Here is a 57,671-nt window from a genome sequence, read left to right as displayed (position 1 = left end):
ATTGCAAAATTAAGCATTCCATTTGATGAGATACTGTTTTACGACGATGCCAGTACGGATGATACCGTAAGATTAATTTTAGCCAAAGGGTACACCCTAATACAAGGTAAAAGCAACAAAGGCCCCGGCTATGCACGCAACCGTTTGGCTCATGCAGCCACTGGTGATTATATCCATTTTCATGATGTGGATGATGAGATAGCCCCTGAATTTTTGAGCTTGGTTAAACAAAAGGCAGAACTATCAGTCCCCGATGTGATTGTAGGCTATGCCGACTGGATAGATAGCGCAACAAGGCAACCTTTAATTAGCTGGCGATATGACGAAGACCAAATAGCTACCGACCCATTGGCATACTTTATTGAGAACCCCCTGGGCGTAATAAATACCACTTATAAAAAAGATGCTTTTTTAAATGTAAGTGGTTTCGACGAAAAACAGCATTGCTGGGAAGATGCCGACCTGCATATCCGCCTGGCGCGTTCAGGTGCTAAATTTGTGGTTATTAACCAGGTAATTGCCTGGTCTATAAGGCATAATAATGGCATTAGCAGCAATCAAAAAAACTGTTGGCTATGCCGCTTAAACTATTTGGATAGCTACAAGCCCGGCTTAAACCAAAAGCAGTTATTGGCACTTGGGCAGCAGTATGAAAAGGCTGCTAACGCATTATTGCATTACAATAAATTTACCGCAGCCAAATTCGCTTTAAAACAAAGCCGGCAATGCGGTTATAATGCGCCAACACTAAACAACCCATTTTTTAAAGCGGTAAAAAGCATATCGCCAACTATGGCCTTTTTGTTAAAAGGCGCAATAGTTAACTTTATAAAAAAGTAATGCCATCGCACGCATGACAAATCTACTCAGATCAATTGCATCCAAAGTACTAATAGCAGTTTACTGGCTAAAAGGTGTGGCTATACACTCATCTGTTAAACTGCATCATACAACAAGCCTTAATTGTGGTTATGCAAATGGCCGTAAAGGCCTGTTAACCATCAACAATAATGCGGAATTAAGCAAGGGCGTGGTTATTAAAGCATATGGTGGCAAAGTTACCATCCATCAAAATGTCTTTTTAGGCGAATACGTAGTGATTTATGGCCATGGCGATGTGCAAATTGGCGAAAATACATTAATAGCCATGCATACCTGTATAGTTAGTGCTAACCATACAGTACCCAATAAAACTACACTCATCCGCTCGCAGCCCGATATTTTAATGCCGGTTACCATTGGTAAGGATGTATGGATAGGTGCGGGAGCAAAAATTTTAGCCGGCGTAAGCATTGGCGATGGTTGTGTAATTGGTGCAGGCGCGGTGGTGACTAAAGACCTTCCCCCCTATGCAATAGCTGTAGGTGTACCTGCAAATATTACAGGTTATAGAAATGATTGAGCTATCGGTAATTATTTGTACTTACAACCCTAATGCCGAAAGACTGAATAGAACCTTAGCAGGGCTAAGAAACCAAACACTCGCTTTAAATAAATGGGAACTTATTATAATTGATAACAACTCCAGCACCGCTGTATCTGTTGATACTAACTGGCATCCAAATAGCAGTATAATTCCCGAGCCTAAAGCGGGGCTTACCTATGCCAGGCTAAAAGGCTTTTCCAGGGCCGTCGGGCAAATTATGGTGTTGGTTGATGATGACAATATTTTAGACGAAAACTACCTGCTAAACACACTTAAAATTTTAAATACACATCCAAAGATAGGTGCCATTGGCGGTAAAATACTACCTGAGTTTGAAGAAACGCCGCCCACATGGTTAAACCAATTTTACAGCTTATTAGCTATACGCGACGAGGGCGACAGTGAGATAATTAGCGAAGGTGACAAGCAATATCCAAAGGCAGCACCTGTTGGTGCAGGTATGGCTATCAGGAAGGCCGCTGTAAATAGTTATATTACCAAAGTAAATAAAAATAATAGCCCCGTGACCGACAGGCAAGGCAGCTCGCTAAGTTCGGGTGGGGATAATGACCTGGTGATGGAGGTTGTAAAACAAGGCTGGCAGGTGGGGTATTTCCCATCGTTAAGCTTAACGCATATTATCCCGGCCGGGCGAATACAGGCCGATTATTTGGCGCAACTCAACTATAGCAGCAATAAGTCATGGATAAAGGTATTGCAAAACCACAATATAAACCCCTGGCCAAAAATTGCCGCTTGGACGGTAGCTCTTAGGAAAGCTAAAGCATGGTTTGCTTATAAAGCATGGATAAAACCCGTAAATTATATAAAATGGCGTGGCGCATGCGGCATGTTTGAAGCATTGGCAAATGATTGAATATATAACCCAAAAAACAGCCGATAAAAAGAACGCGTTCGACCTGTTGCGCTTGTTATTGGCTATTAGCGTATTAATTACCCATGCGCTGTTACTGGGTGGCTATAAGCTGTACGACCCCTTACATACCCTATCAAAAGGCCAAACCAATTTAGCAGAGTTGGGCGTAATGGGCTTTTTTACCCTTAGCGGGTATTTAATTTCCGCAAGTTTTGAAAGAAGTGCCAACCCTGCAGTATTTGCAAGCCACAGGTTACTACGCATACTACCCGCCTATTGGGTTTGCCTGGTATTAACCGCATTTGTTTTTGCACCAATAATTTACAGCATTAAAGACAGGCACGTCGCCGATTATTTCGCTAATAATAGTGGTAGCGCGATTAATTATGTTTGGAAAAATTTCTTCCTCAAGATAAATCAATGGAGTATAGCGGGTGTGCTGGATTTTGCATCGTATAAGGATTCCCTGAATGGGAGCCTTTGGAGTTTATACCCCGAAATGCAATGTTATTGCTTTACCCTGTTAGCAGGTGTATTTGGCTTATTAAAAAAGAACAGCATACCCTACCTTATTATTTCCATTACTGTATTTGCCTTTTTCGCCATTGGCTTTAACTTTTCAAAAGGCTTTGGCCCTACCATATTGCTGCTATCGCCTGCTTTTAAACTGTATATATCTTATGTGGCAGGTTCGCTTATATATGTATTCAGAGACAAGCTGATATTTAATAAAATGGAAACCATCTTTATTGCTGGTTTCAGCTTACTGCTTATCAAATTTGGTGGTTTTCATTTACTATCACCGTTATTAATTGCGCTAACGCTGATCAATGTATTCCAGTTATTCTCGTTCCGGCTTAAATACGATATCTCTTACGGCATCTACATCTATAGTTTTATTGTAGAGCAATTATTGTATCAGATTTTTGGCAATAGTTTGCCTGTAGTGGCATTCATAGGAATTGCTTTGGTAATTTCAGTAATCTTAGGCTGGGCCAGTCATTTATTGGTAGAGAAGCCTTTTATTAACCTTAAAAAAACAACTGATGTACTATTGATACGATCAATTAATAGTAACAAAAGCAAATGATAACAGCCGAACCTTTTGGCGGTCTGGCCAATCGCATGCGGGTTATAGCATCGTGCATTGCGCTTAAACAAGTTTTAAAAACGCAGCTTACCATAGTTTGGAATGAGAATGCCGAGCTAAACTGCCCCTATCACCTATTATTTGAGGATGAGGGTATTTTTAACATCAGGCCAAAAAACAAATTGGATTATCATACCAGGTCATTAAACCACATGAGCGGTCTGCAAAAGTTAAAAACTAAGCTGGTTAATAAAATAACCGGCATTAACTATACCCTAAACGATAGTGACATCCTTAATTTGGTATTACCCGGCAAATTGGATATCCATGAAGTTGTCAGGCAAAACAAAAACGTTTATATACAAACCTGTCAAGAATTTGGTGTCGCTGATATGGCTTACAAACATTTTAAACCAACAAGCGCGCTTAGCAAAAAGATAAATGATATAACCGATGCCTTTAACCCATACACCATTGGCGTACATATCAGGCGTACAGATAACAAACAGGCTATACAAAACAGCCCTATCAGCTTATTTATAGCCCAAATGCACAAAGAGCTGGAGCAGCAAAATGCGACTAAATTTTTCCTTTGTACCGACGATATAGCTGTGCAGGATACCATGAAAGCGGAATTTGGCGATAAGGTACTGATACATCATAAAGAGGTGATTGACCGCAATTCGGTTAAAGGTATACAGGATGCATTGATAGATATGTATTGCTTAGCTAAAACAAGTAAAATACTGGGTTCGTACTGGAGTTCCTTCTCAGAGGTTGCCGCAAAGCTTTACAATACCCCATTGCAAACTATAAAACAGCTTAGTTGATACAGCAACTGATCAATTTTTTATACCGCACCCCAAAAGCTGAGTTGAAAAAATTCAAGCGTTTTGGCGGCTATTTTAATTATCGCAGCATGATGGTGGCAAGCCTGGCTATGCAAAAGGCATCAGCCAGCCTCCCCCCAGTTCAATCGCATGCCGATGGTTTTAGCATTTACTTTTTAACTGGCAAAAACTACTTGTACCAAACGCTATTCTGTATACAATCGCTGGTAAAAAGCAGCACAGAAAAATTCAAGTTCATTTTGGTTGATGATGGCAGCTTTGATGAGGTATTGATGGAAAGAATTAAGCGACAACTACCCGGAGCCGTAATTATTGATAAAGAAACGATAGATAAAAACCTACAAGAAACATTACCGGTAGATAGCTTTCCATATTTACATCATAAAAGAGCGGTATATCCGCACATAAAAAAACTAACCGATATACACACCCTGCCCGGCGATGACTGGAAACTGGTATTAGATTCGGACATGCTGTTTTGGGCCTACCCTACAGATATATTAAACTGGCTAAAACACCCGGACAAGCCTATCCACATGATAGACTGTGTAGAAAGCTATGGCTATACTGCAAATTTAATGGAAAAGCTATCCGCTTCTACAATTAAGCCCTTAATAAATGTGGGCGCTGTCGGTTTAAACAGTAAGCATATCAATTGGCACAATGTGGAGCACTGGGTAAAAGAGCTGGAAACAGCTGAGGGTACAAGTTATTATTTAGAGCAGGCTTTAACAGCTATGCTAATTGGCCACAAACCAACTATTGCTTTAGATACAGATAACTATATTGTTAACCCAACCGATAATGCAAAAGGCGTTTTACACCATTATGTCGACTTGTCAAAAGAGTATTATTACAAATCGGCCTGGAAAAAATTCATTTAAGAATCTTGAGTAAAACAGCACTAAAAATTAACTTCTCAGCTTTTTGGCCCGGCTTTAATAAAACAGATAACTTTTTTTATAATCTGTTAGCTGAAAAATATGAGGTTACCATATCTGAACAACCCGACATTTATTTTTACGACGCATTTGATACCGGCCATATTAAATACAACTGCACCAAAGTATTTTTTACCGGCGAAAATGTAAGGCCCGACTTTATGCTTTGCGACTTTGCATTTAGTTTTGATTACCCTGTTACCAAACGAAACTACCGCCTACCCTTGTATGCATTATACCATGATGTAACCACGCTGATAAACCGCCCTGTAGATGCCGAAGCTATATTAAAAAGCAAAACAAAATTTTGTTGCTTTTTAGTTTCTAATGCCGGTAGCGAAATCAGAAATTCTTTTTTTCAGGAATTGTCAAAATACAAACAAGTAGACTCCGGCGGCAGAGCGTTTAATAACATCGGCTATTTTGTAGACGACAAATGGGCTTTTATAAAAGATTACAAGTTTGTTATCGCCTTTGAAAACACCTCCTATCCGGGTTATACTACCGAAAAGATTTATGAACCGCTTATTAATAGCTGCGTACCTATTTATTGGGGCAACCCTTTAGTTGAAAAAGACTTTAATACCAAAGCATTTATCAACTGCCACGAATACGCGTCGTTCGAAGATGTTATTAAACGTATAATAGAAGTTGATAATAACGATGAGTTATACAAGCAATACCTTACTCAGCCTGTTTTTACAAACAACGTTTTAAATGATGATGTAAAAAAAGAAAACATAGCAGCCCGGCTCAACGAAATTGTAGCCTATCACTTCAACGGAAAAATTAAACTTCATCAAAAAATTAGACCGGCCTATTTCTTGGTGAAAAATACGGCCCGAAACTTAAACACGCAGTTTGCCATTCTAAAAACAATACCTAAACGGGTACTTAAAAAACTAAGCCACAGCTAACATGTCCATTGGTAAACTGGTATATAAATACATTTTTGAACCTACTGCGGGTATCCGTTATAAATTCCATCATTATGGCCTAAAAGGCTGGTTGGATTACGAGCTTGGCGTAACAGCAATGAAGAAAGCGGCTATTCAGTTGCCTGCTATAACACTTAAACCATCTGTTGATTGCTTAACCATTAATTATTTAACAGGGCAGCAATATTGGTATCAAACCATATTTGGTATACAGTCGCTAATCAACCAGTACGGTACTGATCTGGCCATTAATATTTACTCAGATGGCTCGCTTCAAGCTGAACATTATGAAGCATTAAAAAATTACTGCCCGCAAATCGTATTCGTCGCCGAAGAAGAGATAATTGAAAGTTTGAACGCTATTATCCCTGCAAACAAATATCCCAAACTTAATTTTTTGCGTAACTGGAGCCCATTTTATAAGCGAATGATAGACATACATTGTAAACCACAATGGGGTATACATTTAGATAGCGATATGCTGTTTTTGAAATATCCAACCGACTTGGTAGAGCTTTCAAAACAAAAAAAAGCCTTCTATATGGAAGAGTACGCCGGGCAGTCTTTTTTCTCGGATGAACCTGACAGTCTATTAAAAAATCTTAATATCCCGGTTATTCAAAGTGTAAATGGTGGCATAATAGCTTACAATGGTAATACCATAGATTACGACGACCTTGAATACCGCACAACACAATTATTAGATACCTATTTTGACAAGGGGCCTGGGCCTATGGAGCAAACCCTGATGAGCTATATACTGGCTACGCAAAACGGTATTGCCTTAAATAAAAATGATTATAAAATATATTACGATAATAGTATTAACCAACAGGACGATGCAACTTTAAGACATTACATCTTTAAAGCTAAACTCCCCTATTTTTCGGACGAATGGAAAAAAGTGATCCTTTAGTTTCCGTTTGCATGCCTGCGTATAATGCAGGAAAATATATTGCACATGCAGTTGCTTCTGTGCTGGGGCAAAGCTATGAGCACATCGAACTCATCATTGTAAACGATGGTTCAACAGATGATACGGCAAGCATTCTTGCTCAGCTAACCGACCCGCGTGTAACCATTTTAACGCAAACTAACAAAGGTCAGAGCGCCGCCGCCAACACTGCCTATAAAGCATGTAAAGGAGAACTGATAAAATTTGTAGATGCCGACGATATTATTTCGCCGGCTTATATAGAAAAGCAGGTGGCCCGGCTTGGCGGCAGAATAGATGTTGTAACATCGGCAGCCTGGGGCAGGTTTTATAACAACGACCTATCCACTTTTAAGCTAAACCACGAGGATGTTTGGAAAGATTTACCCGCAGATGAATGGCTGGTACGCTCGTGGCGCAGGGGCAGCTCGATGATGCAATGCGCCTTATGGTTAATACCACGACCGGTGATAGAAAAAGCCGGGTTATGGGACGAGTCATTGAGTTTAATAAACGATTTTGACTTTTTTACCCGTGTACTACTTAACTGTAGCGAGGTATTGTTTGAACGCGAGGCGGTATTATACTACAGGTCGGGGATTGCAGGTAGTTTATCGGATAGTAAATCTGATATCGCTGCACAATCTGCTTTCCGTTCAATAGATCAGGGCACGCAAAACCTTTTCAAAAAACGGACAGATACAGATGCCAAATTAGCCTGTGCAAACACCTGGCAGGACCTTGCTTATAATTTATATCCAAAAAACAAGGCATTAGCAGCAATTGCAGAAGAAAAGGTGAAATACTTTGGCGGCTCGGATATAAGCTATGCATCGGCAGGCATAACCGGGTTGTTGCTAACGTTTTTAAACTGGAAAACGGTGAAGTATTTAAAATCAAAATTCAGGGTTTAAGCACCTGGGCTGTCCGCCCGGACGGCAGCGGACTTAAAAAAAACTTGTTTAATTGGAATTAAATTTTATATTAGTAAGTGAGAGGTAGCGAAAAAAAACGAAAAACTTGTGCTACACCAACAAAAAAATGGAATAATTTACAGCCAAAAGTGGAAAGGAATAGGCCCATACTTACTGCAAAGCCACTTTTTAGTTACAAAAGCCTTATAAAACAAAACATCACCCCCAAATTAAAATTATTTTAACACGCTTACCCCGGTTTTGAGCACTGATACCCCATCTGTTACTATAAAAGTTTATGTAATAACCTACAGAAGGCCGGTATTGCTAAAGCGGGCGCTAAATTCGCTATTGCAACAAACCCATACCACCTGGATAGCCGAAGTAATTAACGATGACCCGGACGATTTGAGTGTTGCTAATTTACTGGCCGATATAAATGATAGCAGAATCATATTATCGGCACCTGCGGTAAAACGGGGTGGCACCCAAAACTTCAATTATGCCCTTAAACCCACCCACGAGCCCTTTGCTACCATACTAGAAGATGATAATTGGTACGAGCCTACTTACCTGGAAATGATGCTGAGCGCGCTTCAAAATAATCCAGGAAAAATGATGGCAGTGGGTAATCAAAACATATGGATAGAAGGCGTCGATGGTTCGTGGACTAATAGCGAAAGGACAATATGGAAGGAAACGACTGGTACCAGCTTTTATAGGTATCAACTAAAAGATAAATGCGGGTCGGCCAAAATCTGCAATAGCTCTATGCTCTGGCGGACAGAACCTACCAGAGAATGGTTAACACCAGATGATATACCTATAGATGTTACCGAACATTTTAGAGAACGTATTATACCCCACCCCATTTTGTTAGTTAATACACCATTGGTTAACTATGCCCAAACCATCCATACAAACCGATCAGATGGCTTGGTTTGGAGTATGTACCAGGTATTACTTATCGCTTCGGTATTTGTAAATTTAACCCATCACCAAGCTGATGCATTGGCTGGCGAACTTTGGGCAACCGCACGTAATGGCAATCCTTTATATAAAACCGCTTTACTGCATAGTGGCTTATCGCATCCCAAAGCGGGTCCATTATTTAAAATATCGACTTTAAAAGAGCGCCTACGTTATGCATTAGTATGGTTAAAAAGCCCGCGTGTGTGCTATAAAGCCATAAAGGCTCCTGAATTACTATCAAGCCATTTTGTTTTCTTGATCAATAGCCTTAATAACCAGCAAATTGAGCGTTAAAGATCATATATGTATTGTAACCCAATCTCATCTATGCCGGAACCCGCGGGTTTTAAAAGAAGCTATGGCGTTAGCTGCTCAGGGGTATCGGGTAACAATTATTACTATAGCAATCTCTACTAATCTTTATCAACAGGACCTATCACTCATAGCTGCGTATTCAAATATCAACATCCATATCGTATCTGATCTGTACGGTCCAAATTCGTTTACTGATAGAGCTATTTACAAGCTCGGCCGATCACTAAAAAAATATTTAAATATCGAATCATCATTGTCATTAGGGTATGGCGCATATAAGTATTTTAAAGCTTGTAAAGCGATAAATGCAAGTTTGTATATATGCCATCAGGAACTGGCTACTTACATTGGCACAAAATTGATGGCGCATGGCTATAAAGTTGCTTTTGATTTTGAGGATTGGTATTCAGAAGACCTGCTGCTCCAGGCACGTAAAGAGCGGCCATTAAACCTATTGCGCAAAGCAGAGCATACTGCATTAAAAGATGGCAGTTATTGTATCACTACTTCAAAGGTATTAGCAGGTAAGCTTAGCGAAACATATTCATCAAAAGCACCCAACGTTATCTATAACGTGTTCCCTTCAAGGCAGGATATATTGCAAAAAACAAAAGATTTTACAGGTACACTAAAACTTTTTTGGTTCTCACAAACCATAGGCCTAGGCAGGGGCTTAGAACAGTTTATCAGCATATCAGCAAAACTAAAAAAACCATTGGAGTTACATTTATTAGGCAACATTCACAATGCCTATCGCGGGCAATTAATTTCTATCATGCCGGTACAACATCAGCTTCACTTTCATCCATTGGTGCCCGAAAATGATTTAGCCAATAAAATAGCGCTTTTTGATATCGGCCTTGCGCTCGAATTAGACACCCCTATGAGCCGTAATTATACTATTACAAATAAGTTCTTCCAATATATACAGGCCGGTTTACCCGTAATAGCCAGCAAAACAGCCGGCCAAAAAGAGGGTTTCGAGCAATTTGAGCCTGGCTTTATGTTATCGCAAAAACCAACCGATGCTGAAATAGTGGCACTGGAAAAATGGCTTGAAGACCCTGTTGAACTACAAGCAGCCAGGATACGAACAATTGAAGCAGCAAAAGCTTATAACTGGGACAATGAATCGGGCAAGTTGCTTGCCTTTGTAAAAAAAACGCTTGATAAATAACGTAACCTTACAAATAAACCTTGCACCAGGGGACTACCTGCACGCCAGACATATTCTAAAACACCAGTTAAGCATATTAGCTGCACAGGTCAACGAGATTATTTTAACTGTAGATACCAGGCCTGCAAAAGGGCGTTTCGCCACAGGCTGGCAAGAATATAAAAAAGCCTTTGATAATTTCTTAATTGCCGAAATTCAGCCAAACTACAATGTAAAGATAGTGCCAGTAGATTATTCTGATGAAACAAAGAGCAAAGTTGCCCGCTATTTTTTTGGCGGAAAGCACATTCCTGAAAAAGACTTTAGAGGAGGGCCATTTTATGTATACTTCTTTGGTTTATATACTGCCACCAACAACCTTGTCTTTCATTTAGATTCGGATATACTATTAGGTGGTGGGAGTAAAAACTGGATAAATGAAGCTAAAGAGTTTTACAATAACGATGAAAATTGTTTCATCGTTTCGCCTTTACCCGGTCCGCCGCATGATGATGATATATTAATAGATCAATCAGTAATAAGCAAACTTGCTCCCTATACTTACCAATTAAACGGCATGAGTACACGGCTGTTTATGATAGATAAATCGAAGTTTGATTTACATAAATTAAGGTTAACGAAACCCACTTTACGCAGCCAGGTAAAAGCAGTGGCCGAAGGTAACCCTAACGCTGAATTACCCGAAATACTGATATCGGCATTTATGGCCAAGTACCATTTGAAACGTATCGACTTTTTAGGTAGCGGGCTTTGGTCTTTACATCCCCCCTATCGTACCACAAATTTTTACGATGCCTTGCCTGCGTTAATCGGGCGCATTAACAACAACCAGTTGCCCAAAAGTCAGCAGGGGTTCTATGATATCGTTGATGATGTTTGCAACTGGGATGAGGCCCGCGAAAAATTAAAGAACAACCGCTGGTGGAACAGACTTTTAGGCATTTGAAAAAGCTATTGATCATATCGCCATACTTCCCCCCTGTTAACGCTGCTGATATGCAACGTGTGCGCATGAGCCTTAGCTATTTTGCTGATAATGGCTGGCAAGCCGAAGTGGTAATGGTGGATGAAGCTTATGCAGATATTGCAAAAGACGATTTGCTATTGCAAAGCATACCTGCAGGCATCAAAATTCATAAAGTAAAAGCACTTGATAAAAAGTGGACAGCCAAGTTAGGGCTGGGGAGTATCGCCTTACGTTCGTTATGGTTTTACAGGCAAAAAGTTAACCGTTTGTTGCTTGCTAATAAATACGATCTTATCTACTTTTCAACCACTCAATTCCCGGTTTGCATATTGGGCGCTTATTGGAAAAAGCGATTTAACGTACCGTATGTTATTGATACGCAAGATCCATGGCATTCTGACTATTACCAAAGCAAACCCAAAAGCGAACAACCGCCAAAATATTGGTTCTCCTATCGCTTAAATAAATATTTGGAGCCAATAGCAATAAAAGCAGTGGATGGCCTCATCAGCGTTTCAGAAGATTACATTACCGATCTAAAAAATCGTTATCCGGGAATAAAAAACATACCGGCTAAAACAATAACGTTTGGCGCTTTTGATAAGGATATCGAAATCGCCGAAAACAACGCATTAAACTTTAAAACGTTACTACAACCAGGCTATACTAACATAGTCTACGTAGGCCGCGGCGGGTTAGATATGCATAAGGCTGTGCATCCCGTTTTTAAGGTTTTAAAACAAGGCTTAAAAAAACAGCCTGAAATATATGGCAAACTTAAATTTTATTTTATAGGCACCAGCTACGCAGCTGCAGGGCAAGGTGCAGCCACTATATTGCCGCTCGCAAAGCATTATGGTGTTGAAAGTGCTGTTATAGAAATTACAGATCGCATCAGTTACTATCATACATTATTAACCCTGCAACAGGCCGATGGCTTGTTCATCCCCGGTTCTGACGACCCAAAATACACGGCATCAAAAATATATCCCTATTTACTAACACAAAAACCTTTACTGGCCATTTTTAATCCGGCGAGCCCGGCTATAGATGTTTTAAAGGAGTATGAGGCAGAATATATTTATAATTACAATGACATACACGAAACAGATATTGAAAAATTTATAAGAAATATAATTGCTAAAAAGTCCCCGGTCCAACATTACAATGCTGCGGCTATAAAAAAATATTCTGCAAAAAACATGACCGAACAACAATGTGCTCTTTTTGATAAAATTATAATTGAAAAAAATTAAGCGAACATTCGGTTTTATTTTTCAGCACCCTTTAGGCAAAAAGCATCCTATCAGATCAATATGGTATTTAGTTTATTGGCAATTGCAAAGCAGTTTGTCCCCCACCCAATTCAGGGTAAAAAAGTTTATCGGGAGCACAAAGTTTTATGCCCGTAAAGGCTTAACTGGTATAACAGGCAATATTTATACCGGCTTGCATGAGTTTACTGACATGGGTTTTCTACTTCACTTTTTAAGGCCCGAAGATATTTTTTTTGATGTAGGTGCAAATGTCGGGTCGTATTCGCTATTGGCTTCCGGCATTTGCAAGGCAACAACAATCGCGTTAGAACCTTCTACCATTGCATCGTCTGTTCTGCAAAAAAACGTTGCCCTTAATAAATTAGATAGTAAAGTATCTGTTATCGCAGCTGCAGCTGGCGCTTATAGTAGTGTATCTGCTTTTACAAAAAATGAAGATACAACTAATCATATGCTTACAAATGAAGAACTCAAGCATGGCGATGTTGAAACTGTTAATGTAATTACAATTGATAGCTTGTCTTTTGAGCAAAAGCCCAGCCTTATAAAAATTGATGTGGAAGGTTTTGAAACAGAGGTAATAAAAGGCATGGCCGATACCTTAAAGCAAATAACGCTTAAAGCAATAATTATTGAATTAAATGGTTCTGGGGGCCGCTATGGCTTTGATGAAAATGCTATCCATCTATTACTGCTAACTAATAACTTTAAGCCTTGCAGTTATAACCCCTTTAAAAGAGAATTAAACGTATTGGAAGGGCATGGCAATTACAACACTATTTACTGCCGTGATATTGATTTTGTTAATACTCGCCTAACAAGCGCTGCCTCATTTAAAATAATGGGAGAATTCATATAATGCGCTTAGCTATTATCACTACACACCCAATACAGTATTATGCCCCGGTTTTTAAGCTGTTGCATCAGCGCGGTAAAATACAGTTAAATGTTTTTTATACCTGGGGCAAGCAAGCAATAACTAAGCACGACCCAGGCTTTGATAAAACAGTGGAGTGGGATATACCCCTTTTAGAAGGCTATCCTTTCAGTTGGGTTAAAAATACCGCTGTCGACGCTGGTTCGCATCATTTTAAAGGCATCATCAACCCTGATCTGATAGCTGATATTGACCAATGGAAACCGGATGCCGTATTAGTGTTTGGCTGGGCATACCACAGCCATTTAAAAGTGCTGCGTTATTTTAAAGACAAGATACCCGTGTATTTTAGGGGCGACTCTACCCTGTTGGATATACAGCCCGGCATCAAATCTCTACTGCGTACGGTATTTTTAAAGTGGGTTTATAAACATGTAGATACTGCTTTTTATGTAGGCACAAACAACCAGGCTTATTTTAAACAGTATGGACTATTAGATGAGCAATTGATTTTTTCGCCGCATGCCGTGGATAACGACCGTTTTGTACTAAGCAGAAAAACGGAATCCGATAAGTTACGAGCAGATTTAGGCGTTAATGCTGATGATATCCTGATACTTTTTGCAGGCAAGTTAGAAAACAAAAAATCTCCGGCTTTATTATTAGATGCATTTTTAAAACTCAACGCACCCAATGCACATTTGCTATTTACGGGTAGCGGCAATTTGAGTGAATTGCTGCAACAAAAAGCTGCTACAAATAAAAATGTGCACTTTATAGGTTTTCAAAACCAAGCCTACATGCCGGTAGTATACCAGGCATGCGATGTTTTTTGCCTGCCCTCGAAAGGTCCCGGCGAAACATGGGGGCTTGCGGTAAACGAAGCAATGGCATGTGGTAAGGCAATTATTGCTGCCAACAAGGTTGGTTGTGCTATTAACCTGGTGCAACAGCAAAATGGTATTATTTTCGAAAGTGAAAATATAAATGAATTGCTTACAGCCTTAAGAACGCTTGTTGCTGACAAGCCCGGACTTAAAAAAATGGGCGTACGATCGGCACAAATTATAAGCAATTATACTTTTTTAGCCATTGCGAAGGCAATCGAAGCTAAATGTATTCAACATTAAATCTATCTTGCGGATAACCTGTAGTTAATGGATAAGAAGTTATCGTTTGAGCGTTTAATTTTATTATATATACCCTGGATATTAGCCACATTGCTAAAATCTGATGCCTTGGTATCCTATTATATCGCCTGGCTTGGGTCGTTTTTTATATTTTTTGCCACCTTAACCGGTTGGACAAAAGCATTGCCCGACGACAGGCCCATTGCCGGGCAACTAATGCGCCCTATATTTTTAGTTCAGATTATTTTTGCCGGTTATACTTGTTGTACCTCTATCTTCTACTTTTTAAACGTGATAGGGTACGATAACTTTAGTAAAATAAACGCTGCCTATTTGGTAGATACCAATAAACTGCAAATAACAGCAGAGTGCCAACGCTACTATTGTTTAGGGCACGCAGCCTTTGTATCGGGTATTATATGCTTTATGAAATACCCTGTAAAATTAAAGTACAAGGTAGATACACAAAGCTTTAGCAACTTGCTATTTTATTTTGCTATTATCACCCTCCCACTATCGGTGTTGTTTTTAAAAATACCCGGGCTTTCTCAATTTTCTAATCAGTTTAGCTCACTAAGCTTTATATCGGGTACGCTGGCATTAGCATTTGCTATACCGCAAAAAAAAATATGGAATACCGCTATTTGCTTCGGCTTATATTTCTCTAACTTTTATGCAGCGCTTACCTCAGGTTTTAAAGAGCCGATTATTATTAGTGTTTTGGTGTTAGGCATTTTTTTATATCCAACCTATAAAAAAGTAGTACTGGCCATTTTTTTACCTGCCTTATTCGCCTTATTTATGCTTTTGCCAACTTATGCACGTACTTTTAGGCAAAACGCATGGGCAGATGATGTATCGGCCGACGATGCCACGCAATTAGCACTGGATGCAGCACTTAACGATAGCGACATTGACGATACTAACTGGGGCTTTTTAGTTTATCGTTTAAGCGAGATAGATATGTTCACAACATTCGTTCAATCTACTCCTTCAAATATTCCTTTTTACAATTCAGAGCTGCTTAAACAGTCGCTTATAGTTATAATCCCGCGTATATTTTGGCCCGAAAAACCGAGCACAGAAGATTTGGTAATGGAGCGTGTATATGACGCAGGCGTAGTAAACCGCGCCTCTAAGGTATCGGCAAAACCGGCTTTTATTGTCGATTCTTATCTCTCATACGGTGGGTTCGGCGTGTGGCTATTTTTGTTTGTATATGGGGCCACCGCACAAATTATATCTATAAAAGCTGAAAGCTTATTTGGTGGTTATATGTTAGGGACGGCGCTTATCTTCTCCGGCTTATTCCAAATATTTTGGCGGGGGTTAAGCCTCGAGTTTATTATTAATTCAGTTTTTTGGAGCTACATCAGTATGCTGATGATAGCGTGGGTATTACGTTATAAAACCATTTTACGCCCGGTTTGAAAATACTACAAATTAACGCATCTTATAAACCGGCCTATATATATGGCGGACCAACCATGTCGGTATCTAAACTAAGCGAGGAACTGTTGAAAGCCGGGCATAAGGTAGAGGTATTTACTACCACAGCCAACGGCCTTGATGAGTTAAGTGTATCAATAAATCAGCCGGTAATTGTCGACGGCGTTACGGTGACATATTTTACACGCGTAACAAAAGATCACACTCATTTTTCGCCTTCGTTACTTAAAACACTATGGAAAAGGGTAAACGAATTTGATATAGTACATATACACGCCTGGTGGAATTTGGTTTCGGTGTTATCATGTGCCATTGCCTTAAAAAAAGGCGCCCCTGTCGTATTATCTCCAAGGGGTACGCTTAGCAATTATTCATTCGGCTATAGAAACATTGGGTCTAAACAGCTGTTGCATCGTTTAGTTGGCAAACGGTTATTGAGCAAATGCCATATACACACTACCTCGCTTGCCGAAAGCGAACAGGTTAGTCAACTTATTAAACCCGTAAGCATCACTACCATTCCCAATTTTGTAAAACTGGCCGAAATACCCCATTCTGAACAACCAATTGATGGAGCGTTTAAGCTTCTTTTCTTTTCGCGCATCGACGAAAAAAAGGGACTTGATATTTTGTTGAACGCCCTAAAAAACATCACCATTCCTTACCATCTTACCATTGCAGGCGATGGCGATAAAGCATATATAGATGAATTGAAAAAATTGGCTACAGCCAATGGAGTCGACAAACACATTACTTGGGCCGGCTTTTACAACGATGATAAGTTTGACATGCTGCAACAACATCAGCTAAAGATACTACCCTCGCACAACGAAAACTTTGGTAACGTGGTGATAGAAAGCTTAAGTGTTGGCACCGCTGTACTGTTAAGCAAGCATGTGGGCCTTGCTCATTATATCATAGAAAACAAGCTGGGTTGGATAGGCGATACTGATGCGGCGTTACTCGGCCAAAAAATAACAGATATCGCAGTTAATCATCAAACCGACCTTGAAAGAATAAGGGCAACTGCGCCGGCTATTATACATCATGATTTTAATGATGATGAAATAGTTAAAAAATATATCAATCTTTATCAAACCATAACCCAAAATGTCTGACTATAAGGATTACGTTTATCATAGCGATGGAATGACCCACAACTTCCATTACATATTGCAGCCCCTGCTACAATTGCTTGATAAAAATAAAAACCAATGCATTTTAGATCTGGGTTGCGGTAATGGTTTCCTGGTTAATCACCTGCTTTCATTAGGTTATAACGCCTACGGCACTGATGCCTCTGAACAAGGGATTGAAATAGCGCAAAAAACCAACTCAAACAAGTTTTTTCTTCAGGACCTTTCAACCGGCGAACTACCTGTACCTTTACAGCAAATACAATTTGATACCATTATATCTACCGAGGTGATCGAACACCTTTACGACCCGGAAGGCTTTATACTTTTTTGTAAAAAGATGTTAGGTGGCAAAGGCGAAATTATACTTTCTACCCCCTATCATGGTTATTTAAAAAACCTGATGCTTAGCCTGTTTAACAAATGGGACAGTCATGCCAACCCTATATGGTTGGGCGGCCATATTAAATTATGGTCGTTTAAAACGCTTAGTAAATTATTAACAGATAATGGTTTTAAAGTAACCGACTTTACAGGATGCGGCCGTATACCTTACTTATGGAAATCGATGATCATTAAAGCATGCCTGAGTTAAACCCCTCATTTTCGTTTATTATACTAACTTATAATGAGGAAATGCATCTGCCAAGGCTGCTGGAATCAATATCCGCGCTGCATGCAAATACCTTTATACTCGACTCCGGAAGTACTGATGGCACTATTACAATAGCCGAAACAGCCGGCGCTGTAATTATGCAGCATCCATTTGTAAACCACCCTAAACAATGGGATTACGCTCTAAAAATATTTGATATTAAAACGCCTTGGGTAATATGCCTCGACGCCGACCAAGTGGTCACGCCAGAGCTGTATCAGCGATTGGCTAACTTTAAAGACGAACATCATCAGCACATTAACGGCATATACTTTAATCGTAAAAACTATTTTAAGGGGCGATGGCTTAAACATGGTGGCTATTATCCTTTTTACCTGCTTAAAATGGTAAGGTTTGGTGTTGGTTTTTCTGACCTTAACGAAAACATGGACCACCGGCTTATTGTGCCCGGCAACACCGTTATTTGGAAAGACGGGCATATTTTAGAAGAAAATCTTAAAGAGAACAACATACGTTTTTGGATAGATAAGCATAATAAATACAGCGACCTGGTTGCATTAGAAGAAGTTGAACGTTTACAAAACCTGCGTAGCCAAACTATAAAGCCAAAATTTTGGGGATCGCCTGATGAACGCACCGCATGGTTAAAACAAATATGGTGGAGATTACCACGATATATGCGGCCAATGTTATATTTTTTATATCGTATTGTTTTTCAATTAGGTATTTTAGATGGCCGTACCGGCATCGTATTTCATTTTTTACAAGGCTTTTGGTTCCGGCTGGTAGTGGACATAAAAATTGACGAAATACTAAAGAAACAGAATAATGACCAATAAGCATTATTTCAAAAAATCATCACCTGTGAGGTTTGTTATTACTTTCCTGGTGTTGTTTCTGTTGTTTTATTATTTCAATGTTTTCTATTTCGGCATCACCTCTAAAGGCAACCATTACAGCGCGTTTTTAGATGAGCATTTAAATTACATTAAATGGCTGAGATGGATACTGCTGCATTCTGCTGCAAAAGTGCTTAACTGGTTAGGCTATATGTCTTTAGTAAGTAATTACGAACTTTTGGCAGTAGGGCATAGTAAAATAAGGCTTATATATACTTGTTTGGGCTTAGGGGTGATGAGCTTTTTTGCCGCATTTGTTATGGCTTATCCTAAAACCCTTAAATCAAAAATTATATTATTGATAACCGGCTTGTTAGGCATCCAAGTGTTAAATATCCTGCGTTTTATATTACTTGCACTATACTGGAACCGTACCAAAGAGCGTATAATAGACCATCACATTATATTTGATGTGTTTATTTATATTGTAATTGCCGTTACTCTTTACCATTGGGTAAACAGCAAAAAAAACAACCCCGATGCAGCAAACTGATCTTTCGGCATATAACAATCACCCTTATCATCCCGGCGGGAATGCTTTTAAACGAGCTTTGTGGCATTATGTAAACGCTTTATTGTTTAAAACCAGCTTAGTACCCATCAGTTCATTAAAAGTTGCGTTACTGCGCTTATTTGGGGCAAAGGTGGGCAAAGGAGTTATTATAAAGCCCTGCGTTAATATTAAACATCCATGGCTGCTTACCATTGGCAACAATACCTGGCTTGGCGAACGTGTTTGGATAGATAATGTAGCCGCCGTAACTATTGGCAACAATGTATGCATATCGCAAGCAGCTATTTTAGAAACCGGCAGCCACAACTACAAAACACCAACTTTCGACCTTATAACCGGCAGCATCACTATCGAAGACGGGGTATGGGTGGGTTGCCGTGCTATAGTAAATCAAGGCATCGTCCTGGCTTCACATTCTGTGCTCACCAGTGGGTCTGTAGCTACCAAAAGCACACAGGCCTATGGGGTTTACCAGGGCAACCCGGCCGTAAAAGTGCGCACGCGTACAATTTTATAAAATATATTTTAGTATTTAATGTCGTCAGCAAACAACTTTTATAGGTTTATTTTATTGGCAATTGGCCTGCTGGTTGTGGTATTAGGTATAGTATCATTTATACAACCCGCGGCCATATTTCCAGACCCCAGCTGGGGTTTTTGGGTGCTGCGTTCTATGCAGATGGGTGCGGCGTTTAATACCCTTATCAGCGTAAACCCTGAAAACGTTGCAACCAATGTAAGCGAGTTTTTAAGTTGGTGGTCACCAGGACAGTATTTAGTGCCTTACTTTTTTAAAGCGTTGCTGGGTTTAAATACCGGGCAGGCAACGGCTGTTACTACTACTGTATGCCAGTTAACAGGGCTTGCAGGCTTGTATTTCTTCTTTAAAAAAGCCGGGTTTAGTTCATTAATAGCCACCTTAAGCCTTGTTGTAGTAATTTGCCAACAGGCATTTTTAACACCATACATTTTTTATAATGGCGGCGAAACTTTGTTGTTTGCCTTTGCAGGTTGGTTTTTATATGGCTGCCTGGTATTTGATAAACCGAATTTAAAACTCGTTTTATTTGTGCTACTAAGCGGCTGGATAGGATTTATATGCAAATCGTCGTTTATATGGATGTATGCTGCCGGCTTGCTTTTTATATGGTTACAACTATGTAAAGATCAGCAAGGTTTTGGCAAATGGATAATTAAAGGTTTATGGCCGGGTATTCCTGCGGTGATATCAGTTGCGGTTATTTATGCATTGTACCTGTCTAAAGGCAACAACCCTTCGTCAGATACCGCCGGGCTAAAGCTTAGTTGGGAAACATTTACCTTTCCTTTGGCTTCGCCGCTACTCGCAGGCTTTTCGGTAGATGACGTATTTCACGGCCTTATATTAAATAATGATGTGCCCCTGCTCAATTATACCGGGGCTATAGTAGTTTTAGTGATATCGGCAGTACTAAGCATACTGCTTATGCGTGCTATTTATAAAAAAGTCCCTCAAAAATACGGGTTGCTATTAGTGGTATTTTACGGCGTATCTATCCTGTTTTTCGGTTATGCTTTTTTAAGGCAAATGGCCATATCATTTGAGGGGCGCCACTTCAGGATGATTGGCTTACTGGTTACGCCGGGGGCAGTATACTTGTTTAGCCAATTTAAGCCGACATACCGCACTATAGCCGTAACGGCAATAATGGTGATAGCTGTATTTACTATTCGCTTTTATGTGAAAGCTATGAGTGTTTTAAGGGATGATTGCGCTTACGGCCCGTCGGGGATAGCGCAACAATTTATTGACCAGCCATCGCTTGATTATGTAACCCAACTGGATAAGCAAAATAAAAAGGCACTGTTTGTATTTACCAGTCCAGACTTAGGTCTTGAGATCACCCACAACCGTGTCATCAACCTGGAACCACTAAATGATGATATCAGTATTAATTTTGACAGCTATGTGCACAAAGGCTTTGGCGGCCCTATATACATCTTGTTGCCTGCAAAATACATAGGTATAAGGGCGTCAGTAATATTAAAATGCTTCCCGGGGTACAAAGGTTTTACATTTAAACAACTAAGCGACGATTACGTGCTATATTATGCTACTTTGCCCCGGTAATATCGCGGTTTATCTCTTTCCAAAGCAAATCCTTAAGCTCGGTAATATTCTTCTGAGCCACTGATGATATAAATACGTACGGTATATCTGCCGGTACCTCTTTCTCCATCTCTTCCTGCAACTCCGCATCCAGCATATCACTTTTGGTGATGGCCAAAACGCGTGGTTTGTGCATCAGTTCGGGGTTGTACTCGTTTAATTCTTTAAGCAGTATGCTGTATTCTTCTTTAATGCTACGGTTGGTATCGGCAGGTACCATAAACAACAGTACCGAGTTACGCTCGATATGGCGCAGAAAACGGATACCCAAGCCCTTACCCTGTGAAGCGCCCTCTATAATACCCGGAATATCGGCCATAACAAACGATTTATTATCGCGGTAGCCAACTATACCCAAATTAGGCACAAGCGTTGTAAAGGCGTAATCTGCTATCTCCGGCTTGGCAGCCGACACTACCGATAGCAGTGTTGATTTACCCGCATTAGGGAAACCCACCAAACCTACATCGGCCAGTAATTTTAATTCAAGTATATTCCAGTCTTCTTCGCCATCTTCGCCGGGTTGGGCAAAGCGTGGGGTTTGCTGAGTAGCGGTTTTAAAATGCCAGTTACCTAAACCGCCACGGCCGCCTTTAGCTAATATTTTAGTTTCGCCATCGGCGTTTATTTCAAAAAGCACTTCACCGGTTTCGGCGTTTTTGGCTATAGTACCCAGCGGTACTTCTAATATCTCATCGCGCCCGGTTTTACCGCTTCGTAACGAGCTTCCGCCCGAATCGCCGTCGCCGGCAATTACATGTTTGCGGAATTTAAGGTGCAGCAAAGTCCATAACTGGGCATTACCCTTTACAATAACATGGCCGCCACGGCCACCATCGCCACCATCAGGGCCGCCTTTTGAGGTTAAAATATCACGGTGCAGGTGCGACGAGCCCGCCCCTCCGTGTCCCGAACGGCAGCATATTTTTACGTAATCAACAAAATTTGAACCCTGGGACATAATTATCTTTATTTAGGAAAGCCCGAAAGTTAGTAAAGTCCGAAAGACAAGAAATAAACCTTCTTCTTCCGGACTTTACTTACCCGCCAACTTGCGTAATATTATTTATTTATAACCTGCAATAACCTTACATATCTGGGTAAAGATGTCTTCTACAGGCCCTATACCATTAATGCTTGTAAACTTATTTTGGTTTTTGTAAAACCCTGCAACAGGTGCGGTTTTATCATTATATTCTTTAATACGTTTGCGTATCACTTCGGGATTGGCATCATCTGGCCTGCCCGAACTTTTACCACGCAATAGTAAACGTTGCTCTAATTCTTCGTCGGTCACTTCCAGTGCTATCATACCCGATATAGCCGATTTTTTTGATGATAATAAATTATCCAATGCCTCGGCCTGTGCAACCGTACGCGGGAAACCATCAAAAATAAAGCCTTTAGCATCTCTATTAGCATCAAGTTTATTGCTTATCATGCCTATAACAACGCTATCGGGTACCAACACACCTTCGTCCATTAGTTTTTTTGCCTCTAAACCAAGTGTAGTGCCCTGGGTTATTTCGCCACGCAATAAATCGCCTGTCGAAAGGTGTATTAAACCAAATTTCTCGATAAGATTTTGTGATTGAGTACCCTTCCCTGCTCCGGGCGGACCAAACAGTACTAAGTTAAGCATCCCTTTGTGATTAAAGTTAAAAGCCTTTTTGCGTTATACAAAAAGGCTTAATTAAGTGTGCACTTGTAGGGATTCGAACCCCAAACCTTCTCATCCGTAGTGAGATGCTCTATCCAATTGAGCTACAAGTGCGTTAAACAGTAGTATGTTTCCTTACATCACTAACCGATGTAAGACCGTTTTTTAACGGACTGCAAAAATAGAATTTTCTTGCATCCACTGCAAACTTTTTATCAATTACTTTACTTTTTCTGCAATTGCGGTAAAATCAGGCAGGTCGCCGGCATTTTCCAATACTTCGGCATATATAATATTTTGCTCCTCGTCAATTACAAAAGCCGCGCGTTTTGACACGCCTTTCATTCCAAATGCAAACGATTCGTATAAGGCGCCGTAAGCTGCAGATGCCTCTTTATTAAAATCTGACAGTAGCGGAAACTGGTAGGCATTCTCTTCTTTAAACTTAGCCAACGTAAAAGGCGAATCAACAGAGATACCCAATATTTGGGCATTAAGGCCATCATAATAGCCAAAGCTATCGCGCATGGTGCATAACTGCGTAGTGCAAACACCTGTAAACGCTAACGGAAAAAAATGGACAACCACTTTTTTACCTTTAAAATCGGCTAATGAAACTTCTTTAAGATCGCTTGATGTTAATTTAAACTGTGGTGCCGGCTGGCCTGCTTGTAACGACATGTTGTTTTGTTTTTTATGCAAATGAATAATAAATAAACGATAAATACATAACACAGATTTAAAAGGCCATAATTTGACACTAAAAATATTTTAAATAAAGCTTTGAATTGATAATTATTGATTTACATTTGTAGTGTACTAATTAACTAATACACTAATGATACAATTTGATAATTTGTCTTTTGGTTATTCGCCCAAAAAGCTGCTTTATAAAAATCTGTCGTTAAACATTCAGGATGGCAGCATATATGGTTTGTTAGGAAAAAACGGTGCGGGTAAATCAACCCTGCTTAAAAACATGGTAGGCACCCTGTTCCCGCTTGAAGGGGGTGTAATTGTAAACGGTATGAATCCGCAAAGCCGCAAGCCGTCATTTTTGCAAACCATTTATTACATAGCCGAAGATGTATACGTGCCTGCCCTAACCATAAAACAGTACCAAAGCCTTTTTGCACCGTTTTACCCTTTGTTTGATGAGGCTAACTTTTATAGGTACCTGGCCGAATTAGAAGTAAGCGTTGATGGCAAATTAAATAAGCTATCATTTGGGCAGCAAAAAAAGTTTGTTATAGCATTTGCGCTGGCTTGCAATACTAAGGTTTTACTAATGGATGAACCCACCAACGGGCTTGATATACCATCAAAGGCGCGATTTCGTAAACTGGTGGCATCGGTGATGAACGATGACCGTATCATCTTTATTTCAACCCATCAAATACGCGATCTTGAAAACATGATAGATAACGTAATGATTGTAGATAATGGTAACCTGCTGCTGCATTCGTCTATAGCCACCATTGCCGAAAAGCTTTGCTTTAAAACTGTATCTACAATACCAGCAGGGGTTAAAGTGCTTTATGCCGAAAAAATGCTACGCGGAACTTCAATTGTTATAGAGAATTTAGATAACGAAGATTCGGGCCTTAACCTTGAACAGCTGTTTAACGGCATTACCGAAAACCCCGAAATGGCTCAACAACTATTCCCAATAAATTAATAACTACATTATGAATGATATTTTCAGCCTTACAAGGTTTGGCCTGCTATTAAGAAAATCAGTTTTAGAGCGGCCTGCTCAAATAATAGGTGTTATAGCGCTTATACTTAGCTTCACGCTAATTCTGTATTCAGGATTGCTCTACTTCGGTGGGTGGGGTACGGCACAATTCCTGTCGTTTATATGGGGGTTTATTGGTGGCGGTATCTTTTTATCCAGTAACATTTTTGGCTATTTTAATACCAATGCAAGTGGTTCGGCCTATTTAACCCTTCCTGCCTCTGTCTTCGAAAAATGGCTGTGTGGCGTATTAATAACCGGTGTACTTTTTTGCCTGCTTTTTTTAGGTTTTTACCGCCTTATAGATACCTGCTTCGTTACAGGCTATCATAACAGTCTCGATCGTAGCAGCCCTTTATATGCAAGGCTTTACGATGCTGTACATATATTCTCGTTCGAGGGGAATACTGTAAGGCAATCGGTTACCATGTTTGTAAATTTTGCAGGGGTAATGCTGGTAGGTTCGTTGTATTTTAACAGGGTAGCGCTTGTTAAAGTTGCCTTAGTAGCTTGTTTTACAATGGGTGCCATTTACTTTTTAAATTTAGCCATTGCCCATGTGCTTTTTAAAAATGTTGATATAGCATTCCCATTTTATAATGTATTAATTTCGGTGAATAGCGAGTCGGGTAATATTCAGCTACCGCCCTTTGCATCAAAACTTGCCGATGTATGTTTGCAATATATACTACCTATAACTTTATGGGTAACGGCCTACATACGGTTAAGGGAAAAAGAAATTTAAATGGAATTTAGAGAGAAACAAGCGATATACCTGCAAATAGCCGAATACGTTTGCGAGCAAATACTGCTAAAGCAATGGCAATTGGGCAGCAAAATACTAAGCATACGCGATTTGGCCGTAATGATGGAAGTAAACCCCAACACGGTACAACGCGCCTACGATTTTTTACAACAGCGCGAAATTATTACCAACAGGCGCGGCATAGGTTATTTTATAGAAGATGGCGCTATTGCCCGTGTGATTAGTTTTAGAAAAGAGCAATTTATAGAAAACGAATTGCCTGTATTATTCAGAAGCATGTACTTGTTAAACATCCCCTTAAATGACATTAAGGAACGATACGAAGAATTTATTGAGAAAACATTTAAAGAAAACAACAATGAAAAATAAAATAGCGCTTAAGTTAAGCACCATCATATTAATTTCTGTTTTAGTATTAGCGGTAATAGGTGTGTTTGCATCAAACCTGGTTTTAAAGCACCAGTACGACGGGATAGACAAGAGCGATATTTACTGGAATTACAACAAAATATTACAACAGCCTTATAAGCATCTAAAAATAGATGGCGGCAATATCACCAATATCATTTTTGAACAGAGCAAGAACCCATCGGTAAGGGTATTAAACTACTGGCGCGAATATAAAAAGGATGTTACCTTTAAAGCCTATGTAAGTAACGACACTTTACATATAACCTTCCCTAACACCTACCCCAACGAGGGCGAAAAGCAATGGATGCAGCGTACAGTATTGGTACGCCTGTTTGCCCCGCAGTTACTATCAATTAATGGCAACAACACTAATTTTGAGATAGAAAAAATGCAGCAAAAAAGCATCAGCATTAATTTAAGGGGTAAATCGCGTTTAGAGGTAGAAAGCTACAGCCATAACTTTGATACCTTAAATGTTACCCAAGCCGATTCGAGCCAGGTGATGTTTGAAATGGCGCCTGAGTTAAAAGGCACCGCAACAATGAATTTTAAAAGCGTTACTGCCAACCTTAAAGATTACACCTTGCTGGATATTGGCCATGGCTATGCCGATAACCTTAAACTTAACCTGTCGGATAGTTCGGCAATTATACTTTCGGGGAAATCGTTAAAAGCCCTGCATTAAAATTTAAACAAAAACGGGCCTTGTTAATTACCTTGTTATACATTTAACAAAATGAAAGCCATAGTAATCACCAAGCCCGGCACATCTGATGTCTTACAGATAGCAGAAAGGCCCACCCCAGGGTATACTGCCGATGAAGTATTGGTAAAAGTGATAGCGGCCGGCGTTAACCGGCCCGATGTAGCACAGCGCAAGGGCAATTACCCCCCGCCTGCAAATGCACCGCAGGATGTACCCGGATTGGAAATTGCAGGCATTATTACCGAAATTGGTGCCCATGTAACCCGGTGGCAAATCGGCGATAAAGTATGCGCGCTGGTTATTGGCGGCGGCTATGCCGAATATTGTAATGTACCACAGGGCCAGTGCCTGCCCATACCCGGCAACCTTTCGTTTACCGAAGCAGCGTCACTGCCCGAAACATTTTTTACCGTTTGGAGTAATGTGTTTGACAGGGGGCATTTGCAAAAGGGCGAAACTTTGTTGGTGCATGGTGGTAGCAGCGGCATTGGCGTAGCAGCCATACAAATGGCAGCCGCGCTGGGCAGCACCGTATACGTTACCGCGGGCAGTGATGATAAGTGCAAATTTTGTGAAGCCCTTGGCGCAGCGCATGCCATCAATTATAAAACCGGGAATTTTGCCGTTGCTATTGACCGCCTTACCAACGGGCAAGGTGTAGATGTAATATTAGATATGATTGGCGGCGACTATACGCCGTTAAACCTGCAATGCCTGGCAACTGTTGGCCGCTTGGTACATATCAACGCCATGAAGGGGAAGGATGTGCAGGTAGACTTGTCTTTAGTGATGCGCAAACGGATAACCATTACAGGATCTATGCTTAGGGCCAGGGACACGGCCTTTAAAAGTGTTATAGCCCGAAACCTGGAAAAACATATATGGCCTTTACTGGCTACAGGGCACATAAAACCTGTAGTTTACAAAATCTTCCCGGCGCAACAAGCCGCACAGGCCCACCAACTAATGGAAAGCAGCGAGCATATGGGGAAGATAGTTATAAGTTGGCAGTAAGGAGTTTACAGTTGGCACTTTGTTAAAAATGTAAATGCAAACTCCTTACTGCAAACCGCAAACTGAATTATGGGAACTTTACCCCACGATAGGCCGAAACATCGGCCAGCGGGATACTTGAATTATAGGTTGAGTTGATGGCCTTTATAAACTCGTTGGCTACTATAGCATAACCACGCGGTGTTAAATGCACCCCATCCAACGAAAATATGCCCCCGCTGATATAGCTGGAGTTTACACTTATGCCATTCACTATCATACCATGTGCCTTTAAATTGTTTAAAAAGGTATAAGCATCAAATACTGCTAAACCTTTTGCGGCAGCTACCGATTTAATGGTGGTGTTATAAGCATCTACATAATCTTTTGTTAAGGCTACCTCGTCCTCATCAAGCACATACTGGTTCTCGATAGGCGAATATGGGGTTAGGCCATAAGGCTGCATACCCGCAACAGTAGAAACGGGCGTACCAATTTTTGTTGTAGGAAAGGTAAGTACGATCAGGTCGCTTGCCTTTGCCGCACGGGGGGCATAAGCCGCATCAACAGATACCGCTGTTTTAGCGCTGATATATAACGCCGCCACAGCCGGGTTGGCTTTTTGCACACCCGCTAAAATAGCACCTACGGTTACGGTGTTAAAATAAGGCACAGCGGTAACATCTGGTATGGTAGCCACCGCGCCTTTTTGGCCGGCAGCTGTCATTTTGGTTATCAGCAAATTATACAGCGCCTGAAAAGTGGCCTTATCTGTTAACACATCGCCCGCGCCGCCGGTTGTGGCGTAGCCCAGGGCATCGTTGTTACCCAACCAGTTGGTAAAAAAGGTAAATGGTTTAGCGGTTACAAAATCGAGATAAGCCGTTGTGTTGTTTGGCGATGATTTAGGCAGCAAGCGCTCGTAGTAGCCGTTTAGGTTACCATAAGGCGCATAGGTAATTTGTTGCAGCTTTATGCCGGGCACACCGTAGTTATCCGTTTCGCCGGTAAATTTGGTATAAAGTACCACGTTGCCAAAACCCGGTATAGCCTGTACGCCACGCACAGCTAAGCCGGTAGTAACAGGTGCTGTAATCGGGCTGCCTGTAGCACTAAAGCCGGTAAGCTGTAAATAACCCGATCCGTTTGATTGGGCCTGGCTAAACAAGGCTTGTTTAAACTCGCCACCGCCAACAGCCTGCATTTGCTTGCCAATGATAGATGGGTAAGAGTTTTGCTGCCCTTCAAGGTACAGTCCGCCATCGGCATAGCCGGCGGTAAGCGAGTTACCAATAGCAATGTAGCGGCTAAAATCGGCGGTACCTTTTGATGCCGGCGCAACATTAATTTCGGGCTTGCAGGCTGCCAATAAAAATAATCCGGCAGCTATATATATCGTATGTTTTAAAGTTTTCATTTAAGCTGTATTAATAATATTACCAGTGATAAGATAAAGAGATGCCGGGGATATAAACCTCGCTTTTAAACGTTCCGGATAACTGCGACTCGATATTGGTTTGTGTACGGGTAAACAAGTGCTCGTATTCAAACGACAGGTCGATATCTAATTGTTTGGTTACTTTATAGCCTACACCGCCTGTTAAATAGTACCGATTAGCATCAGGTACCTCGGGGGTAACATAGCCATCGCGCACTGCGGTACTGGTATAACCACCACCTACGCGTAAAGCAACTTTATCGGTAGTTTTATACTGGGCGCCGCCACGCAGGCTATAAGCATCCCTGTAGTTACGCGGCGAATAGGTATCCTGCAAGGCAGGTGTATTGCTGGCATAATCAAAAGCTAAAACTTTATAAGCGTTCCATCCTACTAAACTGGCATCAAAAGCTACCGTCCATTTAGCCGTTGGGTAATAGCCCAGCCCCAACGTTAATTGCGATGGCAGCGGTATAGCCGCTGTAAAAGTATTAGGCTGCGGAAAATTGCCTTGCAACGATGCAGGCACTGTAAAAACAGCATCTCCATTAGTTATTTTGGTATTCACTTTTGAGCGGTAATCAATACCTATGGTGAACGATTTGGCAGGTTTAATAAATATCCCTGCGTTCCAGCCGTAGCCTTTACCACTACCGCTTATTTCGGCTTCGCCCTGGTTGCTGTTGGCACCGGCTAATGGTATGGCGCGTTGCAGGTTAACCGTAGCATGGTTATAAATAAAGCCCGCGCCTATGCTTATAGCATCAGTAAGTTTATAACTCACCGTTGGCTGAAAGAATATCGATTTCAGGTCCAGGCTTTCCAGCGCGTATTTGCCATACCAGTCGTGGCCCCAATCGGTTAGGCCACCAAATGGCGTATAAACGCCTAAGCCAATCTTCCAGGGGGCTGTTTTTGGGCCCCAAACGGCGTATGCGTTAAATGGTGTGGCCACGCGGTCTTTAGTGTTGTATTGTGCGTTTGAGCCGGCAGGGTTAAAGGCCGATTTAAACCAAAGCGGGCTTATACCGCCCTGCACATAGTTTTGATCAAGCATTGCTACAGCGCCCGGGTTAAACGCTATCGAAGCCCCATCCTGCAACAGGCCTGTGCCTGTATGCCCCATACCAATTTGCTTTTGCCCGTTTAAATTTACCTGGAAGCCTTGCGCGCATACAATAGCCGGCGCAAGCCACAGCAGTAGCAGTAAAAGTTTTTTCATGTTAAATTAAGATCAAGAAATGGTTTTATAATTGCGTTGCAAAGTAACAAAATACTATTAATCAAACAGGCGTAAAAAATGTTCACATAAGTATTTAAATATTTGGCAATAAACCTTAACTTTGCGCCTCTGAAATAGTAGCGTTTAATTCAAACGGTATATGTTTCAATTTAAATTCTTTAAATACCAGGTTATATATGCCAAACATTGGAAAAATATCACGGATCATCGGTCCGGTAGTTGACGTAAGTTTTGCTGATGATGCACATCTTCCTAAAATTTACGATGCGCTTGAGATCACAAAAGATAACGGCCAAAAAATTATTTTAGAAGTTCAGCAACATTTAGGTGAAGACCGTGTGCGTGCCATCGCCATGGACTCGACCGATGGTTTGCTGCGCGGAATGAAAGTTTTAGATACCGAAGCTGCTATTAAAATGCCAATAGGCGAAAACATTAAAGGCCGTGTATTTAACGTAGTTGGCGATGCTATTGATGGTATTCCTGATCTGGATAAAACAAATGGCCGCCCTATTCACAACACCCCGCCACGCTTTGAGGATCTATCTACCGAAACTGAAGCCCTGTTTACAGGTATAAAGGTTATCGATTTATTAGAGCCTTATGTAAAAGGTGGTAAAATTGGTTTGTTTGGTGGTGCCGGTGTAGGTAAAACAGTATTAATTCAAGAACTGATCAACAACATCGCTAAAGCTTATGCAGGTTTATCTGTATTTGCCGGTGTAGGTGAGCGTACCCGCGAAGGTAACGACTTACTGCGCGAGATGTTGGAATCGGGCATTATAAAATATGGCGATGCCTTTATGCATTCAATGGAAGCAGGCGGATGGGACCTGACCAAAATTGATGCTGAAGCATTAAAAGAATCAAAAGCAACCTTCGTTTTTGGACAAATGAACGAGCCTCCGGGTGCGCGTGCACGTGTGGCCCTTTCGGGTTTAACCCTTGCCGAGTATTTCCGCGATGGTGATGAAGAAGGTAAAGGCCGCGATATATTATTCTTCATCGATAATATCTTCCGCTTTACACAAGCAGGTTCTGAGGTATCGGCGCTATTAGGCCGTATGCCATCGGCGGTAGGTTACCAACCAACCCTGGCAACAGAGATGGGTACCATGCAAGAGCGTATCACGTCAACAAAACGTGGTTCAATTACATCTGTACAGGCCGTTTATGTACCTGCGGATGACTTGACCGACCCTGCACCGGCAACAACATTTGCCCACTTAGATGCTACAACCGTACTTTCGCGTAAAATTGCCGAGCTTGGTATATACCCTGCGGTGGATCCATTGGATTCAACCTCTCGTATCCTTAGCGCTCAAATATTAGGCGACGAGCACTACAATACTGCACAACGTGTTAAAGAAACCCTGCAACGCTACAAAGAGTTACAGGATATCATTGCCATATTAGGTATGGACGAGTTATCTGAAGAAGATAAACTGGTAGTATCCCGCGCCCGTCGTGTTCAGCGTTTCCTTTCTCAGCCATTCTTTGTGGCCGAGCAATTCACCGGCTTAAAAGGTGTATTGGTTGATATTAAAGATACCATCAAAGGTTTCAACATGATAATGGACGGTGAAGTTGACGAATACCCCGAAGCAGCATTTAACCTTGTAGGCAGCATTGAAGATGCTATTGAAAAAGGTAAAAAATTATTAGCAGAAGCTAACAACTAATATGCAAATGGCAGATGTGCAGATATGCAAATTAAAAGCATCTGCACATCTGCATATCTGCATATATGCACATCAATAATATGACATTAGAAATTCTTACCCCTGATAAAAAAGTTTTCGAAGGCGAGGCTAACTCGGTAACATTGCCGGGTACTTTAGGCTTTTTAGAGATACTTAATAACCACGCCCCTATCATATCTACATTAAATGATGGCAAGCTAACTATTAGGGGTGCCGCCGCTAAAGAAGAAGTATTTTTTATTAAAGGCGGTGTAGTAGAAGCCCTAAACAATAAAGTAACCGTATTGGTTGAAGGCATTACACACAAGTAATATTCAATCCTTTTAAAATATGAAAAGCCCGGGCAGTTTGTCCGGGCTTTTTGTTGGTTGTATTCTCAAATGTCATGGTGAGCCCGTCGAACCATTATTGGACCATGCCAGTTATATAAGTCTTCGACAAGCTCAGACTGACAGCTACTTAACCATCAACGCCCCCGGTAACATCTTCAAAAAAGCCATAGCCTTACTGTAGTCCAACGTTTCGTACTCCAAACCCAGGGCCCTAATGTTTTTATAGTAGGTATTATGCTGATTATAATATTGCTTCTCTGACTGCAAGTACCAGGCTTTAGGCCCTAACTTTTGCGCCAGGAACCATTTTTCGATCAGGCGTGCGGTGCGTCCGTTGCCATCGTTAAAAGGGTGTATTTTTACAAAAACCAAATGGACCATCGCGGCAAAGAAAAAGCTTTCTTCTATGCTCAGTTCTTCCTCCAGCAATGCAGCTATATCCTTATACAGCTTCTTCATTTCAGCCTTAATCTTATCCGGCGGGCAGGCAGCGTACTCTATCTTACCATCCGGAGTTATCACAAACATATTCTCGGCCCTGATTTTACCGCGCTGGCTTTTGTGCAATATATGCCTGGTCAATAGTTTATGCGCTTGCTTTACTGCATTTTTGTCAAGCGGGTTACTTTGGGCAAACTGGTATGTATTATATAAGTCGTCTATCTTTTGTGTATAATCAGGTAAAAACTTTACACCCGATAGTTTATGCTTGATAAACGAATCCAATTCGATATCCTCCCCCTCTATCTTAGACGAAAACACGGCAGATACGGATGTATAAAAACTGAATGTTGAAACAGATAGTGGGCTTTCGGTTAGCTTTTCAAAATTCTTTAAAATATCCTTATCGCTTTGCTCGCAGTAATCCTGCAGCAAGTCAATTGGCAATATTTCAAAAATGATTTTGTTCATTTGTTATTAGCTAATACAGCATTTGCACAATGTTAAATAAAATAGCGATGGGTTTAAAACCAATTGACAAAATGCTACAATGAGGTAACTCCTACCGGAGCATTAAAAGCTCAACTCACAATCCCTAAACCCCCATTTCACGCCGAATTTCGCCAACTTGCTATGCATGCATAAAAAACATACCGAATACCGTTTTAAACTTTGGTATAAGTAGTTAAAAATTATATTCTATATTTACAACATATATTAGAATTAAATATCGAATATTAAATAAAAACAATACAAAATAGTTTTTTTCACTTTTTTATTTAGGCTATTGTTATTCCTTACTGCTATATCTAACTTACAAATACCAAATCACAACCCTAAGTATTAAACAATTTTTGTGATTACGATAAAACGTAAAAATTAAAAAATGAGTTCATCATCAGATACCTTGCAAGCTGTGGAATTGAATAAATACAGCAAAACACTTACCCAGGACCCTACCCAACCCGCCGCGCAGGCAATGCTTTATGGCATTGGTTTAACCGACGATGACATGAAAAAAGCGCAGGTAGGCGTAGCAAGTATGGGTTATGATGGCAATACCTGTAACATGCACCTTAACGATTTAGCCAAGCTGGTTAAACAAGGAATATGGGACGAGGACCTGGTGGGCCTTATCTTTCATACCATTGGCGTAAGCGATGGCATGAGCATGGGTACCGATGGCATGCGTTATTCGTTAGTTAGCCGCGATGTTATTGCCGACTCGATTGAGGCGGTTTGCGGCGCACAGTACTACGATGGTTTAATCACCCTGCCGGGTTGCGATAAAAACATGCCGGGCTCGGTTATAGCCATGGGCAGGTTAAACCGCCCATCAATAATGGTGTATGGCGGTACTATTAAGCCGGGGCATTACAAAGGCGAAGACCTGAACATAGTATCGGCTTTTGAAGCCCTGGGCCAAAAAATAGCAGGCAACATTACCCCCGAAGATTTTATGGGTGTTGTAAAAAATGCCTGCCCAAGCGCAGGTGCCTGCGGTGGTATATATACCGCTAACACAATGGCTTCAGCTATCGAGGCTTTAGGCATGAGCTTGCCCTACTCATCATCAAACCCGGCATTAAGCGACGAAAAGAAGGCGGAGTGCCTGGCTGCGGGTAAGGCCATCAGAATATTGTTAGAAAAAGACATTAAACCGTCGGACATTATGACCCGCGCGGCTTTTGAAAACGCTATAGTTACCATAATGGTGTTGGGCGGAAGTACCAACGCGGTGCTGCACCTTATAGCCATGGCTAAAAGCGTGGGTGTAAAAGTAACCCAGGACGATTTTCAGGCGGTGAGTAACCGCATACCTGTTTTGGCCGATATGAAGCCAAGCGGCAAATACATGATGGAAGACTTGCACAAGGTAGGCGGTGTACCGGCTGTAATGAAATACCTGTTAAAAATGGGTTGGATAGATGGCAGTTGCCTAACGGTTACCGGTAAAACCATTGCCGAGAATTTAGCGGATGTGCCCGAGATAAACTTTGACACGCAAAAAATAATTATGCCGGCCGAAAACCCTATTAAGGCAACCGGCCACTTACAAATATTATATGGCAACTTAGCCGAAGGCGGCAGCGTTGCCAAAATTAGCGGTAAAGAGGGCGAGCGCTTTGAAGGCCCTGCCCGCGTTTTTGATGGTGAGTTTGAATTAATAAACGGCATTACCAGCGGCCATGTGCGTGCCGGCGATGTTGTAGTGATACGTAATATTGGGCCTAAAGGCGCGCCGGGCATGCCCGAAATGCTTAAACCCACAGGTGCCATCTTCGGTGCCGGCTTAGGTGCTTCGGTAGCGTTAATTACCGATGGCCGCTTTAGCGGTGGTACACACGGCTTTGTAGTGGGCCACATTACGCCCGAAGCGTACGATGGCGGCTTGATAGGGCTGGTAAAGGATAATGATATTATAGAGATAAGCGCTATTACCAATACCATGGTGCTAAAGGTATCTGACGAAGAAATTGCGGCCCGTCGTTCAAAATGGGTAAAACCCGAATTAAAGGCTAAAAAAGGGCTGCTATACAAATACGCCAAAACCGTGAGTACAGCTGCCGAAGGTTGCGTAACAGACGAAATGGCTTAAACACTAATTAAACACCAACTGACTATCTATTTATATCAATGTCTGAAGAAAAAGTTATAAAGCATGCCGGCAAAGCGGTGCATATAATAAAAAATAAAGAAAAGAACTGGTTGGGAAAGGCTAAAGAACTTGCCGAAGAGATAGCCATCATTGTTTTTGCAGTAACCATTACGCTGGCATTACATAACTGGAACGACGAGCGGCATGAGCATAAAATGGAAAAGGAGTTTTTAGAGGGCATTAAAGATGATTTAAAGCGCGACGCTGAAAACATAGGTAATGTGGACGAAATTAATAAAACAGCAAGCTATTATGATGAGGCCTGGAAACAGATATCGTCAGGCAAAGTAGATGCGGCTTATATTGATACCAATAGTTATCAGCTGAGTAATACCAGCTTTTTAACTTTTGATAACGCGCGCTTTGAAGGTTTTAAATCATCAGGATATTTGCGGTTGATAGAGAATAAAACGTTACTGCAGCACCTTACCTATTTGTATATGAGCTATATACCATTTGAGGTAAATGCCGATGCGATGTTTTACAACGAAAGGCGCCAGGGTTATAATACTTACATTGGTGTAAAGGCGCCAATGGATGCTAACCAGGTAACGCAGGTGTCTAAAATTGTAAACGACCCGGCAGTACGGTACCAGATAGCCTGGTATGGTACTTACCTGCGCGAGCGTATAAGGCATAAAAAACAGCTTGCTGCAAAAATGAATAAAATGGCTGCCGAGATAGAGGAAGAGCTAAAAAAGAAGGATTGATGCGCGTGTTTGATTAATATTTGGAATTAAAAGATTATGGAAATTGCACAACAGGAAGTATTAGTACCGGCTGCCAAAGCGCAAGCGGTAAAGTTATCAGGATCCGAAGCATTGTTAGAGGCACTGATAGTAGAGGGGGTGGATACCATTTTTGGTTATCCGGGCGGTGCTATTATGCCTATTTACGATGCCTTGTATGATTATAACGACAAGCTGAACCATATACTGGTACGCCACGAGCAAGGCGGCATACATGCCGGCCAGGGCTATGCGCGCACGTCTGGCAAAGTGGGTGTGGTATTTGCTACCAGCGGCCCCGGTGCTACCAATTTGGTTACCGGCCTGGCCGATGCGCAGATAGATAGCACTCCATTGGTTTGCATTACGGGCCAGGTGTTTGCACACTTGCTGGGTACCGATGCCTTCCAGGAAACAGATGTAATTAACATAACCACCCCGGTTACCAAATGGAACTACCAGGTAACCGATGCTACCGAAATACCCGAGGTGTTAGCCAAGGCCTTTTATATTGCCAAAAGCGGCCGACCAGGGCCTGTTTTAATTGATATCACCAAAAACGCGCAGATACAAAAATTTGATTTTGAAGGCTATGTAAAATGTAACCACATACGCAGTTACAGGCCAAAACCTATTGTTCGCCCGCAATACATACAGCAAGCCGCCGAACTGATAAACCAGGCTAAAAAACCGTTTATTATTTGGGGCCAGGGTGTAATATTAGGCAGCGCCGAGCAGGAGTTTAAAGCCTTTGTCGAAAAAAGCGGCATCCCTGCAGCATGGACCGTTTTAGGTGCAGGTGCTATCCCAACAGATCATCCATTAAACGTGGGGATGCTGGGCATGCACGGCAACTACGGGCCAAACGTGTTAACCAACGAGTGCGATGTGCTAATTGCCATAGGCATGCGTTTTGACGACCGCGTAACCGGCCGTTTAGATAAATACGCTAAACAGGCAAAGGTGGTACATTTAGATATCGACCCTGCCGAAATAGACAAGAATGTTAAAAGTACCGTACCCGTTTGGGGCGATTGCAAAGAAACCCTGCCGCTCCTTACCGCTTTGGTTGAAGAGAAACAACATACCGAGTGGTTAGCAAAGTTCAACGATTATACCCGCCAGGAGGTTGAACAGGTTATTGAAAAAGAACTTAACCCCACCACGGACGAGATGACCATGGGCGAGGTAATTAAACAACTGAACGAAATTACCAAAGGCGAAGCTGTTATAGTAACTGATGTGGGCCAACACCAGATGGTAGCCTGCCGCTACGCGCAGTTTAACAACACCCGCAGCAACGTTACCAGCGGTGGCTTAGGTACCATGGGCTTTGCCCTGCCGGCCGCCATAGGCGCCAAATTTGGGGCACAGCACCGCACTGTAGTAGCCATTATTGGCGATGGCGGTTTCCAGATGACCTGCCAGGAGTTAGGTACCATTATGCAAAGCGGTGTTGATGTAAAGATCATCATCTTAAACAACCGTTTTTTGGGTATGGTGCGCCAGTGGCAAGAGCTGTTTAACGAGCGCAGGTACTCCTTCGTAGATATACAGAGCCCCGATTTTGTGGCGCTGGCAGCAGCTTACCGCATACCCGGCAAAGTAATAGACGACCGCAAAGACCTGCCATCGGCACTTAATCAAATGCTGACCAATAAGGGCTCGTTCCTTTTAGAAGTGATGGTAACCAAAGAGAACAATGTGTTCCCGATGGTACCGCAAGGTTGCAGTGTAAGCGAGATAAGGTTAAAGTAAGCCTCACCCGGCCTCTCCAAAAAGGAGAGGAGTTTAAAACTAAGACAACACAATGGAAACTCAGGATAACGAAAAGCAGGAATACAACATAACGGTTTATACCGAAAACCAAATAGGTTTGCTAAACCGCATTGCCATTATATTTACCCGTCGTAAGATCAATATTGATAGCTTAAACACCTCCCCTTCGGAGATTGAGAGCATACACCGCTTCAACATTGTAATAACCGAGTCGGAAGAGGTGGTGCGCAAGCTAACCCGCCAGATAGAGAAACAGGTAGAGGTGCTAAAGGTATACTACCACACCAACGCCGATGTAATTTGGCAGGAACTGGCCCTTTACAAGGTATCTACCGATGTTATTGCCGAGAAGGTAAGCGTAGAGCGTTTGCTTCGCGAAAATGGCGCACGCGTGGTAGTTTTGCGTAAAGATTACACCGTTTTTGAAACAACCGGGCACCGCGAGGAAACCGACAACCTGATAAGCATTTTACAACCTTACGGATTGATAGAATTTGTACGCAGTGCAAGGGTTGCCATCATCAAAGACAGCGATGGGTTCAACTCTAAACTGCGCGAGTTTGAAAGACTGGAACCGGGCGAGGATGTGGTAGAAAATGAATATTTAAACAAGGGCCAAAAAGTGTTTACCATGTAAATACCATTTTTGTGCCTTGTATATGTGGTAGATTTTTTTATATTAGTAAACACGCTAAGTGTAAAAAAAACGAAAAAAATGGAAAAAATCACCTTAGACCAACAAAAAAAGAGAATCAATTATAGTCAACAATAAAAAATAAAATTACCGGCTAATAAACCAAACCGGTGAAATCACAAATCAAAAAACAATGGCAAAATTAAATTTCGGCGGCAGTGAAGAAAATGTAGTAACCCGCGAGGAGTTCCCTTTAGCAAAAGCTCAGGAAGTGTTAAAAAACGAAGTTGTAGCTGTAATTGGCTATGGCGTTCAAGGCCCGGGCCAGGCGCTCAATCAAAAAGACAATGGCATTAACGTAATTGTTGGCCAGCGTAAAAACTCAAAAACATGGGATAAAGCTGTAAATGACGGTTTTGTACCCGGAGAGACCCTTTTTGAGATTGAAGAAGCCCTTGAAAAAGGAACTATCATCTGCTACCTGCTTAGCGATGCAGCCCAAATTGAACTTTGGCCAACTGTTAAAAAACACCTTACACCAGGCAAAGCATTATACTTTTCGCATGGTTTTGGTATCACCTTTAAAGAGCAAACCGGCATCATCCCTCCTGCTGATGTGGATGTATTCTTGGTTGCCCCTAAGGGTTCCGGTACCTCATTACGCCGTATGTTCCTGCAAGGCCGTGGCTTAAACTCAAGCTATGCTATCTTCCAGGATGCTACCGGTAAAGCTAAAGACAGAGTAGTTGCCTTAGGTATTGCCGTAGGCAGCGGTTACTTGTTCGAAACCGACTTCAGAAAAGAAGTTTATAGCGACCTAACCGGCGAGCGCGGTACGCTAATGGGCTGTATACAAGGCATTTTTGCCGCACAATACGAAGTTTTGCGTGCAAACGGCCACTCTCCATCAGAGTCGTTTAACGAAACTGTAGAAGAGTTAACCCAATCATTAATGCCTTTAGTTGCAGAAAACGGCATGGATTGGATGTACGCCAATTGCTCAACTACAGCACAACGCGGCGCTTTAGACTGGTGGAAAAAATTCCGTGATGCTACCAAACCTGTATTTGAAGACCTTTACAAAAGCGTTGCTACAGGCGTTGAATCACAAAAATCAATCGACTCTAACAGTAAAGCAGACTACCGCGAGAAATTAGATGCCGAATTAAAAGAACTACGCGATAGCGAATTATGGCAAGCTGGTAAAACAGTACGCAGCTTACGCCCTGAGAACCAGGCCATAGAAGCATAATTTTTAGTAGCGGTAGCAGTTTTAAGTGGCAGTCTTCAAACTGCTACCGCCACTGCTACTACTACTTTTACTAATAAAAATACAATGGGACAGACATTATTCGACAAGATTTGGGATGCACACGTCGTCAGTAGCAACGAGGGTTTTCCTGATATTTTATACATCGATACGCATTTTATACACGAGGTAACCAGTCCGCAGGCATTTGATGGCTTGCGCGCCAGAGGGTTACCGGTTTTCAGGCCAAAACAAACCGTTGCCACGGCCGATCACAACGTCCCCACCTGGGACCAGCACCTTCCCATTAAAGAAGAACTTTCCCGCTACCAGGTTGATATGCTCACCAAAAACTGTGCAGAGTTCGGCATCGAGCTTTATGGCTTAGGGCATCCATTCCAGGGTATTGTACACGTTATAGGGCCCGAATTAGGCATTACACGCCCCGGTGGCACTTATGTGTGCGGCGATAGCCATACTTCAACACACGGCGCCTTTGGTGCCATAGCGTTCGGTATAGGCACATCACAAGTAGAGCAGGTAATGGCTACACAATGTTTACTACAATCGCGCCCCAAAAGGATGAAGATTGAAGTAAATGGCAAATTGCAAAAAGGCGTTGGTGCAAAGGACATCATCCTTTACATCATATCGCAAATATCAGCCGCTGGTGGTACCGGGTACGCTGTAGAATATGCCGGCAATACCATCCGCTCGTTAAGCATGGAGGGCCGCATGACCATTTGTAACATGAGCATTGAAATGGGTGCGCGTTGCGGATTAATTGCACCTGATGAAACCACTATAAACTACGTAAAAGGCCGCGAGTTTGCCCCTAAAGGCGAAGAATGGGACAAAGCGGTAGCTTACTGGCAAACACTGTATTCTGATGAAGATGCAAGTTTCGACAGTGTTTTAAGCTTTAAAGCCGAAGATATTGAGCCGATGATAACCTACGGGACAAACCCCGGAATGGGCATTGGTGTTACACAGCATGTTCCAAAAACTGCGTCGTTTGAGCAAAAAGAGCAAGGATCGTACAAAAAAGCCCTTGATTATATGGGGCTACAGGATGACGAGCAATTGTTGGGCAAACCTATTGATTATGTATTCATTGGCAGCTGTACCAATAGCCGTATAGAAGACCTGCGCGAAGTTGCCCAATTTGTAAAAGGCAAGCATAAGGCCGATAATGTTACCGTTTGGGTAGTACCAGGCTCAAAACAAGTACAAGAACAAGCCATCCGCGAAGGTTTAGATAAGATATTTGACGCGGCGGGTTTCCCATTACGCGAACCGGGATGCAGCGCATGCCTGGGTATGAATGAAGATAAAATACCTGCCGGAAAATACTGCGTATCTACCTCAAACCGCAATTTTGAGGGACGCCAGGGGCCAAATAGCCGCACTTTTTTGGCAAGTCCGTTAACGGCAGCAGCTTCGGCTGTTACAGGTGTTGTTACCGATATAAGAACGTTTTTAGCCGAGGAGTAATTGGTAAGCTAATGATATTAGAAGTAGCCATACTAAATGTGATTCCGGGCCTTGAGGATGACTTTTTGAAAGCATTTGAGCAAGCCCAGCCTATCATATCAAGTATGGCGGGCTATGCATCGCATCAATTAAAAAGATGCTTAGAGAATGCAAGCCGTTTTATACTACTGGTTGAATGGCAGAAACTTACAGATCATACAGTAGGCTTCAGGCAATCTAAAGAATATCAGGAATGGAAAGCGTTGTTACATCATTTTTACAACCCATTCCCCACTGTTGAACATTACGAAAGTGTAAATTATGGCAACTAAAATTTTTAAACATATACAAACCAGCGTGGTGCCTTTACCTATCGAGAACATCGATACGGACCAGATCATCCCTGCTCGTTTTTTAAAGGCCACCACCCGCGAGGGTTTTGGCAATAACCTGTTTCGCGATTGGCGTTTTGATAACGAAGGCAACCCTAAACAGGATTTTGTACTTAACGACCCAACTTTCAGCGGTAAAATACTGGTTGCGGGTAAAAACTTTGGTTGTGGCAGCAGTCGCGAACATGCCGCCTGGGCCCTTGCCGATTATGGCTTTGATGCTGTAGTAAGCAGCTTTTTTGCCGATATTTTTAAAGGCAATGCCTTAAACAATGGCTTATTACCGGTACAGGTAAGCGAAGACTTTTTGAAAAAGCTATTTGACGCAGTTTTCGCGGATCCAAATGCTGTGATAGAGATTGACCTGGTAGACCAGTTCATTAAAATCGTAGCTACAGGCGAGCAGGAAAGCTTTGAGGTAAATCCTTACAAAAAAGCTTGTATGACAAATGGTTATGATGATATCGACTATATATTGAGTAAAAAAGAGTTGATAGAGGAATTTGAGGCCAAATAACGTGAATAAAGAAATTAAAAGAGAAGGCGAAGGTACTGCTAAATTATTTGACGAACGCAGCCTTGAAGCTGACTATGCTACCCTGCCCCCTCTTTTAAAACAAGGTTGGCGTGTGTTAGATGTTGGCTGCGGCACAGGCGCTATCTCAAAAGGAATAGCACTAAAGTTAGGCTCGGCCGGGCATGTTACAGGTATTGATAATACGGCATATTTTATTGAAAGTGGGAAAAGCACCTATGCCGATGTTAAGAACCTTTACCTGATACATACCGACTTGTTTGCCTATGAGCCGCAAGAAAAATTTGATCTGATTGTAGCCGCAAGGGTTTTACAATGGCTAAACAACCCGTTAAAGGCTATAATTAAGCTTAAAAGCATGTTAAAGCCGGGTGGCATATTATCTGTTTTAGATTATAACCACGAAACCTTAGAATGGCAGCCACAACCGCCAGTAAGCATGAGTCGTTTTTACGCAACCTTTTTAAGGTGGCGAAGTGATGCGGGTATGAGCAACCAAATGGCTGACGAATTAGGGCCGCTATTTAATGAAGCAGGCTTAAGTGATGTAGAAGTGCTGGAAGCTAACGAGTTATACAAAAAAGGCGAGCCGAACTTTTTAAAGAAGATAGGCATTTGGTCGTCGGTAGCTAAATCAACCCAGATGGTTGAGGAAGGTTACATTGATGACACCGATCGTTTACAGGCAATTGAAGATTATAATAAATGGATTGAAAGCGACGCGCAACTGATGATAATGAAACTAAAAGAAGTGCGCGGGACTAACAAATAAACATAATGGGAATTAAAAAACACATATTAGTAATACCCGGCGATGGTATTGGCCCCGAGGTAACAACCTGGGGTAAAGCTGTATTAGAGGCAATAGGGCAAGATTTCGGCCATGAATTCACTTTTGATGAAGCCCTGATGGGCCATGCCGGAATTGAGGCCACTGGTGAACCTTTACCTGACGAAACACTGGCTAAAGCAAAAACAAGTGATGCTATTTTATTTGGCGCCATCGGGCATATTAAATACGATAACGATCCGTCTGCCAAGGTTAGGCCCGAGCAGGGATTACTAAAAATACGCAAAGAGCTTGGCCTATATGCCAACCTGCGCCCCATTATGCTTTTCGACGAGCTTTTAGATGCATCAAGCCTAAAGCCTGAGATATTAAAGGGTACAGATATCCTTTTCTTTCGCGAACTGACCGGTGATGTATACTTCGGCGAGAAAAAACGCAGCGAAGATCGTAATACCGCATCCGATCTAATGATCTATCATCGTTACGAAGTAGAACGTATTGCTAAAAAGGCTTATGAAGCTGCACGTGTTCGTGGCAAAAGGTTATGCTCGGTTGATAAGGCTAATGTATTAGAGGCATCGCGCTTATGGCGCGAGGTCGTTCAGGAGATAGCTAAACAATATCCTGATGTAGAAACAGAGCACATGTTTATTGATAACGCTGCTATGCAATTAGTTAAAAACCCTAAAAAGTTTGATGTTGTACTAACAGCTAATCTTTTTGGCGACATTTTAACTGATGAGGCATCGCAAATAGCAGGATCAATGGGCATGCTGGCCTCGGCATCAATAGGTGATGGTACAGGTTTCTTTGAACCTATACATGGTTCGGCACATGATATTGCAGGACAGGATAAAGCCAATCCGCTGGCTTCCATCCTATCAGTAGCATTAATGCTCGAGATAAGCTTTGGATTAAAAGAGGAAGCAAAAAAAATAACATCGGCAATTGATAAAACCCTTAAAGATGGTTACCGCACAGGTGATATTGCAGATGCAAATACCGATAAAGGAAAGATTTTAGGCACAAAGGCTATGGGGCAAAAAGTATTGGCTTATTTGCGTGCTTAATTTATAACTTAGGCTAATGAGAGTTTTAAAGATCCTCGCTTTAATATTGTTTCTGTTTTGCGTGTTAAAAACAGGGCGCGAGGTTAAATCTTTTATTCGCCTTGAAGGGCAATTATTAGGTGATACTTTTAGCAACGGATATAAAGAAAACAGCTTTTTATTTGCCATACTGGGTCTGCAAATTATAGGCGTTTTGGCCGCAATAAAGCACCGATACAGGTTTAATTATATTATGCTGATGGTGTTGGCTTTATTAAGCTGCATAGTATTAGCTGCTACATTAACACTTGATAGCATCTTTCAGATACAATCGTTACCTAATGTGCTATTTATATTGGTAGCAATTATATATGCCGCCATATATGTTAAAAAATACAATGTAATATGAAATGGAACGCCGAATTATATGATGATAAACACTCCTTCGTATTTCAATACGGAGAGAATGTATTGGAATTATTAAACGCCAAAGCAGGCGAGCGTATCCTTGACCTTGGCTGTGGCACAGGTTACTTAACCAGCCAGATACAGCAACAAGGCGGTATTGTTACCGGTATTGATGCATCGCCGGAGATGGTAACAAAGGCACATGAAACCTACCCCGATGTAGATTTTTTTGTGGCGAATGGTGCCGATTTCCACTTCGACCAAAAGTTTGACGCCGTGTTTAGCAACGCCACGCTACATTGGATAAAAGATGCTGATGCCTGCATAAAATGCGTGTATAACGCCCTTAAACCCGGTGGCCGCTTTGTAGCCGAAATGGGTGGCAAAGGCAATATGGATCAAATGATTGCAGCTACAAGGGCCGTGTTAGAAAAATATGGTTACAATAACGTAGATGCTGCAAATCCGTGGTATTTCCCTTCAACAGCCGGATACGCTACAAAGCTGGAGGCACAGGGATTCAGAGTAACCTTTACAGCTCATTTTGACCGCCCCACTTTGTTACAGGATGGGCAGGACGGTGTCACTAAATGGCTTAAAATGTTTGGCCCATCGTTTTTTGCAGAAGTACCTGCAGATAAATTAGATATGATATTAAACGAGATAAGCCAGCTATTAGAGCCGGATTACAACAACAACGGCGAATGGTATGCCGATTATAAGCGATTAAGATTTACAGCGATAAAAGAAATATAATAGCAGTAATTGCTATAAACAGCACTAAATAAATAAAAAGGAAAGATTATGTTACACGACCCAAACCGCGTTTATGTTTTTGATACCACGCTTCGCGATGGCGAACAGGTACCGGGATGCCAGCTGACAACCCCTGAAAAGATAGAGATAGCCCGCGAGCTGGAAACGCTGGGCGTGGATATTATAGAAGCCGGGTTCCCGGTATCAAGTCCGGGCGACTTTAACAGCGTTGTAGAGATATCAAAAGCGGTAAAAGAGCCCATTGTTTGCGCGCTTACCCGTGCCAACAAAAACGATATTGATGTAGCGGTAGAATCGTTACAATACGCTAAGCGCCCCCGTATACACACAGGCATTGGTGCATCAGATACACACATCAAATTAAAGTTTAACAGCACCCGCGAAGAGATATTGCAGCGTGCGGTTGATGCAGTTGCCTATGCCAAAAAATCGGTAGAGGATATTGAGTTTTATGCTGAGGATGCCGGCCGTGCGGATATTGTTTTTTTAGCGCAAATGGTTGAGGCTGTTATAGCTGCAGGTGCTACGGTAGTAAACATACCTGATACAAACGGCTATTGCCTGCCCGACCAATATGGCAGCAAGATAAAATTCCTGAAGGAAAACGTAAAGAATATCGATAAAGCCATCATATCTGTACACTGCCACAACGACTTAGGTTTGGCTACAGCTAACTCTATTGCAGGTTTACAAAACGGTGCAAGGCAGATAGAAGGCACTATTAACGGTATTGGCGAACGTGCGGGTAATACATCTATTGAAGAGGTGGTGATGATATTAAAAACCCACCAGGTACTTGGTTTATATACCCAAATCAACAGCAAGAATTTCTATGAAATGAGCCGCATGATAAGCAGCCAGATGCGCATGCCTGTGCAGGCTAATAAAGCCATTGTGGGCAGTAACGCGTTTGCACATAGCTCTGGTATTCACCAGGATGGCTTTTTAAAGAACCGCGAGAACTACGAGATCATTCGCCCGGAAGATGTGGGTTTCCCGAGTGCCAGTATTGTGCTTACTGCGCGTAGCGGCAGGCATGCGCTTAAGTTTCATTTAGAGCGACTTGGCCATAAATTAGATAAAGACGAACTTTACGAAGTATATCAGCGCTTTTTAACGTTAGCAGATAATAAGCTTGATATAAACGATGATGACCTGCAGGGCCTTATGGCGCATAAGCTGGTAAAAAATTAGATAATGGACACAGCAACGCAAAGCCGGTTAGATTTTGAATCTGCTTATAACAGGTTAAAAGATGTAGTAAGGCATACGCCTTTGGAGTACAACGCCCGCCTGTCTGAAAAGTACGAATGCGAGATATACCTTAAACGCGAAGACATGCAGATAGTGCGCTCTTACAAGCTAAGGGGCGCCTATAACATGATAAGTCGCTTAAGCACAGCGCAATTAAGCCGTGGTGTAGTTTGTGCCAGCGCAGGTAACCATGCGCAAGGTGTGGCTTTTTCATGCAAAAAACTGGGTACTAAAGGCGTAATTTTTATGCCCGAAATAACGCCCAAACAAAAAGTTAAACAAACCGAAATGTTTGGCAACGGTAACGTTGAATTGGTGTTAACAGGCGATACTTTTGATGATTGCCTGCGCGAAGCTTTGATATATACCGAGGCTAATGGCATGACCTTTATCCCACCGTTTGATAATGAGCAAGTAATTGAGGGACAGGGCACTGTGGGCGTTGAGATACTGAAAGACCTCCCCGACACAGAGGTGGTAATAATGCCTGTTGGTGGCGGCGGATTATCTGCCGGTACAGGTACTTATTTAAAACAGCAGAACCCTACTATACTGCTGATAGGCGTGGAGCCGGATGGTGCCCCATCTATGCTTACTGCGCTTAAAGAGGGCCACCCGGTAACCTTGGGGCAAATTGACCGTTTTGTGGATGGTGCCGCCGTAAAACGTGTCGGCGAAAAAACCTATCTGCTTTGTAAAGAGGCACTTGACGATATGCTTACCGTACCCGAGGGTAAGGTATGTACCACCATATTAAAGCTATATAACGAGGATGCCATTGTAGTTGAACCTGCCGGCGCACTGTCTGTTACCGCGCTGGATGCCTGTCGCGAGCAAATTAAGGGCAAAAAGGTAGTTTGTGTGATAAGCGGAGGGAATAACGATATCGACCGCATGCAGGAGATCAAGGAGAAATCGTTGCTGTATGAGGGTTTAAAACATTACTTTATCGTCCGTTTTCCGCAACGGCCGGGCGCACTTAAGTTGTTTGTTAACAACGTTTTAGGGCCTGGTGATGACATTACCCGCTTTGAATTTATCAAGAAAACGGCTAAAGAGAACGGCCCTGCATTGGTAGGTATCGAGCTGAAAAATGCCGAAGACTACCCTGCCCTTTTACAGCGAATGGAGGCACACCGCTTTGAGGTTATAGAGATAAACAAGGACGCTACCCTGTTTGAATACCTGGTGTAAATAAACTAATCGGGTTAAATTGCCTTCGTTTATTTTCCACACCTATACTTAAACGATTCCATTTTTTTCGTTTTTTTTGCGGATTTTTCGTTTTAATTCGTTTGGTGTGTGTAACTAATATATAATAATTTTTGGTTATTCCAAGCATTCGTTTTTGCAACTGCGTTTGGGGATTGTCTAAAAAATAATTTAATCTTCCTTCTCCAAAATTTTCATTGCCTCGATAGCGGCTATCTGGCCGGATATTAAGGCCGGGGGTACACCCGGACCAGGCACGGTTAACTGGCCGGTGTGCAACAGGTTTTTAATGTGTTTGGCACGCATGGCGGGTTTAAAAAACGCGGTCTGCGCCAGCGTATTGGCCAACCCATAGGCATTGCCTTTAAACGAGTGGTAATCGGCTTTAAAATCATCCAGCGCGTAGCTGCGTTTTACTACAATGCTATCCCTTAGGCTCTGGCCGGTAATATGCTCAAACCTATCTACCATCATATCAAAATAGTGCTCGCGGGTGGCGTCGCTATCAGGAAGGTTGGGTGCTATCGGCATTAAAAAGAATATGTTTTCGCCACCCTCAGGTGCAGCCTCCGCATCGGTTTTAGAGGTACAGCAAACATAAAACAGCGGCTTAGTAGGCCACTGCGGGTCTTTATATATCTCTTTAGCGTGCAGCTCAAAATCCTCATCAAAAAACAGGTTATGGTGCTGTATGCCCTCTATTTTTTTGTTGGTGCCTATATAAAACAACAGGCTGGATGGCGACATGGTACGCGTGTCCCAATACTTCTCTGTATAATTCCTATCAGGTTTGCTTAAAAGATACTGGTCGGTATGTTCGTAATCTGCGCCGGATATTACAAAGTCGGCCGCGAAACTGCCGTTATTGGTTTGCACGTTGCTTACCTGCTTATTTGCTACCTCAATTTTGCTTACTTCTGTATTCAGTTTTATCTCAACTCCGTAACTTTCGGCTATGCTCACCATGGCCTTTACAATCTCGTTCATGCCGCCCAACGGGTACCAGGTGCCCAAGGCCAGGTCGGCGTAGTTCATCATGCTGTACATGGCCGGGGTATCTTTAGGTGTAGCGCCCAAAAACAACACCGGGAACTCCAGCAGCTTGATCAGCTTAGGATTTTTAAAGTACTTGCGCACATGGCTGCTCATGCTGGTAAGCAATTGCATACTCACGCTTTTGCGTATCAGGTTAAGGTCAATAAACTCGGTGATAGAATGTGAGGGGCGAAAAACATACTCGCCCATGCCTACTTTATATTTATAAGCGGCCTGGTCTAAAAATGTGCGGAGCCCTTTACTGCTACCGGGTTCTATCTCGTCAAAAAGCTGCTCTAATTGGGCCATATCGGCAGGTACATCCAGTCCATCATCTTTACCATAGTACACACGGTAACCGGGGTCAAGGCGTTTTAGCTCGTAAAAATCAGCCGGTTTTTTACCAAACAGGGCAAAAAAGTTTTCGAACACATCGGGCATCCAATACCAGCTTGGGCCCATATCAAACTTAAAACCGTCTTTCTCCCAAACACGGGCACGGCCGCCCGGCTGGTCATTCTTTTCCAGCAGGGTAACCTTATATCCTTCTTTAGCCAATACACAGGCCGATGCCATACCTGCAAAACCCGCCCCTATTACTACAATATGCTTTTTGGTACCCATTTGCAGCCAAATTAAGCAAATACTTTCATCTCCGTAAAAAACAATACGATATTGATTTTGTACTTTTATCGCCAATGAACCTATTCGACCAAACGTGTTTTGAATGCAGTAAACTGATCACTACTAAATACAGTACATCGTTTAGCATGGGTATAGGCGCTTTTGATGAGCGCCTGCGTTTCCCTATTTACGCCATTTATGGCTTTGTGCGCTACGCTGATGAAATTGTAGACACATTTTATGACTACAACCAGCGCGAGTTGATAGATGAATTTAAAGCCGAAACATTTAAAGCTATCGAGCGTGGCATCAGCCTAAACCCTGTTTTGCAATCGTTTCAGCAGGTGGTTAACCAGTACGGTATTGATAAAGAGCTGATAGAGGCTTTTTTAACCTCCATGAAAATGGACCTGGATAAAACCGATTACGATAACGCCAATTATAAAACCTATATATATGGCTCGGCCGAAGTAATTGGGCTGATGTGCCTGCGTGTTTTTTGCGACAATGATACCGCGCTGTTTGACAGACTGGTGCCAAAAGCGCGCAGTTTAGGTTCGGCATTTCAAAAAATAAACTTTTTGCGCGATATTAAGTCTGACTATGAAGACCGGGGGCGCACGTACTTCCCCGGGGTTGATTTTACTAAGTTTACCGAGGCCGATAAACGTTTTATTGAGGCTGATATTAAAAAGGAGTTTGATGATGCCCTGGCAGGCATTAAGCTTTTACCGAAAGGCAGCAGGCTGGGCGTTTATGTAGCTTATGTATACTACCTGCAGCTGTTTAAAAAAATAAGCAGGATGCCGCCATCGGTTATTATACAAAAAAGGGTGCGCGTAAGCGATACCCAAAAGCTGGTGCTTTATTTTAAAGCTATGCTGCACCAAAAACTGAATAGGATATAAATGGTTATTACAAAATATGCCGATGCTGTTTGTTAAAGTAAGATACTTGCTAACCTTTATGCTTTTACTGTTTGTGGCCAACACAAACGCAAGGGTGAGGTTTGATGATACCGAACCAAATATACCCGCCATACGCAAACTGTTGGTTAGCGCCATTAAAAGCGGCAAAACTACCGACTCGTTGTACAACAGCCTGGGTGCTGTAAAAAACCGCTCGTCGCTTATTACGGGTTATATAGCCACGCTCGAGGCTTTAAAGGCCAAGCATACCTGGAACCCTTATTACAAAATTAAGTACCTTAAAGACTCCGAAAGATCGTTTAGCGCGGCAGTTGATACCGACCCGCACAACATCGAGATACGTTTTATGCGCTTTTCGGTAGAGCATAACGTGCCTGGCTTTTTGGGTTACAATAAAAACCTGGCGGCAGATAAAGCCGAAATGATCAAACAAATAGACAGGAAACATTATACCACTGCCGATAACCAGCTGGTAAAAACTATTATTAACTTTTTGCTCGAATCTAAACGGTGTACCCCTGCCGAGCATCAAAACCTTACACAGCATTTAGCCGCCTTATAGTGAAATACACCTACCTGCTCATCAACATACTTACCATATTTTTCCCGGTAGTGTTATCGTTTGATAAGCGTGTGCAATTTTTTAAAAGCTGGAAATTTATTTGGCCGGGCATGGCTATTACAGGTATAATTTTTTTGTTTTGGGACGTGCTGTTCACTATAAACGGTGTATGGTCGTTTAATGATAAGTACATTATAGGCATCAAGTTTTTTGGCTTGCCGTTGGAGGAGATCTTCTTTTTTTTAACCGTGCCCTTTGCCTGTATATTTATTTACGCTTGCTTAAATTATTATATAAAATGGCAGCTAAACACCGATGTTGCCCGCAGCATCAGCGGCCTGTTGGTGCTGGCATCGGCGTTTATATTGATGGGTAATTACAGTAAGCTGTATACCACCGTTACGTTTGCCCTGCTGGCGATAATATTGTTACTGCTGTTATTTGTATGGCGTGCGGATTGGCTCAGTGGCTTTTACAAGGCTTACCTGGTATCGCTTATCCCCTTTTATATTGTAAATGGCTTGCTTACCTCTATACCGGTTGTTTTGTACAACAACAATCAAAATTTAGGCTTTAGGGTGGGTACCATCCCTTTCGAAGATCATTTTTACAGTATGGCCCTTTTGCTGATGAACATTGGTTTTTTTGAATACTTTAAAAACCGTAAACAGCTTGCCGCATGATGGATTTGCCTATATACACCAAAAGCCAGCTGGCCCTGCGCAACGGGCAGGATAAACCCGAGATATGGGTAGCTTATAAAGGACTGATATATGATGTTACCGAAAGCCGCCTTTGGCGCAATGGCAAGCACTACGAGCACTGGGCCGGGCAAGACCTTACCGAAGAGCTACCCGACGCCCCGCATACCGAAACAGTTTTTGAGAAGTTTAAAGTGATAGGCAGGTTGGGGTAGCCTAATTTGCTTTTGCTACTGCGGGTTTGTAAGCCGTGGTGCTGCTTTTACCCACACGTCATTGCGAGGTACGAAGCAATCTCCCGACTATGCATGAGCGTTTGCCGGGTGGCTTGTCCTGTGTAGAGATTGCTTCGTACCTCGCAATGACGCTTTATTATGTTCGTTGCCGTCACCTCCAAACCCATATAATATATACCAACAAAAAAACCCGCCAAAAAAAGCGGGTTTCTTCATTTATATATGTTGAGTTTAATTTGATCAGTTTTCGGCGTATACAGGTTTAGCTATGCCGTTATCATAAGCTTTCAAATTTTTCTTCAATAGCTTGCGTGCTACGTGTATGCGCGTTTTAACAGTACCAATAGGTATAGTTAAGTGGTCGGCAATTTCGTGGTACTTATGGCCCTCAAAATACATGGTAAAAGGCACATAGTAATCAGCCGGAAGCCTGTCTAAAGCACGTTTAATATCATCCATCACAAACTTTGCCTCGCCCTGGTTTTTTGTTGAACTGAATACCAGGTTAGGAGATGATATCTCATCACTTTTGGTAACAAAAGTGCTCATCTTAACAAAACGGCGATAATTGTTGATAAACGTATTTTTCATGATGGTATACAACCACCCTTTCAAATTTGTTCCTTCTTTAAACTTGTTATAGTAAGTTATGGCTTTCAACATTGTATCCTGAACAAGGTCGTTAGCATCGTCTGCGTCGTGGGTAAAGTGTAAGGCGTATGACCTTAATGAACTTGCTTGACGTAATACCAGGGTGTTAAACTCAATCTTTGTCATTCTGTTAATGTTTTGTATTGATAGTTAGGCAAACAGCATACCAAAACAATAAAAACCACAATAACAGTTACACCGCACTGCAATACATTTAAAACAATAAAGAATATCAGAAAAGGTATAAAAATACCTAAATGGCTATATAATAGCTATTTAAGCGCAATTTAACCCACAATTACATTGACAACGGTGGCTATGCCTTATTTATACTTGATAAAAGTTTTAACTTACTGTAGTCGAGGCGACTATGAAATTAAATTATTAATTAAATTATTTAATTAATAATATTTACTTCGCGTTGTAGTGTAACGCCAAATTTAGTGTACACACTGTCTATGATTTGCGACGAAAGACTGTACACTTCTTCGCCCGTTGCACCGCCATGGTTAACTAACACCAGTGCCTGGTTCTTCCAGGTGCCGGTGTTGCCAATGGTTTTTCCTTTCCAACCACACTGCTCTATGAGCCATCCGGCGGCCAGTTTCACCTGCGCGTTGCCGGCCGGGTAGTTTACAACATCAGGGAATTTAGTTTGTATGGGTGCAAACTCTTCGGCACTTATTACCGGGTTTTTAAAAAAACTACCGGCATTACCAATGGTAGACGGATCGGGCAGTTTAGATACCCGGATATGTGATACCACTTGCGATACTTCCTTAATAGTAGGCTGGGTGATGCCCCGGCTGGCCAACTCCTGCTCTATAGCACCATACTTTAAATTTAAACGCGGCACCAGCGATAAATGAAACTTAACCGATACGATAATATACTGCCCGGCCAAGTCGGCTTTAAAAACACTTTCGCGGTAGCCAAATTTGCAATCGGCTTTGGTAAATGTTTTAAATTGGTGGGTGGCTATTTCAAATGCGCGGCAGCTTTCAAACACATCCTGCAGCTCTACACCATAAGCGCCTATATTTTGTATAGGCGATGCGCCTACCGAGCCAGGTATCAAACTCAGGTTTTCCATACCGGCGTATTCCCTATCCACACAAAAATTAACCAGATCGTTCCAAACTTCGCCTGCGCCTGCTTCTACATAAACATCACTATGGCTTATACGGTGCTCGATGCCCCTAATATTAAGGCGTATTACCAAGCCATCAAAATCTTTAACCATTAGCATATTACTACCGCCGCCTAATACCAGCCGTTTACGGCTTAGCCAAAACGGGTCGGCAAACAGTTCAGCCAATTCTTCGGGGTGGTTTATCTCTGCAAAATAGCGGGCATTGGTATCAATACCAAAAGTGTTAAAGTTTTTAAGTGATACGTTTTCCTGTATTTGCAGCATGTTTTTATTTCGGAGTTCGAATGGTCAATATCGAATTAACATCGGCGAATTTCGGAATTTTAATTGAATTAGGTTAAAAAATGATAATTTGTAAAAGCATCTTTAATTGCGATGCTTAATTTTCAACTTTTTTAATTATTTTAGGAACTTCAAACACTTACCACAAAAAATTAAAAACTATGGCAGTCGCAACCACAGCACCATCAATTAAAAAATCAGGGCTAAACCCTATTATTATTATAGGTGCTTTATTTTTCATATTTGGTTTTGTAACCTGGCTTAATTCGGTATTGATACCTTATTTAAAAATTGCCTGCCAGCTGAATAATATCGAATCGTTTTTGGTTGCGAGTGCTTTTTACATTGCCTACTTGCTAATGGCCAAACCATCGGCCTGGCTGCTTAAAATATTTGGCTTTAAAAACGGAATGGCTGTTGGCCTGTTTATTATGGCCATTGGCGCCTTAATATTTATACCTGCGGCGTTAACGCGTACCTATGCTGTATTTTTGATAGGCCTGTTTGTACAAGGCAGTGGTTTAGCCGTACTGCAATCAGCATCAAACCCCTACATCACCATTTTAGGCCCCGAAGAAAGCGCAGCAAAGCGTATCAGCATTATGGGGATATTTAATAAATCAGCTGGTGTGCTGGCTCCCATTGCCTTAGGCGCGGTTGTATTAAAAAACATAGATGAGTTTACCGCTAACCTGGCAAAACTAAATGCCACCCAAAAGATAGTTGAACTGAACGAGCTTGCATCAAGGGTGATCGTTCCTTATGTGCTGATAGTAATTGTATTGGTAGTACTGGCGGTGTTGATCTACTTTTCGGGCCTGCCCGAAATTGATACCGACCACGAGGATGAGAACGTAGCATTGGCCAATTCGGGCAAAACAAGCATAACGCAGTTCCCGCATTTAGTATTGGGTGTAATAGCGTTGTTCCTTTACGTCGGCACCGAGGTAATTGCCGGCGACTCCATCATCAGCTACGGAATGGCGCACCACATACCCTTATCAACCGCAAAATTCTTTGCATCGGGTACATTGGGCTGTATGGTACTGGGCTATGTAGCAGGCATATTGTTTATCCCTAAGTACATTACACAACAAAAGGCATTGGTTTATTCGGCACTGTTAGGTGCTATATTAACCACCGTGGCCCTGTTTGCCCCAAAATATGCTTCGATAGCCTGTATAGCCTTATTAGGCCTGGCCAACTCGCTAATGTGGCCTGCTATATGGCCATTGGCATTATCGGGTCTTGGCAGATTCACCAAGATAGGTTCGTCGTTATTGGTAATGGGTATTGCCGGCGCGGCAGTGTTCCCGCCGATATATGGTGCACTGGTAGATCATGCAAAAGCAACGGCCGGGATAGAGGCAGCATCGCAAACCAGCTACTGGATATTGCTGCCTATTTACCTGTTTATCCTTTATTACGCTGTAGCAGGATATAAGGTGGGGAAGAAATCGGCAGTTATTGTTTAAACCATTTCTTACCAGCCACCAACAACCCAAACTCTTCCGAGGGATTTTTCTCAGTTGATTTATGGTGAATTTTATGCGCCCTGCGGATGCCCATAAGGTAGCGGTTATTGCTTTTAAAGGCCTTAAAGCGGTTGTGTATAAACCAATCGTGAAAGATGAAGTAAATGGTGCCGTAGGTACTGATGCCCGTGCCTATCCAAAAGCGATAATCTAAAGTGGTGTGCCCGGTCCACATTAGCCCAAGGGCCAATACCGCAAAGCCGATGCTGAACAGGTCATTCAGCTCGAACCAGCCGTGTCGCTGTTGGTGGTGCGTTTTATGTATAAACCACAACGGCCCGTGGAACAAAAACTTATGCATAGCCCAGGAGGTTAGTTCCATCAGTGCGATGGTACCTATTACGATACCGGTGTTTAACAGTGCTTGCATTTTAGTGGCAGTTGCGGTAGCAGTTGCAGTTAAAAGTATAACTCAAGTTTCTTTGTCGCATTTATAATTAGTTGCAGCACGGGCAGTTAACTGCTACTGCAACTAACTACCGCTACTCCTTAAATATGTATCGCCCTATTCTCCGTTGCTGCTAAGCAGGCTTCGCGCATTGCCTCGGTATAGGTTGGGTGGGCGTGGCTGGCGCGGGTTACATCCTCTGCGCTGGCACGGAACTCCATGGCTATCACCGCCTCGGCTATCATGTCTGCCGCACGCGGGCCTATCATGTGCACACCTAATATCTCGTCGGTAGTAGCATCGGCTAAAACTTTCACAAAGCCGTCTAAGTCGCCGCTGGCACGAGCACGTCCGCTGGCTTTAAAAGGGAATGAACCTACCTTATATTTGGTACCTGCCTCTTTCAACTGCTCCTCGGTATAACCAACGGCAGCAACTTCGGGCCAGGTATACACTACACCTGGTATAAGGTTGTAGTTAATATGCGGTTTTTGGCCTGCAATAACTTCGGCAACAAAAGTGCCTTCGTCTTCGGCCTTGTGGGCCAGCATGGCGCCTTTTACCACATCGCCAATGGCGTAAACGCCTTTAACGCTGGTTTCCAGGTGCTCGTTAACCGTAATTTTACGGCCGCGCTCTTCAACGGTAATACCTATCTTATCAAGGCCTAAACCATCTGTATAGGCTACACGGCCAACGGCTACCATACAGTAGTCGCCTTTAAGTTCTTGTTTTTCGCCTTTAGGGTTATCAAAAGTAACGGTCACTTCTTTACCTTTAGCTGTAGCACCGGTTACCTTGTGGCCCAGGTAAAACTCCATACCTAATTTTTTCAGCACCTTTTGCAGTTCGCGGCCTAAGCCCTTATCCATAGTAGGGATAATGCCATCCATAAACTCAATTACCGATACTTTGGCACCCAAACGCGCGTAAACAGATCCTAACTCCAAACCAATAACGCCGCCACCTATTAATATAAGGTGTTTAGGTATTTCGGTTAAGGTTAAAGCCTCGGTACTGGTGATGATGCGTTTCTTATCTATCTTTAAAAATGGCAGGCTCGATGGTTTTGAGCCTGTAGCAATGATCACGTTTTTACCAGTAATTTCGGTAGCAGTACCATCTGCTTTGGTAACAATAATGGTATTTTTATCTTTAAACGAACCCACTCCTGTGTGCACGTCAATCTTATTTTTCTTCATTAGGTAGGTAATACCGCTGGTATTGGCATCAACCACTTCCTGTTTACGTTTTATCATCTGGCCAAAATCAATGCCCAGGTTATCCAGCTTAATACCATGCGTAGTAAAGGTATGCGCGGCGTTATGGTAATGTTCAGATGAATCTAAAAGCGCCTTTGATGGTATACAACCCACATTAAGGCAAGTACCGCCAAGGGTGTTATATTTTTCAATAATGGCGGTTTTCATCCCTAACTGGGCGCAACGTATAGCAGCTACATAACCACCCGGACCCGAACCTATAACGATAACATCATATTGCATAGTAGTATATTTTATGGCTGGCAAAGTTAAGTAATATAAAAGGCCTAATAAATAGGTATTTGATTAAAATGTTGGTGGGTTGACAGAGGAGTAATCGGAAAATGATGTGCAGATGTGCGGATTTCAAATATGTAGATGATTGCGTGATCAGCGAGGCTTCTTGATACCCGGAGTGGAGGCTGCTTAGGAGAATTATCGAACGAGCGGAAAGGCCCGACAAAAAACCAGGCCAAAAGGTAAAGGCCTGTGCT

General features: G+C 42.1%; 59 protein-coding genes and 1 tRNA gene (1 of these 60 running past the window's edge). 48 read left to right on the top strand and 12 right to left on the bottom strand.

Annotated features, from left to right (window positions below):
- From FFF34_000300 to FFF34_000195, 22 genes are all read left to right on the top strand, one after another.
- Positions 1-840, top strand: partial view of a glycosyltransferase family 2 protein gene (locus FFF34_000300; protein ID TSD65874.1) — the 3' portion only. It extends 78 nt beyond the left edge of the window; the window shows 840 of its 918 coding nt (coding positions 79-918); its start codon lies beyond the left edge, outside the window; it ends in the stop codon at positions 838-840.
- 13 nt (positions 841-853) lie between these two features.
- Positions 854-1,402, top strand: a complete 549-nt coding sequence (locus tag FFF34_000295; GenBank protein TSD65873.1) for an acyltransferase — start codon at positions 854-856, stop codon at positions 1,400-1,402.
- Positions 1,389-2,303 carry a glycosyltransferase family 2 protein gene (locus FFF34_000290; protein ID TSD67924.1) on the top strand — a complete coding sequence of 305 codons (915 nt, stop codon included), beginning with the start codon at positions 1,389-1,391 and terminating at the stop codon, positions 2,301-2,303. The genes FFF34_000295 and FFF34_000290 overlap by 14 nt, the downstream gene beginning before the upstream one ends.
- Positions 2,296-3,393, top strand: coding sequence for an acyltransferase (locus FFF34_000285; GenBank protein ID TSD65872.1), 1,098 nt, complete (start codon positions 2,296-2,298; stop codon positions 3,391-3,393). The genes FFF34_000290 and FFF34_000285 overlap by 8 nt, the downstream gene beginning before the upstream one ends.
- Positions 3,390-4,223 (top strand): hypothetical protein, encoded by an 834-nt coding sequence (locus tag FFF34_000280; GenBank protein ID TSD65871.1) that lies wholly within the window; start codon positions 3,390-3,392, stop codon positions 4,221-4,223. The genes FFF34_000285 and FFF34_000280 overlap by 4 nt, the downstream gene beginning before the upstream one ends.
- Positions 4,220-5,128 (top strand): glycosyltransferase family 2 protein, encoded by a 909-nt coding sequence (locus FFF34_000275; GenBank protein TSD65870.1) that lies wholly within the window; start codon positions 4,220-4,222, stop codon positions 5,126-5,128. The genes FFF34_000280 and FFF34_000275 overlap by 4 nt, the downstream gene beginning before the upstream one ends.
- Positions 5,129-5,133: 5 nt before the next feature.
- Complete coding sequence (locus tag FFF34_000270; GenBank protein TSD65869.1) at positions 5,134-6,102, top strand: glycosyltransferase; 969 nt, start codon at positions 5,134-5,136, stop codon at positions 6,100-6,102.
- Between the two features lies 1 nt (position 6,103).
- Complete coding sequence (locus tag FFF34_000265; protein ID TSD65868.1) at positions 6,104-7,039, top strand: hypothetical protein; 936 nt, start codon at positions 6,104-6,106, stop codon at positions 7,037-7,039.
- Positions 7,018-7,971: a glycosyltransferase family 2 protein gene (locus tag FFF34_000260; protein ID TSD65867.1), complete on the top strand. Its 954-nt coding sequence runs from the start codon at positions 7,018-7,020 to the stop codon at positions 7,969-7,971. The genes FFF34_000265 and FFF34_000260 overlap by 22 nt, the downstream gene beginning before the upstream one ends.
- Positions 7,972-8,232: 261 nt before the next feature.
- Positions 8,233-9,237 carry a glycosyltransferase family 2 protein gene (locus tag FFF34_000255; protein TSD65866.1) on the top strand — a complete coding sequence of 335 codons (1,005 nt, stop codon included), beginning with the start codon at positions 8,233-8,235 and terminating at the stop codon, positions 9,235-9,237.
- A 64-nt stretch (positions 9,238-9,301) separates the two neighbouring features.
- Positions 9,302-10,435, top strand: coding sequence for a glycosyltransferase family 4 protein (locus FFF34_000250; protein ID TSD65865.1), 1,134 nt, complete (start codon positions 9,302-9,304; stop codon positions 10,433-10,435).
- Positions 10,425-11,381 carry a hypothetical protein gene (locus FFF34_000245; GenBank protein TSD65864.1) on the top strand — a complete coding sequence of 319 codons (957 nt, stop codon included), beginning with the start codon at positions 10,425-10,427 and terminating at the stop codon, positions 11,379-11,381. Before FFF34_000250 ends, FFF34_000245 begins: the two co-directional genes overlap by 11 nt.
- Before the next feature lie 65 nt (positions 11,382-11,446).
- On the top strand, positions 11,447-12,658 hold the full coding sequence (locus tag FFF34_000240) for a glycosyltransferase family 4 protein (protein ID TSD67923.1): 1,212 nt from the start codon (positions 11,447-11,449) through the stop codon (positions 12,656-12,658).
- Positions 12,659-12,752: 94 nt separating this feature from the next.
- On the top strand, positions 12,753-13,538 hold the full coding sequence (locus FFF34_000235; GenBank protein TSD65863.1) for an FkbM family methyltransferase: 786 nt from the start codon (positions 12,753-12,755) through the stop codon (positions 13,536-13,538).
- Complete coding sequence (locus FFF34_000230; protein TSD65862.1) at positions 13,538-14,686, top strand: glycosyltransferase family 4 protein; 1,149 nt, start codon at positions 13,538-13,540, stop codon at positions 14,684-14,686. Before FFF34_000235 ends, FFF34_000230 begins: the two co-directional genes overlap by 1 nt.
- 27 nt (positions 14,687-14,713) lie before the next feature.
- Positions 14,714-16,117 carry a hypothetical protein gene (locus FFF34_000225; protein ID TSD65861.1) on the top strand — a complete coding sequence of 468 codons (1,404 nt, stop codon included), beginning with the start codon at positions 14,714-14,716 and terminating at the stop codon, positions 16,115-16,117.
- The gene (locus FFF34_000220) at positions 16,114-17,253 is read left to right on the top strand and encodes a glycosyltransferase (protein TSD65860.1); all 1,140 of its coding nucleotides are present in this window, start codon (positions 16,114-16,116) and stop codon (positions 17,251-17,253) included. Before FFF34_000225 ends, FFF34_000220 begins: the two co-directional genes overlap by 4 nt.
- Positions 17,246-17,866 carry a class I SAM-dependent methyltransferase gene (locus FFF34_000215; protein TSD65859.1) on the top strand — a complete coding sequence of 207 codons (621 nt, stop codon included), beginning with the start codon at positions 17,246-17,248 and terminating at the stop codon, positions 17,864-17,866. Before FFF34_000220 ends, FFF34_000215 begins: the two co-directional genes overlap by 8 nt.
- Positions 17,854-18,726 (top strand): glycosyltransferase family 2 protein, encoded by an 873-nt coding sequence (locus tag FFF34_000210; GenBank protein TSD65858.1) that lies wholly within the window; start codon positions 17,854-17,856, stop codon positions 18,724-18,726. The genes FFF34_000215 and FFF34_000210 overlap by 13 nt, the downstream gene beginning before the upstream one ends.
- Positions 18,716-19,279 carry a hypothetical protein gene (locus tag FFF34_000205; GenBank protein TSD65857.1) on the top strand — a complete coding sequence of 188 codons (564 nt, stop codon included), beginning with the start codon at positions 18,716-18,718 and terminating at the stop codon, positions 19,277-19,279. Before FFF34_000210 ends, FFF34_000205 begins: the two co-directional genes overlap by 11 nt.
- Entirely contained in the window at positions 19,266-19,817 is a 552-nt protein-coding gene (gene wcaF, locus FFF34_000200) for a colanic acid biosynthesis acetyltransferase WcaF (protein TSD65856.1), read from the top strand. Before FFF34_000205 ends, wcaF begins: the two co-directional genes overlap by 14 nt.
- 18 nt (positions 19,818-19,835) lie before the next feature.
- Positions 19,836-21,410: a hypothetical protein gene (locus FFF34_000195; protein ID TSD65855.1), complete on the top strand. Its 1,575-nt coding sequence runs from the start codon at positions 19,836-19,838 to the stop codon at positions 21,408-21,410.
- Here FFF34_000195 and obgE read toward each other — a convergent pair.
- From obgE to FFF34_000175, 4 genes are all read right to left on the bottom strand, one after another.
- On the bottom strand, positions 21,394-22,410 hold the full coding sequence (gene obgE, locus FFF34_000190; GenBank protein ID TSD65854.1) for a GTPase ObgE: 1,017 nt from the start codon (positions 22,408-22,410) through the stop codon (positions 21,394-21,396). The two genes, FFF34_000195 and obgE, sit on opposite strands and share 17 nt — an antisense overlap.
- Positions 22,411-22,515: 105 nt before the next feature.
- The gene (locus tag FFF34_000185) at positions 22,516-23,091 is read right to left on the bottom strand and encodes an adenylate kinase (GenBank protein ID TSD65853.1); all 576 of its coding nucleotides are present in this window, start codon (positions 23,089-23,091) and stop codon (positions 22,516-22,518) included.
- A 58-nt stretch (positions 23,092-23,149) separates the two neighbouring features.
- A tRNA-Arg gene (locus tag FFF34_000180) sits at positions 23,150-23,223 on the bottom strand.
- Between the two features lie 105 nt (positions 23,224-23,328).
- On the bottom strand, positions 23,329-23,790 hold the full coding sequence (locus FFF34_000175; GenBank protein TSD65852.1) for a redoxin domain-containing protein: 462 nt from the start codon (positions 23,788-23,790) through the stop codon (positions 23,329-23,331).
- 157 nt (positions 23,791-23,947) lie between these two features.
- On the opposite strand from FFF34_000175, the gene FFF34_000170 reads away from it, so the two are divergent.
- Genes FFF34_000170 through FFF34_000150 form a run of 5 tightly spaced genes read left to right on the top strand, consistent with a single transcriptional unit; the run spans position 23,948 to position 27,744 of the window.
- Positions 23,948-24,787, top strand: a complete 840-nt coding sequence (locus tag FFF34_000170) for an ABC transporter ATP-binding protein (GenBank protein ID TSD65851.1) — start codon at positions 23,948-23,950, stop codon at positions 24,785-24,787.
- Positions 24,788-24,797: 10 nt separating this feature from the next.
- The gene (locus FFF34_000165; GenBank protein ID TSD65850.1) at positions 24,798-25,592 is read left to right on the top strand and encodes a hypothetical protein; all 795 of its coding nucleotides are present in this window, start codon (positions 24,798-24,800) and stop codon (positions 25,590-25,592) included.
- On the top strand, positions 25,593-25,982 hold the full coding sequence (locus FFF34_000160; protein TSD65849.1) for a GntR family transcriptional regulator: 390 nt from the start codon (positions 25,593-25,595) through the stop codon (positions 25,980-25,982). It begins immediately after the preceding gene.
- The gene (locus FFF34_000155) at positions 25,972-26,709 is read left to right on the top strand and encodes a hypothetical protein (GenBank protein ID TSD65848.1); all 738 of its coding nucleotides are present in this window, start codon (positions 25,972-25,974) and stop codon (positions 26,707-26,709) included. The genes FFF34_000160 and FFF34_000155 overlap by 11 nt, the downstream gene beginning before the upstream one ends.
- Positions 26,710-26,760: 51 nt before the next feature.
- Positions 26,761-27,744 (top strand): NAD(P)H-quinone oxidoreductase, encoded by a 984-nt coding sequence (locus FFF34_000150; GenBank protein TSD65847.1) that lies wholly within the window; start codon positions 26,761-26,763, stop codon positions 27,742-27,744.
- 67 nt (positions 27,745-27,811) lie between these two features.
- Here the strand turns inward: FFF34_000150 and FFF34_000145 are convergent, their stop codons facing one another.
- Both FFF34_000145 and FFF34_000140 read right to left on the bottom strand, forming a co-directional pair.
- A complete protein-coding gene (locus FFF34_000145; GenBank protein ID TSD65846.1) occupies positions 27,812-29,140 on the bottom strand; it encodes a G-D-S-L family lipolytic protein in 1,329 nt (442 codons plus the stop codon).
- A 19-nt stretch (positions 29,141-29,159) separates the two neighbouring features.
- Positions 29,160-30,383: a long-chain fatty acid transporter gene (locus FFF34_000140; protein ID TSD65845.1), complete on the bottom strand. Its 1,224-nt coding sequence runs from the start codon at positions 30,381-30,383 to the stop codon at positions 29,160-29,162.
- A 197-nt stretch (positions 30,384-30,580) separates the two neighbouring features.
- On the opposite strand from FFF34_000140, the gene FFF34_000135 reads away from it, so the two are divergent.
- On the top strand, positions 30,581-32,086 hold the full coding sequence (locus tag FFF34_000135) for a F0F1 ATP synthase subunit beta (protein ID TSD65844.1): 1,506 nt from the start codon (positions 30,581-30,583) through the stop codon (positions 32,084-32,086).
- An 80-nt stretch (positions 32,087-32,166) separates the two neighbouring features.
- The gene (gene atpC, locus FFF34_000130) at positions 32,167-32,418 is read left to right on the top strand and encodes an ATP synthase F1 subunit epsilon (GenBank protein TSD65843.1); all 252 of its coding nucleotides are present in this window, start codon (positions 32,167-32,169) and stop codon (positions 32,416-32,418) included.
- Between the two features lie 144 nt (positions 32,419-32,562).
- On the opposite strand, the gene FFF34_000125 is transcribed toward atpC, so the two are convergent.
- Positions 32,563-33,351: a Fic family protein gene (locus tag FFF34_000125; GenBank protein ID TSD65842.1), complete on the bottom strand. Its 789-nt coding sequence runs from the start codon at positions 33,349-33,351 to the stop codon at positions 32,563-32,565.
- Between the two features lie 445 nt (positions 33,352-33,796).
- Here FFF34_000125 and ilvD point away from each other — a divergent pair, with 445 nt between their 5' ends.
- The 14 genes from ilvD (at position 33,797) to ilvA (ending at position 47,801) form a co-directional block, all read left to right on the top strand.
- Positions 33,797-35,479 (top strand): dihydroxy-acid dehydratase, encoded by a 1,683-nt coding sequence (gene ilvD, locus FFF34_000120; protein ID TSD67922.1) that lies wholly within the window; start codon positions 33,797-33,799, stop codon positions 35,477-35,479.
- A 38-nt stretch (positions 35,480-35,517) separates the two neighbouring features.
- Positions 35,518-36,249, top strand: a complete 732-nt coding sequence (locus tag FFF34_000115; protein TSD65841.1) for a hypothetical protein — start codon at positions 35,518-35,520, stop codon at positions 36,247-36,249.
- A gap of 36 nt (positions 36,250-36,285) precedes the next feature.
- Positions 36,286-38,025, top strand: a complete 1,740-nt coding sequence (gene ilvB / locus FFF34_000110) for a biosynthetic-type acetolactate synthase large subunit (protein ID TSD65840.1) — start codon at positions 36,286-36,288, stop codon at positions 38,023-38,025.
- Between the two features lie 52 nt (positions 38,026-38,077).
- Positions 38,078-38,683 (top strand): acetolactate synthase small subunit, encoded by a 606-nt coding sequence (gene ilvN / locus FFF34_000105; GenBank protein ID TSD65839.1) that lies wholly within the window; start codon positions 38,078-38,080, stop codon positions 38,681-38,683.
- A gap of 190 nt (positions 38,684-38,873) precedes the next feature.
- The gene (gene ilvC, locus FFF34_000100) at positions 38,874-39,932 is read left to right on the top strand and encodes a ketol-acid reductoisomerase (GenBank protein TSD65838.1); all 1,059 of its coding nucleotides are present in this window, start codon (positions 38,874-38,876) and stop codon (positions 39,930-39,932) included.
- A gap of 84 nt (positions 39,933-40,016) precedes the next feature.
- On the top strand, positions 40,017-41,423 hold the full coding sequence (gene leuC / locus FFF34_000095; GenBank protein TSD65837.1) for a 3-isopropylmalate dehydratase large subunit: 1,407 nt from the start codon (positions 40,017-40,019) through the stop codon (positions 41,421-41,423).
- A gap of 11 nt (positions 41,424-41,434) precedes the next feature.
- A complete protein-coding gene (locus tag FFF34_000090) occupies positions 41,435-41,734 on the top strand; it encodes an antibiotic biosynthesis monooxygenase (protein ID TSD65836.1) in 300 nt (99 codons plus the stop codon).
- Positions 41,724-42,311, top strand: coding sequence for a 3-isopropylmalate dehydratase small subunit (leuD, locus tag FFF34_000085; GenBank protein ID TSD65835.1), 588 nt, complete (start codon positions 41,724-41,726; stop codon positions 42,309-42,311). Before FFF34_000090 ends, leuD begins: the two co-directional genes overlap by 11 nt.
- Before the next feature lies 1 nt (position 42,312).
- Positions 42,313-43,101 carry a methyltransferase domain-containing protein gene (locus tag FFF34_000080; GenBank protein ID TSD65834.1) on the top strand — a complete coding sequence of 263 codons (789 nt, stop codon included), beginning with the start codon at positions 42,313-42,315 and terminating at the stop codon, positions 43,099-43,101.
- Between the two features lie 11 nt (positions 43,102-43,112).
- Positions 43,113-44,189, top strand: a complete 1,077-nt coding sequence (gene leuB, locus FFF34_000075; protein ID TSD67921.1) for a 3-isopropylmalate dehydrogenase — start codon at positions 43,113-43,115, stop codon at positions 44,187-44,189.
- Positions 44,190-44,205: 16 nt separating this feature from the next.
- Positions 44,206-44,577: a hypothetical protein gene (locus FFF34_000070; protein ID TSD65833.1), complete on the top strand. Its 372-nt coding sequence runs from the start codon at positions 44,206-44,208 to the stop codon at positions 44,575-44,577.
- On the top strand, positions 44,574-45,332 hold the full coding sequence (locus tag FFF34_000065) for a methyltransferase domain-containing protein (protein ID TSD65832.1): 759 nt from the start codon (positions 44,574-44,576) through the stop codon (positions 45,330-45,332). The genes FFF34_000070 and FFF34_000065 overlap by 4 nt, the downstream gene beginning before the upstream one ends.
- Before the next feature lie 48 nt (positions 45,333-45,380).
- Entirely contained in the window at positions 45,381-46,547 is a 1,167-nt protein-coding gene (locus FFF34_000060) for a 2-isopropylmalate synthase (GenBank protein ID TSD65831.1), read from the top strand.
- Between the two features lie 3 nt (positions 46,548-46,550).
- Positions 46,551-47,801: a threonine ammonia-lyase IlvA gene (gene ilvA, locus FFF34_000055; GenBank protein ID TSD65830.1), complete on the top strand. Its 1,251-nt coding sequence runs from the start codon at positions 46,551-46,553 to the stop codon at positions 47,799-47,801.
- A gap of 189 nt (positions 47,802-47,990) precedes the next feature.
- On the opposite strand, the gene crtI is transcribed toward ilvA, so the two are convergent.
- Positions 47,991-49,478: a phytoene desaturase gene (crtI, locus tag FFF34_000050; protein TSD65829.1), complete on the bottom strand. Its 1,488-nt coding sequence runs from the start codon at positions 49,476-49,478 to the stop codon at positions 47,991-47,993.
- 74 nt (positions 49,479-49,552) lie between these two features.
- Between crtI and FFF34_000045 the strand changes: the two genes are divergently transcribed.
- From FFF34_000045 to FFF34_000030, 4 genes are read left to right on the top strand one after another with little or no spacing between them, the layout of a single operon-like run.
- Positions 49,553-50,386 (top strand): phytoene/squalene synthase family protein, encoded by an 834-nt coding sequence (locus FFF34_000045; protein ID TSD65828.1) that lies wholly within the window; start codon positions 49,553-49,555, stop codon positions 50,384-50,386.
- A gap of 58 nt (positions 50,387-50,444) precedes the next feature.
- Positions 50,445-50,969, top strand: a complete 525-nt coding sequence (locus tag FFF34_000040; protein ID TSD65827.1) for a hypothetical protein — start codon at positions 50,445-50,447, stop codon at positions 50,967-50,969.
- Positions 50,969-51,652 (top strand): lycopene cyclase domain-containing protein, encoded by a 684-nt coding sequence (locus FFF34_000035; GenBank protein TSD65826.1) that lies wholly within the window; start codon positions 50,969-50,971, stop codon positions 51,650-51,652. The genes FFF34_000040 and FFF34_000035 overlap by 1 nt, the downstream gene beginning before the upstream one ends.
- A complete protein-coding gene (locus FFF34_000030; protein ID TSD65825.1) occupies positions 51,649-51,885 on the top strand; it encodes a cytochrome b5 in 237 nt (78 codons plus the stop codon). Before FFF34_000035 ends, FFF34_000030 begins: the two co-directional genes overlap by 4 nt.
- Positions 51,886-52,146: 261 nt before the next feature.
- Here FFF34_000030 and FFF34_000025 read toward each other — a convergent pair whose 3' ends face one another.
- Both FFF34_000025 and murB read right to left on the bottom strand, forming a co-directional pair.
- A complete protein-coding gene (locus tag FFF34_000025; GenBank protein TSD65824.1) occupies positions 52,147-52,683 on the bottom strand; it encodes a sigma-70 family RNA polymerase sigma factor in 537 nt (178 codons plus the stop codon).
- A gap of 271 nt (positions 52,684-52,954) precedes the next feature.
- A complete protein-coding gene (gene murB / locus FFF34_000020; protein TSD65823.1) occupies positions 52,955-53,974 on the bottom strand; it encodes a UDP-N-acetylmuramate dehydrogenase in 1,020 nt (339 codons plus the stop codon).
- 179 nt (positions 53,975-54,153) lie between these two features.
- Between murB and FFF34_000015 the strand changes: the two genes are divergently transcribed.
- Positions 54,154-55,467, top strand: a complete 1,314-nt coding sequence (locus FFF34_000015; protein ID TSD65822.1) for a sugar MFS transporter — start codon at positions 54,154-54,156, stop codon at positions 55,465-55,467.
- On the opposite strand, the gene FFF34_000010 is transcribed toward FFF34_000015, so the two are convergent.
- Positions 55,457-55,897 carry a fatty acid hydroxylase gene (locus tag FFF34_000010; protein TSD65821.1) on the bottom strand — a complete coding sequence of 147 codons (441 nt, stop codon included), beginning with the start codon at positions 55,895-55,897 and terminating at the stop codon, positions 55,457-55,459. The two genes, FFF34_000015 and FFF34_000010, sit on opposite strands and share 11 nt — an antisense overlap.
- Before the next feature lie 119 nt (positions 55,898-56,016).
- A complete protein-coding gene (gene lpdA, locus FFF34_000005; GenBank protein ID TSD65820.1) occupies positions 56,017-57,420 on the bottom strand; it encodes a dihydrolipoyl dehydrogenase in 1,404 nt (467 codons plus the stop codon).
- Positions 57,421-57,671 lie beyond the last annotated feature (251 nt).

It is taken from the genome of Inquilinus sp. KBS0705 (genome assembly GCA_005938025.2).
GTDB lineage: Bacteria > Bacteroidota > Bacteroidia > Sphingobacteriales > Sphingobacteriaceae > Mucilaginibacter.
This window is presented reverse-complemented; position numbering and strand designations above follow the sequence as displayed.

What these genes read in the sequence shown, in the direction of transcription:
- FFF34_000295 (TSD65873.1), top strand. Translation starts at nt 854, where the DNA reads ATGACAAATCTACTCAGATCAATTGCATCCAAAGTACTAATAGCAGTT.
- FFF34_000285 (TSD65872.1), top strand. Translation starts at nt 2,296, where the DNA reads ATGATTGAATATATAACCCAAAAAACAGCCGATAAAAAGAACGCGTTC.
- FFF34_000280 (TSD65871.1), top strand. Translation starts at nt 3,390, where the DNA reads ATGATAACAGCCGAACCTTTTGGCGGTCTGGCCAATCGCATGCGGGTT.
- FFF34_000265 (TSD65868.1), top strand. Translation starts at nt 6,104, where the DNA reads ATGTCCATTGGTAAACTGGTATATAAATACATTTTTGAACCTACTGCG.
- FFF34_000260 (TSD65867.1), top strand. Translation starts at nt 7,018, where the DNA reads ATGGAAAAAAGTGATCCTTTAGTTTCCGTTTGCATGCCTGCGTATAAT.
- FFF34_000250 (TSD65865.1), top strand. Translation starts at nt 9,302, where the DNA reads ATGGCGTTAGCTGCTCAGGGGTATCGGGTAACAATTATTACTATAGCA.
- FFF34_000240 (TSD67923.1), top strand. Translation starts at nt 11,447, where the DNA reads ATGAGCCTTAGCTATTTTGCTGATAATGGCTGGCAAGCCGAAGTGGTA.
- FFF34_000230 (TSD65862.1), top strand. Translation starts at nt 13,538, where the DNA reads ATGCGCTTAGCTATTATCACTACACACCCAATACAGTATTATGCCCCG.
- FFF34_000225 (TSD65861.1), top strand. Translation starts at nt 14,714, where the DNA reads ATGGATAAGAAGTTATCGTTTGAGCGTTTAATTTTATTATATATACCC.
- FFF34_000215 (TSD65859.1), top strand. Translation starts at nt 17,246, where the DNA reads ATGTCTGACTATAAGGATTACGTTTATCATAGCGATGGAATGACCCAC.
- FFF34_000210 (TSD65858.1), top strand. Translation starts at nt 17,854, where the DNA reads ATGCCTGAGTTAAACCCCTCATTTTCGTTTATTATACTAACTTATAAT.
- FFF34_000205 (TSD65857.1), top strand. Translation starts at nt 18,716, where the DNA reads ATGACCAATAAGCATTATTTCAAAAAATCATCACCTGTGAGGTTTGTT.
- wcaF (TSD65856.1), top strand. Translation starts at nt 19,266, where the DNA reads ATGCAGCAAACTGATCTTTCGGCATATAACAATCACCCTTATCATCCC.
- FFF34_000195 (TSD65855.1), top strand. Translation starts at nt 19,836, where the DNA reads ATGTCGTCAGCAAACAACTTTTATAGGTTTATTTTATTGGCAATTGGC.
- obgE (TSD65854.1), bottom strand. Translation starts at nt 22,410, where the DNA reads ATGTCCCAGGGTTCAAATTTTGTTGATTACGTAAAAATATGCTGCCGT.
- FFF34_000185 (TSD65853.1), bottom strand. Translation starts at nt 23,091, where the DNA reads ATGCTTAACTTAGTACTGTTTGGTCCGCCCGGAGCAGGGAAGGGTACT.
- FFF34_000175 (TSD65852.1), bottom strand. Translation starts at nt 23,790, where the DNA reads ATGTCGTTACAAGCAGGCCAGCCGGCACCACAGTTTAAATTAACATCA.
- FFF34_000170 (TSD65851.1), top strand. Translation starts at nt 23,948, where the DNA reads ATGATACAATTTGATAATTTGTCTTTTGGTTATTCGCCCAAAAAGCTG.
- FFF34_000165 (TSD65850.1), top strand. Translation starts at nt 24,798, where the DNA reads ATGAATGATATTTTCAGCCTTACAAGGTTTGGCCTGCTATTAAGAAAA.
- FFF34_000160 (TSD65849.1), top strand. Translation starts at nt 25,593, where the DNA reads ATGGAATTTAGAGAGAAACAAGCGATATACCTGCAAATAGCCGAATAC.
- FFF34_000155 (TSD65848.1), top strand. Translation starts at nt 25,972, where the DNA reads ATGAAAAATAAAATAGCGCTTAAGTTAAGCACCATCATATTAATTTCT.
- FFF34_000150 (TSD65847.1), top strand. Translation starts at nt 26,761, where the DNA reads ATGAAAGCCATAGTAATCACCAAGCCCGGCACATCTGATGTCTTACAG.
- FFF34_000145 (TSD65846.1), bottom strand. Translation starts at nt 29,140, where the DNA reads ATGAAAACTTTAAAACATACGATATATATAGCTGCCGGATTATTTTTA.
- FFF34_000140 (TSD65845.1), bottom strand. Translation starts at nt 30,383, where the DNA reads ATGAAAAAACTTTTACTGCTACTGCTGTGGCTTGCGCCGGCTATTGTA.
- FFF34_000135 (TSD65844.1), top strand. Translation starts at nt 30,581, where the DNA reads ATGCCAAACATTGGAAAAATATCACGGATCATCGGTCCGGTAGTTGAC.
- atpC (TSD65843.1), top strand. Translation starts at nt 32,167, where the DNA reads ATGACATTAGAAATTCTTACCCCTGATAAAAAAGTTTTCGAAGGCGAG.
- FFF34_000125 (TSD65842.1), bottom strand. Translation starts at nt 33,351, where the DNA reads ATGAACAAAATCATTTTTGAAATATTGCCAATTGACTTGCTGCAGGAT.
- FFF34_000115 (TSD65841.1), top strand. Translation starts at nt 35,518, where the DNA reads ATGTCTGAAGAAAAAGTTATAAAGCATGCCGGCAAAGCGGTGCATATA.
- ilvB (TSD65840.1), top strand. Translation starts at nt 36,286, where the DNA reads ATGGAAATTGCACAACAGGAAGTATTAGTACCGGCTGCCAAAGCGCAA.
- ilvN (TSD65839.1), top strand. Translation starts at nt 38,078, where the DNA reads ATGGAAACTCAGGATAACGAAAAGCAGGAATACAACATAACGGTTTAT.
- ilvC (TSD65838.1), top strand. Translation starts at nt 38,874, where the DNA reads ATGGCAAAATTAAATTTCGGCGGCAGTGAAGAAAATGTAGTAACCCGC.
- leuC (TSD65837.1), top strand. Translation starts at nt 40,017, where the DNA reads ATGGGACAGACATTATTCGACAAGATTTGGGATGCACACGTCGTCAGT.
- FFF34_000090 (TSD65836.1), top strand. Translation starts at nt 41,435, where the DNA reads ATGATATTAGAAGTAGCCATACTAAATGTGATTCCGGGCCTTGAGGAT.
- leuD (TSD65835.1), top strand. Translation starts at nt 41,724, where the DNA reads ATGGCAACTAAAATTTTTAAACATATACAAACCAGCGTGGTGCCTTTA.
- FFF34_000070 (TSD65833.1), top strand. Translation starts at nt 44,206, where the DNA reads ATGAGAGTTTTAAAGATCCTCGCTTTAATATTGTTTCTGTTTTGCGTG.
- FFF34_000065 (TSD65832.1), top strand. Translation starts at nt 44,574, where the DNA reads ATGAAATGGAACGCCGAATTATATGATGATAAACACTCCTTCGTATTT.
- FFF34_000060 (TSD65831.1), top strand. Translation starts at nt 45,381, where the DNA reads ATGTTACACGACCCAAACCGCGTTTATGTTTTTGATACCACGCTTCGC.
- ilvA (TSD65830.1), top strand. Translation starts at nt 46,551, where the DNA reads ATGGACACAGCAACGCAAAGCCGGTTAGATTTTGAATCTGCTTATAAC.
- crtI (TSD65829.1), bottom strand. Translation starts at nt 49,478, where the DNA reads ATGGGTACCAAAAAGCATATTGTAGTAATAGGGGCGGGTTTTGCAGGT.
- FFF34_000045 (TSD65828.1), top strand. Translation starts at nt 49,553, where the DNA reads ATGAACCTATTCGACCAAACGTGTTTTGAATGCAGTAAACTGATCACT.
- FFF34_000040 (TSD65827.1), top strand. Translation starts at nt 50,445, where the DNA reads ATGCTTTTACTGTTTGTGGCCAACACAAACGCAAGGGTGAGGTTTGAT.
- FFF34_000030 (TSD65825.1), top strand. Translation starts at nt 51,649, where the DNA reads ATGATGGATTTGCCTATATACACCAAAAGCCAGCTGGCCCTGCGCAAC.
- FFF34_000025 (TSD65824.1), bottom strand. Translation starts at nt 52,683, where the DNA reads ATGACAAAGATTGAGTTTAACACCCTGGTATTACGTCAAGCAAGTTCA.
- murB (TSD65823.1), bottom strand. Translation starts at nt 53,974, where the DNA reads ATGCTGCAAATACAGGAAAACGTATCACTTAAAAACTTTAACACTTTT.
- FFF34_000015 (TSD65822.1), top strand. Translation starts at nt 54,154, where the DNA reads ATGGCAGTCGCAACCACAGCACCATCAATTAAAAAATCAGGGCTAAAC.
- FFF34_000010 (TSD65821.1), bottom strand. Translation starts at nt 55,897, where the DNA reads ATGCAAGCACTGTTAAACACCGGTATCGTAATAGGTACCATCGCACTG.
- lpdA (TSD65820.1), bottom strand. Translation starts at nt 57,420, where the DNA reads ATGCAATATGATGTTATCGTTATAGGTTCGGGTCCGGGTGGTTATGTA.